53 protein-coding genes and 4 tRNA genes (1 of these 57 only partly in view) are annotated in these 57,171 nt (G+C 57.9%); 43 read left to right on the top strand and 14 right to left on the bottom strand.

Annotation, left to right across the window (positions count from 1 at the left end):
• The 13 genes from rffG to ABLU95_RS25620 form a co-directional block, all read left to right on the top strand.
• Positions 1-49, top strand: partial view of a dTDP-glucose 4,6-dehydratase gene (gene rffG, locus ABLU95_RS25680; RefSeq protein ID WP_241515693.1) — the end only. It extends 1,019 nt beyond the left edge of the window; only the last 49 of its 1,068 coding nucleotides appear in the window; its start codon lies beyond the left edge, outside the window; it ends in the stop codon at positions 47-49.
• A gap of 18 nt (positions 50-67) precedes the next feature.
• Complete coding sequence (gene rfbA / locus ABLU95_RS25675) at positions 68-949, top strand: glucose-1-phosphate thymidylyltransferase RfbA (RefSeq protein WP_348880506.1); 882 nt, start codon at positions 68-70, stop codon at positions 947-949.
• A complete protein-coding gene (gene rffC / locus ABLU95_RS25670; protein WP_023291556.1) occupies positions 927-1,601 on the top strand; it encodes a dTDP-4-amino-4,6-dideoxy-D-galactose acyltransferase in 675 nt (224 codons plus the stop codon). Before rfbA ends, rffC begins: the two co-directional genes overlap by 23 nt.
• 4 nt (positions 1,602-1,605) lie before the next feature.
• A complete protein-coding gene (rffA, locus tag ABLU95_RS25665) occupies positions 1,606-2,736 on the top strand; it encodes a dTDP-4-amino-4,6-dideoxygalactose transaminase (RefSeq protein WP_044521751.1) in 1,131 nt (376 codons plus the stop codon).
• A gap of 1 nt (position 2,737) precedes the next feature.
• The gene (wzxE, locus tag ABLU95_RS25660; protein WP_032454508.1) at positions 2,738-3,988 is read left to right on the top strand and encodes a lipid III flippase WzxE; all 1,251 of its coding nucleotides are present in this window, start codon (positions 2,738-2,740) and stop codon (positions 3,986-3,988) included.
• Complete coding sequence (locus ABLU95_RS25655; protein WP_048296403.1) at positions 3,985-5,061, top strand: TDP-N-acetylfucosamine:lipid II N-acetylfucosaminyltransferase; 1,077 nt, start codon at positions 3,985-3,987, stop codon at positions 5,059-5,061. Before wzxE ends, ABLU95_RS25655 begins: the two co-directional genes overlap by 4 nt.
• Positions 5,058-6,404, top strand: a complete 1,347-nt coding sequence (wzyE, locus tag ABLU95_RS25650; RefSeq protein WP_032454510.1) for an ECA oligosaccharide polymerase — start codon at positions 5,058-5,060, stop codon at positions 6,402-6,404. Before ABLU95_RS25655 ends, wzyE begins: the two co-directional genes overlap by 4 nt.
• Before the next feature lie 11 nt (positions 6,405-6,415).
• Positions 6,416-7,156 (top strand): lipopolysaccharide N-acetylmannosaminouronosyltransferase, encoded by a 741-nt coding sequence (gene wecG / locus ABLU95_RS25645; protein WP_023291561.1) that lies wholly within the window; start codon positions 6,416-6,418, stop codon positions 7,154-7,156.
• A gap of 206 nt (positions 7,157-7,362) precedes the next feature.
• Entirely contained in the window at positions 7,363-8,748 is a 1,386-nt protein-coding gene (locus ABLU95_RS25640) for an amino acid permease (RefSeq protein ID WP_012969196.1), read from the top strand.
• 102 nt (positions 8,749-8,850) lie between these two features.
• Positions 8,851-8,927, top strand: a tRNA-Arg gene (locus ABLU95_RS25635).
• 55 nt (positions 8,928-8,982) lie between these two features.
• Positions 8,983-9,058 (top strand) — tRNA-His (locus ABLU95_RS25630).
• 23 nt (positions 9,059-9,081) lie between these two features.
• Positions 9,082-9,168, top strand: a tRNA-Leu gene (locus tag ABLU95_RS25625).
• A 42-nt stretch (positions 9,169-9,210) separates the two neighbouring features.
• Positions 9,211-9,287 (top strand) — tRNA-Pro (locus tag ABLU95_RS25620).
• 462 nt (positions 9,288-9,749) lie between these two features.
• Here ABLU95_RS25620 and hemY read toward each other — a convergent pair.
• Genes hemY through hemC form a run of 4 tightly spaced genes read right to left on the bottom strand, consistent with a single transcriptional unit; the run spans position 9,750 to position 13,831 of the window.
• Positions 9,750-10,946, bottom strand: a complete 1,197-nt coding sequence (gene hemY, locus ABLU95_RS25615) for a protoheme IX biogenesis protein HemY (protein WP_023291562.1) — start codon at positions 10,944-10,946, stop codon at positions 9,750-9,752.
• Positions 10,947-10,949: 3 nt separating this feature from the next.
• Positions 10,950-12,131, bottom strand: a complete 1,182-nt coding sequence (hemX, locus tag ABLU95_RS25610; protein WP_032454512.1) for a uroporphyrinogen-III C-methyltransferase — start codon at positions 12,129-12,131, stop codon at positions 10,950-10,952.
• Positions 12,132-12,152: 21 nt separating this feature from the next.
• Positions 12,153-12,893 carry a uroporphyrinogen-III synthase gene (gene hemD / locus ABLU95_RS25605; RefSeq protein ID WP_087849102.1) on the bottom strand — a complete coding sequence of 247 codons (741 nt, stop codon included), beginning with the start codon at positions 12,891-12,893 and terminating at the stop codon, positions 12,153-12,155.
• Positions 12,890-13,831, bottom strand: coding sequence for a hydroxymethylbilane synthase (hemC, locus tag ABLU95_RS25600; RefSeq protein ID WP_065883613.1), 942 nt, complete (start codon positions 13,829-13,831; stop codon positions 12,890-12,892). The genes hemD and hemC overlap by 4 nt, the downstream gene beginning before the upstream one ends.
• Positions 13,832-14,189: 358 nt before the next feature.
• Between hemC and cyaA the strand changes: the two genes are divergently transcribed.
• Positions 14,190-16,742 carry a class I adenylate cyclase gene (cyaA, locus tag ABLU95_RS25595; RefSeq protein WP_002883383.1) on the top strand — a complete coding sequence of 851 codons (2,553 nt, stop codon included), beginning with the start codon at positions 14,190-14,192 and terminating at the stop codon, positions 16,740-16,742.
• Positions 16,743-16,875: 133 nt separating this feature from the next.
• Here the strand turns inward: cyaA and cyaY are convergent, their stop codons facing one another.
• A complete protein-coding gene (gene cyaY / locus ABLU95_RS25590) occupies positions 16,876-17,196 on the bottom strand; it encodes an iron donor protein CyaY (RefSeq protein ID WP_004886799.1) in 321 nt (106 codons plus the stop codon).
• A 138-nt stretch (positions 17,197-17,334) separates the two neighbouring features.
• Here cyaY and ABLU95_RS25585 point away from each other — a divergent pair, with 138 nt between their 5' ends.
• The 7 genes from ABLU95_RS25585 (at position 17,335) to corA (ending at position 24,249) form a co-directional block, all read left to right on the top strand.
• Entirely contained in the window at positions 17,335-17,538 is a 204-nt protein-coding gene (locus ABLU95_RS25585) for a lipoprotein (protein WP_004886794.1), read from the top strand.
• A gap of 35 nt (positions 17,539-17,573) precedes the next feature.
• On the top strand, positions 17,574-18,398 hold the full coding sequence (gene dapF, locus ABLU95_RS25580; protein ID WP_002883394.1) for a diaminopimelate epimerase: 825 nt from the start codon (positions 17,574-17,576) through the stop codon (positions 18,396-18,398).
• The gene (locus tag ABLU95_RS25575; protein ID WP_348880505.1) at positions 18,395-19,102 is read left to right on the top strand and encodes a DUF484 domain-containing protein; all 708 of its coding nucleotides are present in this window, start codon (positions 18,395-18,397) and stop codon (positions 19,100-19,102) included. The genes dapF and ABLU95_RS25575 overlap by 4 nt, the downstream gene beginning before the upstream one ends.
• On the top strand, positions 19,099-20,001 hold the full coding sequence (xerC, locus tag ABLU95_RS25570) for a tyrosine recombinase XerC (protein WP_086075725.1): 903 nt from the start codon (positions 19,099-19,101) through the stop codon (positions 19,999-20,001). Before ABLU95_RS25575 ends, xerC begins: the two co-directional genes overlap by 4 nt.
• Positions 20,001-20,717 (top strand): 5-amino-6-(5-phospho-D-ribitylamino)uracil phosphatase YigB, encoded by a 717-nt coding sequence (gene yigB / locus ABLU95_RS25565; protein WP_023291569.1) that lies wholly within the window; start codon positions 20,001-20,003, stop codon positions 20,715-20,717. Before xerC ends, yigB begins: the two co-directional genes overlap by 1 nt.
• A 63-nt stretch (positions 20,718-20,780) precedes the next feature.
• Complete coding sequence (gene uvrD / locus ABLU95_RS25560) at positions 20,781-22,943, top strand: DNA helicase II (protein WP_004886784.1); 2,163 nt, start codon at positions 20,781-20,783, stop codon at positions 22,941-22,943.
• A 355-nt stretch (positions 22,944-23,298) separates the two neighbouring features.
• Positions 23,299-24,249 carry a magnesium/cobalt transporter CorA gene (gene corA, locus ABLU95_RS25555; RefSeq protein ID WP_002883400.1) on the top strand — a complete coding sequence of 317 codons (951 nt, stop codon included), beginning with the start codon at positions 23,299-23,301 and terminating at the stop codon, positions 24,247-24,249.
• Positions 24,250-24,333: 84 nt separating this feature from the next.
• On the opposite strand, the gene rarD is transcribed toward corA, so the two are convergent.
• Both rarD and yigI read right to left on the bottom strand, forming a co-directional pair.
• Positions 24,334-25,230, bottom strand: coding sequence for an EamA family transporter RarD (rarD, locus tag ABLU95_RS25550; protein WP_023291570.1), 897 nt, complete (start codon positions 25,228-25,230; stop codon positions 24,334-24,336).
• A gap of 48 nt (positions 25,231-25,278) precedes the next feature.
• A complete protein-coding gene (gene yigI, locus ABLU95_RS25545; RefSeq protein WP_002883404.1) occupies positions 25,279-25,743 on the bottom strand; it encodes an acyl-CoA thioesterase YigI in 465 nt (154 codons plus the stop codon).
• A 152-nt stretch (positions 25,744-25,895) separates the two neighbouring features.
• On the opposite strand from yigI, the gene pldA reads away from it, so the two are divergent.
• The 3 genes from pldA to rhtC all read left to right on the top strand — a co-directional run bounded on the left by pldA (position 25,896) and on the right by rhtC (position 29,332).
• Positions 25,896-26,756, top strand: coding sequence for a phospholipase A (pldA, locus tag ABLU95_RS25540; protein WP_004886777.1), 861 nt, complete (start codon positions 25,896-25,898; stop codon positions 26,754-26,756).
• Positions 26,757-26,823: 67 nt separating this feature from the next.
• The gene (gene recQ, locus ABLU95_RS25535; protein WP_032454515.1) at positions 26,824-28,650 is read left to right on the top strand and encodes an ATP-dependent DNA helicase RecQ; all 1,827 of its coding nucleotides are present in this window, start codon (positions 26,824-26,826) and stop codon (positions 28,648-28,650) included.
• Positions 28,651-28,711: 61 nt separating this feature from the next.
• Positions 28,712-29,332, top strand: a complete 621-nt coding sequence (gene rhtC, locus ABLU95_RS25530) for a threonine export protein RhtC (protein WP_023291572.1) — start codon at positions 28,712-28,714, stop codon at positions 29,330-29,332.
• Between the two features lie 44 nt (positions 29,333-29,376).
• Here rhtC and ABLU95_RS25525 read toward each other — a convergent pair whose 3' ends face one another.
• Together ABLU95_RS25525 and rhtB are read right to left on the bottom strand one after the other, a co-directional pair.
• Positions 29,377-30,309: an Rpn family recombination-promoting nuclease/putative transposase gene (locus tag ABLU95_RS25525; RefSeq protein WP_065883619.1), complete on the bottom strand. Its 933-nt coding sequence runs from the start codon at positions 30,307-30,309 to the stop codon at positions 29,377-29,379.
• Positions 30,310-30,471: 162 nt separating this feature from the next.
• On the bottom strand, positions 30,472-31,092 hold the full coding sequence (rhtB, locus tag ABLU95_RS25520) for a homoserine/homoserine lactone efflux protein (protein WP_002883411.1): 621 nt from the start codon (positions 31,090-31,092) through the stop codon (positions 30,472-30,474).
• 109 nt (positions 31,093-31,201) lie between these two features.
• Here rhtB and pldB point away from each other — a divergent pair, with 109 nt between their 5' ends.
• The 3 genes from pldB to ABLU95_RS25505 all read left to right on the top strand — a co-directional run bounded on the left by pldB (position 31,202) and on the right by ABLU95_RS25505 (position 34,027).
• A complete protein-coding gene (gene pldB, locus ABLU95_RS25515; protein WP_008807942.1) occupies positions 31,202-32,194 on the top strand; it encodes a lysophospholipase L2 in 993 nt (330 codons plus the stop codon).
• A gap of 44 nt (positions 32,195-32,238) precedes the next feature.
• Positions 32,239-33,039 (top strand): sugar/pyridoxal phosphate phosphatase YigL, encoded by an 801-nt coding sequence (yigL, locus tag ABLU95_RS25510; protein ID WP_017899394.1) that lies wholly within the window; start codon positions 32,239-32,241, stop codon positions 33,037-33,039.
• A gap of 88 nt (positions 33,040-33,127) precedes the next feature.
• Positions 33,128-34,027, top strand: a complete 900-nt coding sequence (locus ABLU95_RS25505) for a carboxylate/amino acid/amine transporter (RefSeq protein WP_023291574.1) — start codon at positions 33,128-33,130, stop codon at positions 34,025-34,027.
• Here ABLU95_RS25505 and metR read toward each other — a convergent pair.
• Entirely contained in the window at positions 33,915-34,868 is a 954-nt protein-coding gene (gene metR, locus ABLU95_RS25500) for an HTH-type transcriptional regulator MetR (protein WP_032454519.1), read from the bottom strand. The genes ABLU95_RS25505 and metR overlap by 113 nt on opposite strands.
• Before the next feature lie 230 nt (positions 34,869-35,098).
• Here metR and metE point away from each other — a divergent pair, with 230 nt between their 5' ends.
• The gene (gene metE, locus ABLU95_RS25495) at positions 35,099-37,363 is read left to right on the top strand and encodes a 5-methyltetrahydropteroyltriglutamate--homocysteine S-methyltransferase (RefSeq protein ID WP_065883621.1); all 2,265 of its coding nucleotides are present in this window, start codon (positions 35,099-35,101) and stop codon (positions 37,361-37,363) included.
• 59 nt (positions 37,364-37,422) lie between these two features.
• On the opposite strand, the gene ABLU95_RS25490 is transcribed toward metE, so the two are convergent.
• Positions 37,423-38,235 carry a dienelactone hydrolase family protein gene (locus ABLU95_RS25490; protein ID WP_080901782.1) on the bottom strand — a complete coding sequence of 271 codons (813 nt, stop codon included), beginning with the start codon at positions 38,233-38,235 and terminating at the stop codon, positions 37,423-37,425.
• Between the two features lie 272 nt (positions 38,236-38,507).
• Here ABLU95_RS25490 and udp point away from each other — a divergent pair, with 272 nt between their 5' ends.
• The 9 genes from udp (at position 38,508) to tatD (ending at position 46,459) form a co-directional block, all read left to right on the top strand.
• Positions 38,508-39,269, top strand: a complete 762-nt coding sequence (gene udp, locus ABLU95_RS25485) for a uridine phosphorylase (RefSeq protein ID WP_002883419.1) — start codon at positions 38,508-38,510, stop codon at positions 39,267-39,269.
• A gap of 133 nt (positions 39,270-39,402) precedes the next feature.
• Positions 39,403-40,851 (top strand): DNA recombination protein RmuC, encoded by a 1,449-nt coding sequence (rmuC, locus tag ABLU95_RS25480; RefSeq protein WP_065883627.1) that lies wholly within the window; start codon positions 39,403-39,405, stop codon positions 40,849-40,851.
• 70 nt (positions 40,852-40,921) lie between these two features.
• Positions 40,922-41,677 carry a bifunctional demethylmenaquinone methyltransferase/2-methoxy-6-polyprenyl-1,4-benzoquinol methylase UbiE gene (gene ubiE, locus ABLU95_RS25475; RefSeq protein ID WP_023291579.1) on the top strand — a complete coding sequence of 252 codons (756 nt, stop codon included), beginning with the start codon at positions 40,922-40,924 and terminating at the stop codon, positions 41,675-41,677.
• A 13-nt stretch (positions 41,678-41,690) separates the two neighbouring features.
• Entirely contained in the window at positions 41,691-42,296 is a 606-nt protein-coding gene (locus ABLU95_RS25470) for an SCP2 domain-containing protein (protein WP_032454522.1), read from the top strand.
• Positions 42,293-43,933: a ubiquinone biosynthesis regulatory protein kinase UbiB gene (gene ubiB, locus ABLU95_RS25465; RefSeq protein ID WP_032454523.1), complete on the top strand. Its 1,641-nt coding sequence runs from the start codon at positions 42,293-42,295 to the stop codon at positions 43,931-43,933. Before ABLU95_RS25470 ends, ubiB begins: the two co-directional genes overlap by 4 nt.
• A 129-nt stretch (positions 43,934-44,062) precedes the next feature.
• Positions 44,063-44,314, top strand: coding sequence for a Sec-independent protein translocase subunit TatA (gene tatA / locus ABLU95_RS25460; RefSeq protein ID WP_002883425.1), 252 nt, complete (start codon positions 44,063-44,065; stop codon positions 44,312-44,314).
• Positions 44,315-44,317: 3 nt separating this feature from the next.
• Positions 44,318-44,842, top strand: a complete 525-nt coding sequence (gene tatB, locus ABLU95_RS25455; RefSeq protein WP_023291582.1) for a Sec-independent protein translocase protein TatB — start codon at positions 44,318-44,320, stop codon at positions 44,840-44,842.
• Between the two features lie 2 nt (positions 44,843-44,844).
• Entirely contained in the window at positions 44,845-45,624 is a 780-nt protein-coding gene (gene tatC, locus ABLU95_RS25450; protein WP_231669612.1) for a Sec-independent protein translocase subunit TatC, read from the top strand.
• Positions 45,625-45,667: 43 nt separating this feature from the next.
• Positions 45,668-46,459, top strand: coding sequence for a 3'-5' ssDNA/RNA exonuclease TatD (gene tatD, locus ABLU95_RS25445; RefSeq protein ID WP_243806752.1), 792 nt, complete (start codon positions 45,668-45,670; stop codon positions 46,457-46,459).
• Here tatD and rfaH read toward each other — a convergent pair.
• A complete protein-coding gene (rfaH, locus tag ABLU95_RS25440) occupies positions 46,456-46,944 on the bottom strand; it encodes a transcription/translation regulatory transformer protein RfaH (protein ID WP_004886742.1) in 489 nt (162 codons plus the stop codon). The genes tatD and rfaH overlap by 4 nt on opposite strands.
• Before the next feature lie 178 nt (positions 46,945-47,122).
• Between rfaH and ubiD the strand changes: the two genes are divergently transcribed.
• Both ubiD and fre read left to right on the top strand, forming a co-directional pair.
• Positions 47,123-48,598: a 4-hydroxy-3-polyprenylbenzoate decarboxylase gene (gene ubiD, locus ABLU95_RS25435; RefSeq protein WP_065883630.1), complete on the top strand. Its 1,476-nt coding sequence runs from the start codon at positions 47,123-47,125 to the stop codon at positions 48,596-48,598.
• Between the two features lie 49 nt (positions 48,599-48,647).
• Positions 48,648-49,349 carry an NAD(P)H-flavin reductase gene (fre, locus tag ABLU95_RS25430; RefSeq protein ID WP_004886735.1) on the top strand — a complete coding sequence of 234 codons (702 nt, stop codon included), beginning with the start codon at positions 48,648-48,650 and terminating at the stop codon, positions 49,347-49,349.
• A gap of 193 nt (positions 49,350-49,542) precedes the next feature.
• Here the strand turns inward: fre and fadA are convergent, their stop codons facing one another.
• Both fadA and fadB read right to left on the bottom strand, forming a co-directional pair.
• A complete protein-coding gene (fadA, locus tag ABLU95_RS25425; RefSeq protein ID WP_004886733.1) occupies positions 49,543-50,706 on the bottom strand; it encodes an acetyl-CoA C-acyltransferase FadA in 1,164 nt (387 codons plus the stop codon).
• Between the two features lie 9 nt (positions 50,707-50,715).
• A complete protein-coding gene (gene fadB, locus ABLU95_RS25420) occupies positions 50,716-52,905 on the bottom strand; it encodes a fatty acid oxidation complex subunit alpha FadB (RefSeq protein WP_101862610.1) in 2,190 nt (729 codons plus the stop codon).
• A 191-nt stretch (positions 52,906-53,096) separates the two neighbouring features.
• Here fadB and pepQ point away from each other — a divergent pair, with 191 nt between their 5' ends.
• Genes pepQ through hemG form a run of 4 tightly spaced genes read left to right on the top strand, consistent with a single transcriptional unit; the run spans position 53,097 to position 57,087 of the window.
• Positions 53,097-54,428: a Xaa-Pro dipeptidase gene (gene pepQ, locus ABLU95_RS25415; RefSeq protein ID WP_032454527.1), complete on the top strand. Its 1,332-nt coding sequence runs from the start codon at positions 53,097-53,099 to the stop codon at positions 54,426-54,428.
• The gene (locus tag ABLU95_RS25410; RefSeq protein ID WP_004886726.1) at positions 54,428-55,042 is read left to right on the top strand and encodes an IMPACT family protein; all 615 of its coding nucleotides are present in this window, start codon (positions 54,428-54,430) and stop codon (positions 55,040-55,042) included. The genes pepQ and ABLU95_RS25410 overlap by 1 nt, the downstream gene beginning before the upstream one ends.
• Before the next feature lie 39 nt (positions 55,043-55,081).
• A complete protein-coding gene (gene trkH, locus ABLU95_RS25405) occupies positions 55,082-56,533 on the top strand; it encodes a Trk system potassium transporter TrkH (protein WP_004886724.1) in 1,452 nt (483 codons plus the stop codon).
• A gap of 11 nt (positions 56,534-56,544) precedes the next feature.
• Positions 56,545-57,087: a menaquinone-dependent protoporphyrinogen IX dehydrogenase gene (gene hemG, locus ABLU95_RS25400; protein ID WP_023291587.1), complete on the top strand. Its 543-nt coding sequence runs from the start codon at positions 56,545-56,547 to the stop codon at positions 57,085-57,087.
• Positions 57,088-57,171 lie beyond the last annotated feature (84 nt).

Below are 57,171 nucleotides of genomic sequence, written 5' to 3'. Positions count from 1 at the left end.
GGTTCAGGACGGAAGCTATCAGGGCGAGCGTCTTGGACTGCAAGGCTAATCATCTCTGGGGGGAATGATGAAAGGTATTATTCTGGCGGGGGGGTCCGGAACGCGACTGCATCCCATCACCCGCGGCGTGTCGAAGCAGCTGTTGCCGATCTACGATAAGCCGATGATCTACTACCCGCTGTCGGTATTAATGCTGGCCGGGATCCGTGAGATCCTGATCATCACCACGCCGGACGATCTGCGCGATTTTCAGCGCCTGCTCGGCGATGGCTCAGAGTTTGGCATTGCGCTGCACTATGCCGTACAGCCGACGCCGGATGGTTTAGCCCAGGCGTTTATCATCGGCGAAGCCTTTCTTAACGACGAACCGGCGTGCCTGGTGTTAGGCGACAACATCTTCTTCGGCCAGAGCTTCAGCCCCAAGCTGCGCAGCGTGGCTGCCCGCACGGAAGGGGCGACGATTTTTGGCTATCAGGTGATGGATCCTGAGCGCTTTGGCGTGGTGGAGTTTGATGACAACTTTCGCGCGCTGTCGCTGGAAGAGAAGCCGAAGCAGCCGAAGTCGAACTGGGCGGTCACCGGTCTCTATTTCTACGATGGCAAGGTGGCGGAGTACGCCAAACGGGTCAAGCCATCCGAGCGCGGCGAACTGGAAATCACCTCTATCAACCAGATGTACCTTGAAGATGGCGCATTGACCGTCGAACTGCTTGGACGCGGCTTTGCGTGGCTGGATACCGGCACCCACGATAGCCTGATCGAGGCCAGCATGTTCGTGCAGACCGTCGAGAAGCGTCAGGGCTTCAAAATCGCCTGTCTGGAAGAGATCGGCTGGCGCAACGGCTGGCTGGACGACGACGGCGTCAAACACGCGGCGAAGCGGTTGGAAAAAACCGGCTACGGCCAATATCTGCTGGATCTGCTCCGTGCCCGTCCGCGCCAGTATTGATCCCCTGGAGTGGGAGAACCGCTTCTTTGCCGTTAACAGCGCCGTCGTTCACTTTGACGAGCATGCGCCGCGGCTGACGCCTGAGGCGCTGGCGGGGTGGTCGCGAGTGCAGGCGAAGGTAGCCGCCAGCGACACCGTCCGGCTCGACGCGCTGCAGCAGCTGGGTTTTCAGCTGGTGGAAGGCGAGGTCGATCTGGCGCTACCGGTGGGCAACCCTGCGGATGCGGGCGCCGACGTCGCCGTGGAGGCGGATATTGCGCCACTGCGCGAGCAGGCGGCGCAGGCCTTTGCGATGAGCCGCTTTCGCGCGCCCTGGTATGCTGCCGACGCCAGCGGCCGTTTCTATGCCCAGTGGATTGAAAATGCGGTGCGCGGCACCTTCGATCATCAGTGCCTGATTTACCGCCATCCAGAGGGCGATATTCGCGCCTTTGTCTCCCTGCGCCAGCTCAATGCCACCGAGGCGCGTATCGGCCTGCTGGCCGGACGCGGCGCCGGGGCGCAGCTGATGCAGGCGGCGCGGTACTGGGCCGCTTCGCGCGGACTTTCTACACTGCGGGTGGCGACCCAGATGGGCAACACCGCCGCGCTTAAACGTTATATTCTCAGCGGTGCTAATGTGGAAAGCACCGCCTACTGGCTATACAGGTGACCCCATGATCCCATTTAACGCGCCGCCGGTGGTTGGAACCGAGCTTGATTACATGCAGTCTGCGATGAACAGCGGCAAGCTGTGCGGCGACGGCGGCTTTACGCGCCGCTGCCAGCAGTGGATGGAGCAGCGTTTTGGCACGGCAAAAGCCCTGCTAACCCCTTCCTGCACGGCTTCGCTGGAGATGGCCGCGCTGCTGCTGGATATCCAGCCGGGCGACGAAGTGATTATGCCCAGCTATACCTTTGTCTCCACCGCCAATGCCTTTGTGCTGCGCGGGGCGAAAATCGTCTTCGTCGATATCCGTCGCGATACGATGAATATCGATGAAACGTTAATCGAAGCCGCTATCACCGATAAAACCCGGGCGATCGTCCCGGTGCACTATGCCGGCGTAGCCTGCGAGATGGATACCATCATGGCCATCGCCGACAAGTACAACCTGTTCGTGGTGGAAGACGCCGCGCAGGGGGTGATGTCCACCTACAAGGGGCGCGCGCTGGGCACCATCGGCCATATCGGCTGCTTCAGCTTCCATGAAACTAAAAACTACACCGCCGGCGGTGAGGGCGGGGCGACGCTGATCAACGATCGCACGCTGGTGGAACGTGCGGAGATCATTCGCGAAAAAGGCACCAACCGCAGCCAGTTCTTTCGTGGCCTGGTGGATAAATATACCTGGCGGGACATTGGCTCCAGCTATCTGATGTCCGACCTGCAGGCCGCCTATCTGTGGGCGCAGCTGGAAGCGGCGGAGCGCATCAACCAGCAGCGTCTGGCGCTGTGGCAGAATTACTATGACGCGCTGCTGCCGCTGGCCCGCGCGGGACGTATTGAACTGCCGACGGTCCCGGCTGACTGCGGGCAAAACGCGCACATGTTCTACATTAAGCTGCGCGATATCGAGGATCGCAGCAGGCTTATCGCCTGGCTGAAAGAGGCGGAGATCCTCGCGGTATTCCATTACATTCCCCTGCACAGCTGTCCGGCAGGCGAACACTTCGGCGAATTCCACGGTGAAGACCGCTATACCACCCAGGAGAGCGAGCGCCTGGTGCGCCTGCCGCTGTTTTACAATCTGTCTGTGGTGAACCAGCGGACGGTGATTAACTCGCTGCTGAGCTACTTCTCCTGATATGTCGTTAGCAAAAGCCTCATTGTGGACGGCGGCCTCGACGCTGGTCAAAATCGGCGCCGGGCTGTTGGTCGTCAAGCTGCTGGCCGTCTCGTTTGGGCCCGCGGGCGTTGGTCAGGCCGGTAACTTCCGGCAACTGGTCACCGTGCTCGGCGTGCTGGCCGGGGCCGGGATATTTAACGGCGTCACGAAGCTGGTGGCTCAGCATCACGACGATCCCCCGCGCCTGAAGCAGGTGGTGGGCACCTCGTCGGCGATGGTGCTTGGCTTTTCCACGCTGCTGGCGCTGGTGTTTTTACTGGCGGCGGCGCCGATAAGCCAGGGGCTGTTCGGTCATACTCATTATCAGAATCTGGTACGGCTGGTGGCGCTGGTGCAGATGGGGATCGCCTGGGCGAACTTCCTGCTGGCGCTGATGAAAGGCTTTCGCGATGCGGCGGGAAACGCCTTCTCGCTGATTGCCGGCAGCCTGATTGGCGTGGCGGCCTATTATGCCTGTTACTACTTCGGTGGTTACCAGGGGGCGCTGCTGGGGCTGGCGTTAGTGCCGGCGCTGGTGGTGATCCCGGCGGGCATCATGCTCTGGCGGCGGGGTAATATTCCGCTGAGCGCCCTGCGTCCGCGCTGGGATAACGGTCTGGCGGGACAGCTATCGAAATTTACCCTGATGGCGCTGATAACCTCAGTGACCCTGCCGGTGGCTTATGTGATGATGCGTAATCTGCTGGCGGCGCATTATGGCTGGGAGGCGGTCGGTATCTGGCAGGGGGTGAGCAGTATCTCCGATGCCTATCTGCAGTTTATTACCGCCTCGTTCAGCGTCTATCTCCTGCCGACGCTGTCGCGGCTGAGCGCCAAAACGGATATCACCCGCGAGATAGTCAAGTCGCTGAAATTCGTCCTGCCGGCAGTGGCGGCGGCGAGCCTGACGGTCTGGCTGCTGCGTGATTTTGCCATCTGGCTGCTGTTTTCCGATCGCTTTACCGCGATGCGAGACCTGTTCGCCTGGCAGCTGGTGGGCGACGTTTTAAAAGTAGGCGCCTACGTCTATGGCTATCTGGTGATCGCTAAAGCGTCGCTGCGTTTTTATATTCTGACGGAAATCAGCCAGTTCACGCTGCTGACCGCATTCTCACACTGGCTTATACCGGCGCACGGCGCGGTTGGCGCGGCGCAGGCGTATATGGCCACTTATATTGTTTATTTCGCCCTTTGTAGTGGCGTGTTTTTACTCTGGCGTAAACGGGCATGACAGCACTGATACATGTACTGGGATCGGATATCCCGCATCATAACCAGACCGTACTGCGGTTCTTTAACGACGAACTGGCCGCCGATCCGCAGGCCAGGAGATTTATGGTCGTCGGTGATGAGGCCAGCGTGCGTGATGGGTATCCGGCGCTGGACATCACCTGCTATCCGGGGAAGAAGTCGCTGGCGCAGGCGGTGATTGCGCAAGCCAAAGCCAACCGTCAGCAGCGCTTTTTCTTCCACGGCCAGTTCAATACCGGCCTGTGGCTGGCGCTGTTGAGCGGCGGTATCCGCCCATCGCAGTTTAACTGGCATATCTGGGGGGCGGATCTGTATGAAAACGCGACCAGCCTGAAGTTCCGCCTGTTCTATCCGCTGCGCCGCCTGGCGCAGGGGCGGGTAGGGCGCGTTTTCGCCACCCGCGGCGATCTTAGCTGGTTCGCTAACCGCCATCCGCGCGTTCCGGGCGAACTGCTCTACTTCCCGACCCGTATGGATCCGGCGCTGAATACCCTGGCCGAAAACGCGCCGCGCGGCGACACGCTGACCATTCTGGTGGGCAACTCCGGGGATCGCAGCAATGAACATATTGCCGCGCTGAAGGCTATCCATCAGCAGTTTGGCGATACGGTAAACGTCATCGTGCCGATGGGCTATCCGGCGAATAACGAGGCCTATATCAATGAGGTTCGTGAGGCGGGGGCGGCGCTGTTTAGTCGCGAGCATCTGCAGATCCTCAGCGAGAAGCTTGAGTTTCATGATTATCTGGCGCTGCTGCGCCGCTGCGATCTGGGCTATTTCCTGTTTGCGCGTCAGCAGGGGATCGGCACCTTGTGCCTGTTGATTCAGGCGGGCATTCCCTGCGTGCTCAACCGCGAAAACCCATTCTGGCAGGATATGACCGAGCAGCATGTGCCGGTGCTGTTCACCAGCGATGCGCTGGACGTCAGCGTGGTGCGCGAAGCGCAGCGCCAGCTGGCGAGCGTGGATAAGTCGGGTATCGCTTTCTTCCGGCCGAACTATCTGACGGGCTGGCAGCGGGCGCTACGGTTAGCGGCGGAGGGGCAGGCATGACGTTAATGCAATTTAGCGGGCTGCTGGTGGTCTGGCTGCTGTCGACGCTGTTTATCGCCACCGCCACCTGGTTTGAGTTCCGTCGGGTACGCTTCAACTTCAACGTCTTTTTCTCGTTGCTGTTTCTGCTGACCTTTTTCTTCGGTTTCCCGCTGACCAGTATTCTGGTGTTCCGCTTTGACGTCAGCGTGGCGCCGCCGGAGATTTTGCTGCAGACGCTGCTGATCGCGGTGTGCTTCTACGCGATCTACTACGTGACCTATAAAACGCGGCTGCGTCCGGCATCGCGTGAGGTTACGCGTCGGCCGCTGTTTACCATGAACCGGGTGGAAACCCATCTGGCGTGGGGCATACTGATGGGGCTGGCGCTGCTGTGCGTCGGCATCTTCTTCGCCCACAATGGTTTCCTGCTGTTTAAGCTCAACTCCTACAGCCAGATTTTCTCTGCTGAAGTCTCCGGCGTGGCGTTGAAGCGCTTCTTCTACTTCTTTATCCCGGCGATGCTGGTGGTCTATTTCCTGCGCCAGGATTATAAGGCGTGGATTTTCTTCCTCGTCAGCACCGTGGCCTTTGGTCTGCTGACCTACGCTATCGTCGGCGGGACTCGTGCCAATATCATCATCGCCTTCGCCATCTTCCTGTTTATCGGCATTATTCGCGGCTGGATCAGCTTGTGGATGCTGGCTGCGGCGGGCGTGCTGGGCATCGTCGGCATGTTCTGGCTGGCGCTGAAGCGCTACGGGATGAACGTCAGCGGCGACGAAGCGTTTTATACCTTCCTCTATCTCACACGCGATACCTTCTCGCCGTGGGAGAACCTGGCGCTGCTGCTGCAAAACTATGACAAGATCGATTTCCAGGGGCTGGCGCCGATGATCCGCGACTTCTACGTCTTTATCCCCAGCTGGATGTGGCACGGTCGTCCGACGATGGTGCTCAATACCGCCAACTACTTCACCTGGGAAGTGTTAAACAACCATTCGGGGCTGGCGATTTCGCCGACGCTGATTGGCTCGCTGGTGGTGATGGGCGGCGTCTGGTTTGTGCCGCTGGGCGCTGTGGCGGTCGGGTTGATTATTAAATGGTTCGACTGGCTGTATGAGCTCGGCAACCGGGAGAGCAATCGCTATAAAGCGGCAATCCTGCATAGTTTCTGTTTCGGCGCTATCTTCAACATGATAGTGCTGGCGCGCGAGGGGCTGGATTCGTTCGGCTCCCGCGTGGTGTTTTTCCTCGTGATCTTTGGTATCTGCTTGCTGGCGGCGAAACTGCTGTACTGGTTCCTGGATAGCGTGGGACTGATTCATAAGCGCGTAAAACCGCTTTCGCAACCGCAAGTCTGAGAAGGATGGACATGACTGGGACCATTTCCGCGCCGTTGTACCTGTTAAGAGGGCTGCAGCTCATAGGCTGGCGCGATATGCAGCACGCTCTGGATTATTTATATGCCGACGGCGTTCTCCGGGAGGGGACGCTGGTGGCGATTAATGCCGAGAAAATGCTGGCCGTAGAGGATAACCCCGAGGTGCGGGCGCTGATTGAGGCGGCGGAGTTTAAATATGCGGATGGCATCAGCGTGGTACGTTCGCTGCGTAAAAAATATCCGCAGGCCCAGGTGTCCCGCGTGGCGGGAGCCGATCTCTGGGAAGCGTTAATGCAGCGCGCCGGCGCTGAAGGCACTCCGGTGTTTTTGGTCGGCGGTAAACCTGAAGTCCTGGCGCAGACGGCGTCCAGCCTGCGCCAGCGCTGGCAGGTGAATATCGTCGGCAGCCAGGACGGCTATTTTGCGCCTGAGCAACGGCAGGCATTGTTCGAACGCATTCGCGACAGCGGGGCGAAAATCGTCACCGTCGCCATGGGGTCCCCGCGTCAGGAGATCTTTATGCGCGACTGTCGGCGCCTGTACCCGCACGCGCTGTATATGGGCGTCGGCGGCACTTACGATGTTTTCACCGGGCACGTTCATCGGGCGCCGAAGTTCTGGCAGGATCTGGGGCTGGAGTGGTTTTACCGCCTGGTTTCCCAGCCGAGCCGGATTAAAAGGCAGGCCCGGCTGCTACGATATTTACGTTGGCATTACACCAATAAACTCTAATATTCCTCTGCATTCTGGCGAGTTTGTGTCCATTTTCTGTTTAATGTCTTTACTCGCCTGATACTTTATTTGCCATTTCCATAAAATTCATTAACCATTCGCAGGCTTCATACGCGCGGGGGGAGACCTGCGCGTCGGCAAGGCTATGAGTTCAGTTAATAACAATAACCGGGAGTACCCGGAATACGGCAAACACAAGAGGATATATGACTGAGAAAAAAGCGGAGCTCCAGCGTGGACTGGAGGCCCGGCATATTGAACTGATCGCCCTTGGGGGGACGATTGGCGTGGGGTTGTTTATGGGGGCGGCCAGTACCCTGAAGTGGGCTGGGCCTTCCGTGCTGCTGGCGTACATTATCGCTGGCCTGTTCGTCTTTTTCATTATGCGCTCAATGGGCGAAATGCTGTTCCTTGAGCCCGTCACCGGCTCCTTCGCAGTGTATGCGCATCGCTATATGAGCCCCTTCTTCGGCTACCTGACCGCCTGGTCGTACTGGTTTATGTGGATGGCGGTGGGCATCTCTGAGATTACCGCCATCGGCGTCTATGTGCAGTTCTGGTTCCCGGAGATGGCGCAGTGGATCCCGGCGTTAATTGCCGTGGGGCTGGTGGCGCTGGCTAACCTCGCGGCGGTCCGGCTGTACGGTGAAATCGAGTTCTGGTTCGCCATGATTAAAGTGACCACCATTATCGTGATGATCGTCGTGGGCCTGGGCGTCATTTTCTTCGGCTTTGGCAACGGCGGCCACTCCATCGGTTTTGGCAACCTGACCGAACATGGCGGCTTCTTTGCCGGCGGCTGGAAGGGCTTCCTGACGGCGCTGTGTATCGTGGTCGCGTCCTATCAGGGCGTGGAGCTCATCGGCATTACCGCTGGTGAAGCGAAAAATCCGCAGGTCACACTGCGCAGCGCGGTGGGCAAAGTGCTGTGGCGGATCCTGATTTTCTACGTCGGCGCGATTTTCGTTATCGTCACCATCTTCCCATGGGATCAAATCGGCTCCAACGGCAGCCCGTTCGTACTGACGTTTGCCAAAATCGGTATTACCGCCGCGGCGGGGATTATCAACTTTGTGGTGCTGACGGCGGCGCTTTCCGGCTGCAACAGCGGGATGTACAGCTGCGGACGTATGCTGTACGCCCTGGCGAAGAACCGTCAGCTGCCGGCGGCGATCGGTAAGGTATCGCGCAACGGCGTTCCGGCCGTCGGCGTGGCGCTGTCTATTCTGATCCTGCTGGTAGGCTCCTGCCTGAATTACATCATTCCTAATCCGCAGCGGGTGTTTGTCTATGTCTATAGCGCCAGCGTCCTGCCGGGGATGGTGCCCTGGTTTGTGATCCTGATTAGTCAGCTGCGTTTCCGTCGCGTACATCGGGCAGCGATAGCCAGCCATCCGTTCCGTTCGCTGCTGTTTCCGTGGGCCAACTATTTCACCATGGCTTTCCTGATCTGCGTGCTGGTCGGGATGGGGCTGAATGATGAAACCCGGATGTCGCTCTTTGTCGGCATTATTTTCCTTGCTGCCGTTACCCTGATTTATAAGGTGTTTGGCCTCGGAAGGCAGGGGCAAGTCAATAATACGGCTGAATAAGCGCCAAAACGAACAAAGCATGAGCAAACGATAATTTTCTTTTAAAAGGCACTAGACAGCGGGGGAGGAAGTCCGTATTATCCGACCCCGCAACGGCGCTAAGCGCCCGTAGCTCAGCTGGATAGAGCGCTGCCCTCCGGAGGCAGAGGTCTCAGGTTCGAATCCTGTCGGGCGCACCATTAACCCGGTGCTGGAGCTGCGGTGGTTTTAATACCGCGTAAAAGGTTTGCAGTGGTGGCTATAGCTCAGTTGGTAGAGCCCTGGATTGTGATTCCAGTTGTCGTGGGTTCGAATCCCATTAGCCACCCCATTATTTGATAGAGTTGTGAATTTGCGAAGGTGGCGGAATTGGTAGACGCGCTAGCTTCAGGTGTTAGTGTTCTTACGGACGTGGGGGTTCAAGTCCCCCCCCTCGCACCACGACTTTAACGAATTGAACTAAAAATTCAAAAAGCAGTATTTCGGCGAGTAGCGCAGCTTGGTAGCGCAACTGGTTTGGGACCAGTGGGTCGGAGGTTCGAATCCTCTCTCGCCGACCAATTTTGAACCCCGCTTCGGCGGGGTTTTTTGTTTTCTGTGACTTCCTGCCATGACTTATTTCCCTGATCTTGCTGATAAAAAATCTTCTCTTTGCTTAAGAATACGCGTCAGGAAAACTCTCAATTCATCACTGTGGTAGATGCAATTTCCCTGGATCCTGTGCGATAATAATCGGGTAGATGCTCATTCCATCTCTTATGTTCGCCTTTGTGCCTCATAAACTCCGGAATGATGCAGAGCCGTTCTTACGGTGCTTATCGTCCACTGACAGATGTCGCATTTATGCCTCATCAAACACCATGGACATTACGTTGAGTGAAGCACCCAATTTGTTGTCAAACAGACCTGTTTTAACGCCTGCCCTGATTTCAGCGCAGGCGTTTTTTTCTTTCAGGGGGATCGTCAACGGGAAGGCGGGGTAGAAGGGCTATCGCCCCGCAGGAGGCGACAGCCAGGTGAGGTTATTGCTGAGGGTTATTCTGCAGCGTCAGCAGCAGACCATCGCGGCGCATGGTAGCCGCTTCCTCCGGTTGATGGAGACGATCCAGAGCATCCGCCAGCCAGGCGTAATCAAAGGCATCCGGACGCTGCTTAAGCGCGGCGCGGAAGGCGATGCTGGCCTCCTGCCATTCGCCGTGCCGCATCAGCGACTGGCCCAGGGTGCTCCACAGCAGCGGACGATCGCCAACGGCTTTGATCTGCTGGCGCAGTACTTTCTCCAGCTGTTCCGGGTTATTGGTCTTCAGGCGCGGGATCGGCATCACCAGACGGTCGTCATACTGTTTCTTCAGACCATCAATAATAATTTGCTGCGCGGTATCGTGATCGTCGCTCTCGATGAGGCGCTCGGCCATCGCCACCTGCAGCGGCACCAGCGCCCGCGTTTTACGGCTCTGGTTGCGCCACCATTCGCGCAGCCCCTCGCTGCCGCCGTCGGCCAGCGCTTTGTCCATCAGGCCAACCCATGCCAGCTGTTCCAGCGCGGCGCGGTGCTCTTCATCGCCGACGTTAGCTTTCGCCATCGACGGAATGATATCCAGCAGCGACTGCCAGGCGCCGGTACGGGTATAAGCCTGTTCGGCGAGGCGCAGCACTTCCGGATGACGCGGGGTGATTTCCAGTAGCTTATCGATGCCATGACGCGCGGCGTGATTTTCATTGCGCGCCAGCTGCAGGCGAACGCGGGTGATTTCCACCGGGATCAGGTCATCGCCCGCCAGGTCGGTGGCGCGCTCCAGATGCTGGTTAGCCCGCGCTTCATCGCCGCGCTGCTGGGCCGCTTCCGCCGCCAGCAGATAGTTCACCACCGGCTGTTCGGCGTGATCGGCGTTTTTCGCCATCAGCTTCTCAACCTGCTGGTAATCACCTTCGGCCAGCTTAAGCAGCGCCTGCTCGGTTTGCTTACGCGCGCGACGGCGTTTACGGCCGACAAACCAGCCGCGCGTATGCGCCCCGGTGCGGAAAATACGGCGCAGCAGCCATTCAATGGCGAACAGCACCACCATGGCGAGGATCAGGATGATCACCAGCCCGGTCACGCTGGTCTCGATATTGTAATTATCGGTCTGGATCAGGACGTAGCCCTGATGCCCGGCGATCATCGGGCCAAGCACGATCCCGGCGATCAACAGTGCGAAGAGTAAAAGAATTTTCAGCATGCGTTACTCTCCTTGCGGCGCAGCGGGGGCGGCCGGTGCTGCAGGTGCAGGCGAGGGCGCGCCGCCTGCGGAAACGGCAGGCTGCGCCATCAGATTACGCACCCGGGTCTGCATCAGTTTTTCCAGCAACGCCTGGCTCTGCAGCGTTTCCGGTACCGTCATGGTAATGCTTTGCTGACTGAGCTTATCCACCTCTTCAAGGAAGGCTTTAGTGGTGGCGTCATCGGTATCGTAATAGGCGCGTACCCAGGTCGAGACGTTATCCAGCGACTGTTTCCAGGTCTCTTCCTGATGGCGCGGCACTGCCTGCGCGGCGACCAGCAGGCGAGAGCGAATATTTTCCCGCAGATAGATATCCTGATTCGGCGCCAGCAGCGGGACCGCCGTTTCATCGCGGCGGCGCACGGTGATAAAACTGTCCATAAAATTCTGCCAGCTTTTCTGCAGATTGACGCGCCATTCGCTGATGGAGCTGGAGAGCTCATCGCTATCAGAATCCATCGGCGAATCGTCATCGTTATTATCCGCCAGCCGCAGGTTATCGATTTGGTTCGCCAGCTGATTAACCTTGAGGATCATGCCGTCGTAGTCGACCTGGTTCACCGCGGAGAGGGTGGCGATATCGTCGGTGATCGCCCGGCGGGCGCCGATCAGGCTTGGGTCATTCATGTCGGCGAGGCTGGCGTCGGCGCTTTTCAGCAGCGCGGCGGCGGTGGTGACATCCTGATCGCTCCACAGCTTACGTCCCGCCAGCTTGACGAGGAAGTCGGCCTGGGCCAGCAGCCAGGTTTTGGCGTCGCTACCGGAAATGATCGCCACTTTTTGCTGGACTTCGTCCAGCTGTTTGGCCAGCGTCTCCTGCTGATGTTTGGCTTCGTTTAGCTGCTCGGCCTGCTGTTTGATAATGCCTTCCAGTTCGCTTTTTTGGCTCTCCTGCGCTTTTTGCAGCGCCGCGACCTGGCTTGATAATTCAGAGGTGGTTTCGTTTTGACGCGAGGCCTGCTGTTTGTTCAGGCCATACAGGCCGATACCGGCGGCTATCGCAATGGCGATAGCGATCGCGCTGAGCGCCAGGCTGGTTTTGTTGCCAGCCTTCTTCTTATCAGTGTTCTCTGGCTGTGGTGTGGTCTCCACGGCCTCCCTGGTCTCTTCAACCACGGCGGATTGATTTTGTTGTTCCGTCATTATGGCTTCCAATGTTGAGAGTTATTGTAATGCGCGTAGCAGCGCATCGTTGTCGGCGCTATCGGCAACCTGAATCTCCTGCCAGCCCAGCTCCCGGGCCTGAAGGGCCAGACGTTCGCTGACAACGACAACGCGGCAGTGCAGGAGCCACCGTTCGCGATACCATTGCGGTATTAACGACCATAGCTGCTGCAGCATCTCGCCGCTGGTGACCACCAGCGTGGTGACCCCGCGAGATTGCCAGCGCATCGCTTCTTCTGCGCCATCGTAATGCTTTGCACTACGTTGATAACATTCACAAAATGTGACCCTGGCGCCGCGCTCGGTCAGCGTCGCGCCTAAGAGTTCCCGCCCACCATTGCCGCGTAAGATCAGCGCATTCTTCCCGGCAATGTTTTGTAATTCAGGTAATTGTAGCAAGACTTCGCTAATTTCCCGATCTAACGGGTAATGGATGTGCTGCCCGCTGACCGTATGCAGGGCCAGCGCCGTCGTGCGGCCAATGGCAAAATAACGCGGGGAAGTGGGCCAGGGCATGCCCTGTTGCTTTAGACGGGAATGGGCGAACTCCACCGCATGCTGGGACAGCGCGAACAGCAGATCGTCAGGCCCCAGGCGGGCAAGCGCGTCGCCCAGCGCGGGAAGCTCCCGACCGGGCGTAAATTCTATCAGCGGAAAGCTCCAGGCCACGCGTCCCATGGCCCGCAGACGGCTGACCAGCGCTTCTCCTTGCGGTAGTGGACGAGTGACCAGGATGCTCATCGTGGGGCTTCTCCATCATAAACTGCCGCGAGAATATCGCGGGCGCCGTTATCCAGGAGCTCTTCCGCCAGCGAGATGCCAAGCGCTTCGGCCTGCTCTGCTGGCCCGCGCCGTTCGCCGCGTACCATCTGCGAACCATCCGGGGCGCCAACCAGCGCCCGCAGCCACAATTCACCGTCTTTCAGTTCCGCATAGCTACCAATCGGCACCTGACAGCCGCCTTCGAGACGCGTGTTCATCGCCCGCTCGGCGCGAACGCGCACTGCCGTTTCCGTATGGTTGAGAGGCGCTAACAGCCCCTGGGTCCATGCATCGTCGAGACGGCATTCGATGCCCACCGCGCCCTGGCCGACCGCCGGCAGAGATTGCTCAGGCGACAGCGGCTGGCGAATTCGCGCCTCGAGCTGCAGGCGCTTCAGGCCGGCGGCGGCGAGGATGATGGCGTCATACTCGCCGTTATCCAGCTTACTCAGTCGGGTACCGACGTTACCGCGCAGAGAGCGGATCACCAGATCCGGACGGGTGGCGGCCAGCTGGCACTGACGGCGTAAACTTGACGTGCCAACGATGCTGCCGGCCGGGAGTTCATCAATCGAGGCATAGCGATTGGAGACAAACGCGTCGCGCGGATCGTCGCGCTCGCAGATAGTCACCAGCCCCAGCCCCTCCGGGAATTCCACCGGCACATCTTTCATCGAATGAACGGCGATATCGGCGCGCCCTTCGAGCATGGCAAGCTCTAACTCTTTCACAAATAAGCCCTTGCCACCCACCTTTGCCAGGGGAGTATCAAGGATGACATCCCCGCGAGTGACCATCGGCACCAGCTCGACCTTCAGTCCGGGATGCGCTTGTTCCAGGCGCGCTTTAACATATTGCGCCTGCCATAGCGCAAGCGGGCTTTGCCGTGTGGCAATTTTCAAAACTTTGTCTAACATGCTTGTTACCGTCATTGTCGACCACTAACCATCCTAACATTGTTGTCTTACGGATGTTAGTTTTCACGGTTTATGTGGGAGATAGCTCCGGCCCACTCTTTTTTAACCTTTCATGCGCGTGGGCGGTTGCCGGAGGCGTAGTGAGGAATTTACAGGTAATAAACGGTGCTACACTTGTATGTAGCGCATCTTTCTTTACGGTCAATGAGCAAGGTGTTAAATTGATCACGTTTTAAACCATTTGTCTGTCCGCTGCTCTTCACAACCACACCGACGACGAATGGTGACGGTTTTTGTTGAAATACTGAAATCCTCCGTACTATTGTACCTCGGGTTTTTGAACATCAGGCGATATGTCTTGTACCTCTATATTGAGACACTGAAACAGAGACTGGATGCCATCAACCAACTGCGCGTGGATCGCGCGCTTGCTGCCATGGGACCCGCTTTCCAGCAGGTTTACAGTCTACTGCCAACGTTATTACATTATCATCACCCGCTGATGCCGGGTTACCTTGACGGTAACGTTCCCCGTGGCATTTGCCTCTACACGCCTGATGAAACCCAACGCCACTATCTTGAAGAACTGGAACTGCATCGCGGCATGCAGACCCAGGAGCCGCCGAAAGGCGAGCTGCCGATCACCGGCGTCTACTCGATGGGCAGTACCTCCTCCGTCGGCCAGAGCTGTTCTTCCGATCTGGATATCTGGGTATGTCACCAGGCCTGGCTGGATAGCGAAGAGCGCCAGCTGCTGCAGCGAAAATGCAGCCTGCTTGAGAGCTGGGCGGCCTCGCTCGGTGTGGAAGTCAGCTTCTTCCTGATCGATGAAAACCGCTTCCGCCATAACGAAAGCGGCAGCCTCGGCGGCGAAGACTGCGGTTCGACCCAGCATATTTTACTGCTCGATGAGTTCTACCGCACCGCGGTCCGTCTCGCCGGCAAGCGTATTCTGTGGAATATGGTGCCGTGCGATGAAGAAGAGCATTACGACGATTACGTCATGGGGCTGTATGCCCAGGGCGTGCTGACGCCAAACGAGTGGCTCGATCTCGGCGGCCTCAGTTCGCTGTCGGCGGAAGAGTACTTCGGCGCCAGCCTGTGGCAGCTGTATAAGAGTATCGACTCCCCCTATAAAGCGGTGCTGAAAACGCTGCTGCTGGAAGCCTATTCCTGGGAATACCCCAATAACCGCCTGCTGGCGAAAGATATCAAACAGCGCCTGCACGATGGCGAGATCGTCTCCTTCGGCCTCGACCCGTACTGTATGATGCTGGAGCGCGTCACCACCTACCTGCAGGCCATCGAAGATGAAACCCGTCTCGACCTGGTGCGCCGCTGCTTCTATCTGAAAGTGTGTGAAAAACTCAGCCGCGAACGCGCCTGCGTCGGCTGGCGTCGCGAAGTCGTCAGCCAGCTGGTCAACGCGTGGGGCTGGGATGAAAAGCGTCTGATGATGCTCGACAACCGCGCGAACTGGAAAATTGATGAAGTGCGCAAGGCGCACAACGAACTGCTCGATGCGATGATGCAGAGCTATCGTAATCTGATCCGCTTCGCGCGGCGCAATAACCTCAGCGTCTCCGCCAGTCCGCAGGATATTGGCGTGCTGACGCGTAAGCTGTATGCGGCTTTTGAAGCGCTGCCGGGCAAAGTGACGCTGGTGAACCCGCAAATATCGCCGGACCTGTCGGAACCGAATCTGACCTTTATCCACGTGCCGCCGGGTCGCGCCAACCGTACCGGTTGGTATCTGTACAACCGCGCGCCGGATATGGAATCGATCATCAGCCATCAGCCGCTGGAATATAACCGTTATCTTAATAAGCTGGTGGCCTGGGCCTGGTTTAACGGCCTGCTGACCTCACGCACCCGCCTGTTTATTAAGGGCAACGGCATCGTCGATCTGGCGAAGCTGCAGGAGATGGTGGCCGACGTGTCGCACCATTTCCCGCTGCGCCTGCCGGCGCCGACGCCAAAAGCGCTATACAGCCCATGCGAAATTCGCCACCTGGCGATTATCGTCAACCTCGAATATGACCCGACGGCGGCCTTCCGCAATCAGGTGGTGCACTTTGATTTCCGTAAGCTTGATGTTTTCAGCTTCGGCGAAGAGCAAAAATGCCTGATCGGCAGCGTCGACCTGCTGTATCGCAACTCGTGGAACGAAGTGCGTACCCTGCATTTCAACGGCGAGCAGGCGATGATCGAAGCGCTGAAAACGATCCTCGGTAAAATGCATCAAGACGCCGCGCCGCCGGACAGCGTGGAGGTGTTCTGCTATAGCCAACATCTGCGCGGCCTGATCCGTACCCGCGTACAGCAGATGATCTCCGAGTGCATCGAACTGCGTCTCTCCAGTACCCGCCAGGATACCGGGCGCTTTAAAGCGCTGCGCGTCTCCGGCCAGACCTGGGGGCTGTTCTTCGAGCGTCTCAATGTTTCGGTGCAGAAGCTGGAAAACGCCATTGAATTCTACGGCGCTATCTCGCACAACAAGCTCCACGGCCTGTCGGTGCAGGTGGAAACCAATCACGTTAAGCTGCCGGCGGTGGTGGACGGCTTCGCCAGCGAAGGGATTATTCAGTTCTTCTTTGAAGACGCGGATAACAACGACAGCGGCTTTAACATCTATATTCTCGATGAGAGCAACCGCGCTGAGGTGTATCACCACTGCGAGGGCAGCAAAGAGGAGCTGGTGCGCGACGTCAGCCGCTTCTATTCGTCATCGCACGATCGTTTTACCTACGGCTCCAGCTTTATCAACTTCAACCTGCCGCAGTTCTATCAGATTGTCGAGGTGGACGGGCGCACCCAGGTGATCCCTTTCCGCACTCAGGCGATTGCCGCCGCGATACCCACCAGCCAGGACGTTACCGCCTCGCCGGTGCTGCAGCAGCGCTACTCGTAGATTTGGCCCGGATAAGTCGTGAGCCGCTATTCGGAGATATTCCCTGCTTGCGCTGCGCTTAGCAGGGCTACGGTTCTAAGACGTCGGGTAGCCCGGATAAGGCGCGATGCGCCGCCATCCGGGAAACACGTCATTAACGGAATCTCACCGTCTCACCGGCCTGCTGACTTGCCGCCTGCTCCAGCAGATCCCAGAAGGTCTCGCCGCTGCGATCGCAGATCCACTCGTCGCCTTTGAGATCGAAATGGTAGCCGCCCTGTTTGGTGGCCAGCCATACCTGGTGCAGCGGCTCCTGACGGTTAATAATGATTTTGCTGCCGTTTTCAAAGCTGATGGTCAGCACGCCGCCGTTGATTTCGCAGTCGATGTCGCTATCGCCGTCCCAGTCGTCCAGGCGTTCTTCGATGGTCATCCACAGGCTGTCGGCAAGGCGATGAAATTCACTGTCATTCATGATTCTGTCCCGCATTTTTGAGATTGGCGGCAGTATAGCGCGAAACAAAAGCGCGCGCAGTCAGATGCTAAAGGCTTGCTTTTACGCCTTCTCCTGCGATGATAGAAAGCAGAAAGAATGAATCACGGGCAACTATCAATGAAAAACGTTTTTCCTACGCTTGCCGTTTTGTTTGCGATCTTCAGCCTGACCGGCTGCGGTTTGAAAGGGCCTCTCTATTTCCCGCCGGCTGACAAAACTGCGCCGCCACCGACCAAACCGGTTAACCCGGGCATTCAGAGCTCAACGCCGGATCGTAACGATCGTGGCGATACCGGTGGTCCGAGCCAGGTCAATTACTAACGATAACGTTCTGTTCCGCGCAACTGGAGTAGATGATGCAGTTCTCTAAAATGCATGGCCTTGGCAACGATTTTATGGTCGTTGACGCGGTAACGCAGAATGTTTTTTTCTCGCCGGAGCTGATTCGCCGCCTGGCGGATCGCCACCTTGGCGTCGGGTTCGATCAGCTGTTAGTGGTGGAGCCGCCCTACGATCCGGATCTGGATTTCCATTACCGGATCTTTAATGCCGACGGCAGCGAAGTGTCGCAGTGCGGCAACGGCGCGCGCTGTTTCGCACGCTTCGTCCGGCTGAAAGGCCTGACCAATAAACGTGACATCCGCGTGAGTACGGCCAACGGCCGTATGGTATTAAGCGTAACGGAAGACGATCTGGTGCGGGTGAACATGGGCGAGCCCAACTTCGAGCCCTCCCAGGTGCCGTTCCGCGCCAACAAAGCGGAAAAGACCTATATCATGCGTGCCGCCGAGCAGACAGTATTGTGCGGCGTGGTATCCATGGGGAACCCGCACTGCGTTATCCAGGTGGATGATGTGGATACGGCGGCGGTGGAAACCCTCGGCCCGGTAATGGAAAGCCATGAGCGTTTTCCGGAGCGCGCTAATATCGGCTTTATGCAGGTGGTCGGCCGGTCCCATATCCGTCTGCGCGTCTACGAACGCGGCGCAGGGGAAACTCAGGCCTGCGGCAGTGGCGCCTGCGCCGCGGTGGCGGTGGGGATCCAGCAGGGGCTGCTCGCTGAAACGGTACGTGTGGAATTACCCGGCGGTCGTCTTGATATCGCCTGGAAAGGCCCGGGCCAGCCGCTGTTTATGACCGGCCCGGCGGCCCATGTCTATGATGGATTTATTCATTTATGAAACCAATCGGGGAAGAACAACAGGAGGTCGCCAGCGCATTGAACGATCGCGCCGTGGTGGACTATCTGTTGCAACATCCTGAATTTTTTATTCGTAATGCCGCCCAGGTCGAACACCTCCGCGTCCCGCATCCGGTACGCGGTACGATTTCGCTGGTGGAGTGGCATATGATGCGGGCGCGTAACCATATTCATGTGCTGGAAGAGAGTATGTCGCTGCTGATGGAGCAGGCGGTCGCCAATGAAAGCCTGTTCCAGCGCCTGCTGCAGCTGCAAACGCGGCTGGCGGCGGCGGAGAGCCTCGACGATATGCTCAACCGCCTTCACCGCTGGGCGCGCGAGCTGGGGCTGGCGGGCGCCACGGTGCGCCTGTTCCCTGACAGCTGGCGCCTCGGCGCGCCTTCGAAGTTTACCCATCTGGCGTTAAGCCGGCAGGCGTTTGAGCCGATCCGTATTCAACGTCTGGGCCAGGCGCGCCACTACCTTGGGCCGCTCAACGGTCCGGAGCTGCTGGTGGTGCTGCCGGAGGCGAAAGCCATTGGGTCAGTGGCGATGTCGCTGCTGGGCGGCGATAATGCCCCCGGCGTGATGCTCTTTAGCAGTCGCGATGCGCAGCATTATCAGCCAGGACAGGGGACGCAGCTGCTGCAGGAGATTGCCCAGATGCTGCCCGGCCTGCTGGAGCGCTGGATTGAACGCGCATGACCGATTCTCCTCTCTTCTCCGCCGTCGCCCGCTTTCTGCGCCACCTTGGCGTTGAACGTCAGCTCAGCCCGATCACGTTACTGAATTACCAGCGACAGCTGGACGCGCTGATCGCCCTGGCGGATGAGGCGGGTCTGAAAAGCTGGTCGCAGTGCGATGCCGCTCAGGTGCGAAGCTTTGCGGTGCGCAGTCGCCGCGCGGGGTTAGGCCCGGCGAGCCTGGCGCTTCGCCTGTCGGCGCTGCGCAGTTTCTTCGACTGGCTGGTCGGCCAGGGCGAGCTCAGCGCTAACCCGGCGAAAGGGATCGCCGCGCCGAAAATTCCCCGTCACCTGCCGAAAAATATCGATGTCGATGACGTCAATCGGCTGCTGGATATCGATCTCAACGATCCGCTGGCGGTGCGCGACCGGGCGATGCTGGAGGTGATGTACGGCGCGGGGCTGCGTTTGTCCGAGCTGGTCAACCTTGATATCAAACATCTCGATCTCGAAAGCGGCGAGGTCTGGGTGATGGGCAAAGGCAGCAAAGAGCGCCGTTTGCCGATCGGTCGCAACGCCGTGACGTGGATTGAGCACTGGCTGGATTTACGCGGCCTGTTTGGTACCGACGACGACGCGCTGTTTTTGTCGAAACTGGGCAAGCGCATTTCGGCGCGCAACGTACAGAAGCGGTTCGCCGAGTGGGGCATTAAGCAGGGGCTGAACAGCCATGTGCATCCGCACAAGCTTCGCCACTCCTTTGCCACCCATATGCTGGAGTCCAGCGGCGATCTGCGCGGTGTGCAGGAGCTGTTGGGTCATGCTAACCTCTCCACCACCCAAATTTATACCCATCTCGACTTTCAACACCTTGCCTCGGTGTACGATGCCGCGCATCCGCGCGCAAAACGGGGGAAATAATGCGTTTTTACCGACCTCTGGGCCAGATTTCCGCGCTGACGTTTGACCTGGACGATACCCTTTATGATAACCGCCCGGTAATTGACCGGACGATGCACGAGTCGCTGGCTTTTGTGCGCAGCTACCATCCGTCGCTCAGCCAGTTCGACGCCCATGAGCTTAATCAGCTGCGCCAGACGCTGCTGGCATCCGAGCCTGAGATCTATCACGACGTGACCGTCTGGCGCCACCGTGCCCTGGAGTTAGGCATGCGTAACGCCGGCCTCTCCGCCGACGCGGCGAAAGCGGGGGCCGATGCGGCGATGGAACACTTCGCCCACTGGCGCAGCCGCGTCGATGTCCCGCAGGAGACCCACGATACGCTGGCGAAGCTGGCGGAGAAGTGGCCGCTGGTGGCGATTACCAACGGCAACGCCCGACCAGAGCTGTTCGGCCTGAGCGACTATTTCCGCTTTGTGCTGCGCGCCGGGCCGGATGGCCGCTCCAAGCCGTTTGCCGACATGTACCATCTGGCGGCGGAGCGCCTGAACTTACCGCTCGGGCATATTCTGCACGTCGGCGATGACCTGACCACTGACGTCGCCGGATCGCTGCGCTGTGGCATGCAGGCATGCTGGATCAAACCGCAAGGCGCGGACCTGATGCACACCGCGGACAGCCGCCTGCTGCCGCATATTGAAATTTCACGGTTGGCATCTCTGACCTCGCTGATATAATCACCAGTCACTCTGTATATATTAACAGGGGTTCGTGGAACCCCTTCTCTTCCGGCGGTGCCAATGGACGTTTCTTACCTGCTCGACAGCCTCAATGACAAACAGCGTGAAGCCGTAGCGGCCTCGCGCACCAACATGCTGGTGCTGGCAGGGGCGGGCAGTGGTAAGACGCGCGTTCTGGTGCACCGTATCGCCTGGCTGCTGAGCGTAGAGAACTGCTCGCCGTATTCTATTATGGCGGTGACCTTTACCAACAAAGCGGCGGCAGAGATGCGCCATCGTATCGGCCAGTTGATGGGCACCACCCAGGGCGGCATGTGGGTGGGCACCTTCCACGGCCTGGCCCACCGCCTGCTGCGCGCGCACCATCTGGACGCCAACCTGCCGCAGGATTTCCAAATCCTTGATAGCGAAGACCAGTTGCGCCTGCTGAAGCGTCTGATTAAGGCGATGAACCTCGATGAGAAGCAGTGGCCGCCGCGTCAGGCGATGTGGTACATCAACAGCCAGAAAGATGAAGGGCTGCGTCCGCATCATATTCAGAGCTACGGCAACCCGGTCGAGCAGACCTGGCAGAAGGTCTATCAGGCCTATCAGGAAGCCTGCGATCGCGCCGGGCTGGTGGACTTCGCCGAACTGCTGCTGCGCGCCCACGAGCTGTGGCTGAATAAGCCGCATATTCTCCAGCACTACCGCGAGCGTTTCACCAATATCCTCGTCGACGAATTCCAGGATACCAACAACATTCAATACGCCTGGATCCGCCTGCTGGCGGGCGATACCGGCAAGGTGATGATCGTCGGCGATGACGATCAGTCGATTTACGGCTGGCGCGGCGCGCAGGTCGAGAACATTCAGCGCTTCCTTAACGATTTTCCCGGTGCGGAAACCATCCGCCTTGAGCAGAACTATCGCTCGACCAGCAACATCCTCAGCGCCGCCAACGCCCTGATTGAAAACAACAACGGTCGCCTGGGCAAGAAGCTATGGACCGACGGCGCCGACGGCGAGCCAATCTCGCTGTACTGCGCTTTCAACGATCTCGACGAAGCACGCTTCGTGGTGAACCGGATAAAAACCTGGCAGGAGAACGGCGGGGCGCTGGAGCAGTGCGCCATCCTCTATCGCAGCAACGCCCAGTCGCGCGTGCTGGAAGAGGCGCTTCTGCAGGCCAGCATGCCGTACCGCATCTATGGCGGCATGCGCTTCTTCGAGCGCCAGGAAATCAAAGATGCGCTCTCGTACCTGCGTCTGATCGCCAACCGCAACGACGATGCGGCGTTTGAGCGCGTAGTCAATACGCCGACCCGCGGCATCGGCGACCGCACGCTGGACGTGGTGCGCCAGACGTCGCGCGATCGTCAGCTGACGCTGTGGCAGGCCAGCCGCGAGCTGCTGAAAGATAAAGCGCTGGCCGGTCGCGCCGCCAGCGCCTTGCAGCGCTTTATGGAGCTGATTGACGCGCTGGCGCAGGAGACCACCGATATGCCGCTGCACGTCCAGACCGATCGGGTGATTAAAGACTCCGGGCTGCGCGCGATGTACGAGCAGGAGAAAGGCGAGAAGGGCCAGACCCGTATTGAAAACTTAGAGGAGCTGGTGACGGCGACGCGCCAGTTCAGCTACAACGAAGAAGATGAAGATCTGATGCCGCTGCAGGCGTTCCTCTCCCACGCCGCGCTGGAAGCGGGCGAAGGGCAGGCGGACACCTGGCAGGATGCGGTTCAGCTGATGACCCTGCACTCGGCGAAAGGGCTGGAGTTCCCGCAGGTGTTCATCGTCGGCGTCGAAGAGGGGATGTTCCCGAGCCAGATGGCCCTTGATGAAGGCGGCCGCCTGGAAGAAGAGCGTCGTCTGGCCTACGTTGGCGTGACGCGCGCCATGCAGAAGCTGACGCTGACCTACGCGGAAACCCGCCGTCTGTACGGCAAAGAGGTTTACCATCGCCCGTCGCGCTTTATTGGAGAACTGCCGCAGGAGTGCGTAGAAGAGGTGCGTCTGCGGGCCACGGTAAGCCGCCCGGTAAACCATCAGCGACTGGGCGCGCCGATTGCCGAGAGCGATACCGGCTACAAATTAGGCCAGCGCGTACGACATCCGAAGTTTGGCGAAGGCACCATCGTCAACCTCGAAGGCAGCGGCGAGCACAGCCGGCTGCAGGTGGCTTTTCAGGGTCAGGGGATCAAATGGCTGGTAGCAGCTTACGCCCGGCTCGAGGAAGTGTAACTTTAAGAAAAATATCATTATTTTGTAATATTCTGCTACCTTTATACGTTAAGGCGCCTGATTTGCGCTTTCGCGTTCCGTTGCGTGTTGACGCCGATTTTGCGCTGGCGTAACATGCGCGCACGATTACGCTAAGAGGACATTCGCCTTGGACACACCCAGTAGATGCTGGCTCAATTTCCTGTCATTCAGGAACAACTCCTAAGGCTATCCTCTTATGCTGATAGCCTTAGCGGTTGTCAGCGACCTGCCCCATTCCCGTCGCGCTGAGTCAGGCTTAATGGTCTGAAACCCAATTTGTTTCTGTGTGCCCACCGAACTGTCCGATAATTTTTTTGCATTGGGAGTCCCGGTCATGCTGAGCGCATTTCAACTGGAAAACAATCGTTTAACGCGCCTGGAAGCCGATGAGATCAAGCACCTCGCCAGCTCGGTGTGGGTCGATCTGGTCGAGCCTGACGATGATGAGCGAAGCCGCGTGCAGACGGAACTGGGTCAGAACCTGGCGACGCGCCCGGAACTGGAAGATATCGAAGCCTCCGCACGTTTCTTTGAAGATGAAGACGGGTTACATATCCACTCCTTCTTCTTTTTCGAAGATGCCGACGATCACGCGGGTAACTCTACCGTGGCGTTTACGATCCGCGAAGGGCGCCTGTTTACGCTGCGCGAGCGTGAACTGCCGGCTTTTCGCCTCTACCGCATGCGCGTGCGTAACCAGACGCTGGTGGACGGCAACGCTTACGAGCTGTTGTTAGATCTGTTCGAGACCAAAATCGAACAGCTGGCGGATGAGATAGAAAACATCTACAGCGACCTGGAAAAGCTGAGCCGCGTGATTATGGAAGGCCACCAGGGCGATGAGTACGACGAAGCGCTGTCGACGCTGGCGGAACTGGAAGATATCGGCTGGAAGGTCCGCCTCTGTTTGATGGATACCCAGCGCGCGCTGAACTTCCTCGTACGTAAGGCGCGCCTGCCGGCGGGTCAGCTGGAGCAGGCGCGGGAGATCCTGCGCGATATCGAATCCCTGCTGCCGCACAACGAATCGCTGTTCCAGAAGGTGAACTTCCTGATGCAGGCGGCGATGGGCTTTATCAATATCGAACAGAACCGCATCATTAAGATCTTCTCGGTGGTGTCGGTGGTGTTCCTGCCGCCAACTCTGGTAGCCTCCAGCTACGGAATGAACTTTGAATTTATGCCGGAGCTGCACTGGAGCTTCGGCTACCCGGGGGCGATCGTCTTTATGATGCTGGCCGGCCTGGCGCCGTATCTCTACTTCAAGCGTAAAAACTGGCTGTAGTTGTTGTGCCGGATGCGCTTCGCTTATCCGGCCTGGGTGCTGGACTTTTGTAAGCCGGATAGGGCATAGACGCTATCCGGCAATCTACTGGCTCCGACGCCCCCGTCTTTGCGTATACACCGCATCCATCACGAATATCGCCAGCGCCACCCAGATAAAGCCAAAGGTGACCATTTTATCCTTGCCCGGTACTTCGCCGTAGAACGTCACCGCCAGCAGGAACATCAGCGTTGGGCCGATGTACTGGAAAAAGCCCAGCGTGGAGAGCCGCAGACGCGTTGCCGCCCCGGTGAAGCACAGCAGAGGGATGGTGGTCACCACGCCCGCCGCCATCAGCAGCAGATTGAGCGACCAGGGGTTCTGCCCCATATGGCTGGTGGGGCTGTCGGTGATGCCGAACAGCCAAATCGCCGCCACCGGCAACAGCCACAGCGTTTCCACCAGCATGCCGGTCTGCGCATCGACAGCGATTTTCTTGCGCACCAGACCATAAAAGGCAAAGCTGAAGGCCAGCCCAAGGCCGATAATCGGCAGCGAACCAAAGGTCCAGAGCTGCACCAGCACGCCGCAAAAGGCGAGGATCATCGCCAGCCACTGCAGGCGACGGAAACGTTCGCCAAGGAAAATCATCCCTAACAGAATATTCACCAGCGGGTTGATAAAGTAGCCGAGACTGGCTTCCAGCATATGGTGGTTATTCACCGCCCAGATGAACAGCAGCCAGTTGCCGCCGACCAGCACTGCAGAGAGCGCCAGCAGGAAGATCTTGCGCGGCGTCTTCAGCAGCTTTTTCACCTGCGGCCACTGGCGGCTGACGCTGATGAGCGCCACCATGAAGAAGAAAGACCAGATCACGCGATGGGTCAGAATTTCATCGGCGGGAACATAGTAGATAAGTTTGAAGTACGCCGGCGCGATACCCCAGATAAAGTAGGCGGCGAGGGCCAGAATAATCCCCAACCGCGTCTGTTTCGCATCCATCGGTAAAATCCATTGCCAAAGAGAGTGATGTTACTCGATTTTGGCCAATCAACCCACCATATAGGTCGCTGTTGCGCTGGCAATATATACCTGCGCTTCGTTATGCAGTTCCACACGGGCTACCGCCACTTTATTGCCGGCGCGCAGCAGGGTGCTGGTCGCGGTAAAACGTTCGCCGCGGCCCGGACGCAGGTAGTCCACGCGCAGGTCGATGGTTCCCATGCGGGAAAGCCGCTGGCGCAGCTCTTCTTCGTTGATAGTGTCATGGCGGGTAAGGGTGCTGCCAACGCAGACCAGCCCTGCGGCGACGTCCAGCGCGGAGGCGATCACTCCGCCATGCAGAATGCTTTGCGCCCAGTTGCCGACCATCATCGGCTGATTATTAAAGCTGAGCTGGGCAAACGCTTTTTCATAGCGCTCCAGTTCGAGGCCGAGGGCGCGGTTAAACGGCATGTGATAGACGAAAATCTCCCCCACCAGTTTCAGAGCTGCTTCGGCAGTAAGTTCGGACATAACACCGGTTCCATTCGTTAATAAAATGTTGATTTTATGCTTCTAAAATATTGATTTCCACTTTCGGAGTGGATTAGGGGGCAGGGGATTAATAAACAGGTAGAATGTCTTCAGGTTAAACAAAAATAAAAACTATTTATCAGGAGACCAGCATGCGTATCTCTTTGGCCTGCCTGGCGGCGCTGTGCGCGCTACCGGCTGGTGTTATGGCGCAGGATGCGTCGGTACACGACAAACCAGCAGTGCGCGGCAGTATTATCGCCAACCTGCTACAGGATCATGATAATCCTTTTCTGCTCTACCCTTATGAAAGCAACTATCTGCTCTACACGTGGACCAGCGATCTCAATAAAGAGGCGATTCGCAGCTATGACTGGGCCGAAAATGCCCGTAAAGATGAAGTGAAGTTTCAGCTGAGCCTCGCCTTCCCGCTGTGGCGCGGCATCCTGGGGGATAATTCGCTGCTCGGCGCGTCCTATACCCAGAAATCCTGGTGGCAGCTCTCCAACAGCAAAGAGTCGGCGCCGTTTCGCGAAACCAACTACGAACCCCAGCTGTTTCTTGGCTTTGCGACCGACTATCAGTTTGCCGGCTGGACGTTGCGCGATATCGAAATGGGATATAACCACGACTCGAATGGCCGTTCCGATCCCACCTCGCGCAGCTGGAACCGGCTTTATGCCCGCCTGATGGCGCAAAATGGCAACTGGCTGGTGGAAGTGAAACCCTGGTATGTGGTGGGCAGCACCGATGATAACCCGGATATCACCAAATATATGGGCTATTACCGCCTGAAGGTGGGTTACCAGCTGGGCGAGGCGATCCTCAGCGCGCAGGGGCAATACAACTGGAATACTGGCTACGGCGGGGCGGAACTTGGGGTGAGCTATCCCATCACCAAACATGTTCGCGCTTACACCCAGATCTACAGCGGCTACGGCGAATCGCTTATCGACTACAACTTTAATCAAACGCGCGTCGGCGTCGGGCTAATGCTTAACGATCTGTTTTAATCGTTGCACTCTGGCTCGCAGGCGCTGAAAATAGCGCCTGTTTTCTTTTCAGGCAAATGGGGTCAACGTGGCACAGGCGGAAGTATTAAATCAGGAATCGCTGGCTAAGCAGGTTTTACAAGAGACCTTCGGCTACCAGCAGTTCCGTCCTGGCCAGGAGACGATTATCGAGACGGCGCTCGAGGGCCGTGACTGCCTGGTGGTTATGCCGACCGGTGGCGGCAAGTCGCTGTGTTATCAGGTACCGGCGCTGGTCATGGGCGGCCTGACGGTCGTGGTCTCGCCGCTGATCTCGCTGATGAAAGATCAGGTCGATCAGCTGCTGGCTAACGGCGTGGCGGCGGCCTGTCTGAACTCGACGCAAAGCCGCGAACAGCAGCAGGACGTGATGGCCGGCTGCCGCAGCGGGCAGGTTCGTCTGCTGTATATCGCCCCGGAACGGTTGATGCTCGACAACTTCCTTGAGCATCTGGCGAACTGGAATCTGGCGATGCTGGCGGTGGACGAAGCGCACTGCATCTCCCAGTGGGGCCATGACTTCCGCCCGGAATATGCCGCGCTGGGCCAGCTGCGTCAGCGGATGCCGCAGATCCCGTTTATGGCGTTGACCGCCACCGCCGATGACACCACCCGCCGCGATATCGTCCGTCTGCTGGGACTTAACGATCCGCTGATTCAGGTCAGCAGCTTCGACCGGCCGAACATCCGCTATATGCTGATGGAGAAATTCAAGCCGCTCGACCAGCTGATGCGCTACGTCCAGGATCAGCGAGGCAAATCGGGCATTATTTACTGCAACAGCCGTTCGAAAGTGGAAGATACCGCCGCGCGTCTGCAGAGCCGCGGCATCAGCGCGGCGGCTTACCATGCCGGCCTGGAAAACGACGTGCGCGCCGACGTGCAGGAGAAATTCCAGCGGGACGATCTGCAGATTGTGGTGGCGACAGTGGCCTTTGGGATGGGCATCAACAAGCCGAACGTCCGCTTTGTGGTGCATTTTGATATCCCGCGCAATATTGAATCCTACTATCAGGAGACCGGCCGCGCCGGGCGTGACGGCCTGCCGGCGGAAGCGATGCTGTTTTACGATCCGGCGGACATGGCGTGGCTGCGCCGCTGTCTGGAAGAGAAGCCCGCCGGACCGCTGCAGGATATCGAACGGCATAAGCTGAACGCGATGGGGGCGTTTGCTGAAGCCCAGACCTGTCGTCGTCTGGTGTTGCTGAACTACTTTGGCGAAGGACGCCAGGAGCCGTGCGGTAACTGCGATATCTGTCTTGATCCGCCGAAGCAGTACGATGGCTTAATGGACGCCCGTAAGGCGCTCTCCACTATTTATCGGGTCAACCAGCGCTTCGGGATGGGTTACGTGGTGGAAGTCCTGCGTGGCGCCAACAATCAGCGCATCCGCGAGATGGGCCACGATAAGCTCCCGGTATACGGCATCGGCCGGGAACAGAGTCACGAGCACTGGGTGAGCGTGATCCGCCAACTGATTCACCTTGGGCTGGTGACGCAGAATATCGCCCAGCACTCCGCGCTGCAGCTGACCGAAGCCGCACGCCCGGTGCTGCGCGGCGACGTTCCGCTGCAGCTTGCCGTACCGCGTATCGTGGCGCTGAAGCCGAAGGCGATGCAGAAATCCTTCGGCGGTAATTACGATCGTAAGCTGTTTGCCAAGCTGCGCAAGTTACGTAAAGCGATTGCCGATGAAGAAAACATTCCCCCGTACGTGGTCTTCAACGACGCGACGCTGATTGAGATGGCGGAGCAGTCGCCGCTAACCGCTGGCGAAATGCTCAGCGTCAACGGCGTAGGGACACGTAAACTCGAGCGTTTCGGCAAGCCGTTTATGGCGCTGATCCGGTCGCATGTCGATGGCGACGATGAGTAGTCAGCTGGCTATAAAAGTGCCAGAATAGTTATCCTCTTCATTATTTTCCTGCGAGTTAACTATGCTGATGCTTTTCCTCACCGTGGCGCTGGTGCATATCATTGCGCTAATGAGCCCGGGGCCGGATTTTTTCTTTGTCTCACAAACGGCCATCAGCCGCTCGCGCAGAGAGGCGGTGATGGGCGTACTGGGGATCACCTGCGGCGTGATGATCTGGGCGGGGGTTGCGCTGCTCGGCCTGAACCTGATCCTCGCCAGAATGGCATGGCTGCACAACATCATTATGATCGGCGGTGGCTTGTACCTGTGCTGGATGGGCTATCAGATGTTGCGCGGCGCGTTGAAAAAAGAGGCGGTGTCCCCGGCAGAACCGCAGGTTGAACTGGCCCGCAGCGGACGCAGCTTCCTGAAGGGATTGCTGACCAATCTGGCGAACCCGAAAGCGATTATCTACTTCGGCTCGGTGTTTTCGCTGTTCGTCGGTGACAGCGTTGGCGCCGGCGCGCGCTGGGGCATTTTTCTGCTGATTATCATGGAGACGCTGGCCTGGTTTTTGGTGGTTGCCAGCCTGTTCGCCCTGCCGGGGATGCGCCGCGGCTATCAGCGGATGGCGAAGTGGATCGACGGTATCGCCGGCACGCTGTTTGCGGGCTTCGGCATCCACCTGATTATCTCGCGTTAACCTGGCGCTATGCTCCACCCGGCTATATCCGGGTGGAGAAAGTGTCAATAGCGAAGCCGCTGCAGCTCGTCTTCAGACAGACCGGTCATTTCCATAATCGCTTCGTCATCAATCCCGCGTTTGCGCATCGCTTCGGCAACCTGCAGCAAGGCCTGATGTTTGCCTTCCTTTATACCTTCCTTTATGCCTTGCTGTACGCCTTTCCTGATGCCTTTTTCCATACCTTCTGCGAGCCATGTTTCCGCCAGCGTCATCAGTAATCCTCCATGCTGCGGCACGCGCTGTGCCAGCCCGTATAAGAGTGCCCGAGTATCCTCGGCATCCCCTGCCTGAGCCATATAGTTTACCAATACGGTGATTTGTTGTCCGCTCATCTGCTCCAGCATTAAGAGTTGGGTCAACTTATCCAGCAATTGCGCCATATCGCGCTGGCGGATGTGTTTTTGCACCAGCGTCAGGGCCGCCATGCTGCGGTGCTGCATAATGTCGTCGTCGGGGATCACCGTGATATCGACCAGCGGAAACGCCCCGCTATAGAGCTGGCGGGCGTTCTCGGGATCGGCGAAATTATCCAGCCAGCTCATAGACCAGGGATAGGGGCTGCGTCGTCCCTGATAGAAGAGGACCGGAATAACCAGAGGCAGCGTTTTATGGCCGCTCTCCAGATGGCGCTGCATGGCGGCGATGGCATAGCGCATTAAGCGAAAGGCCATCAGTTTATCGGGGGCGCTCTGGTGCTCGATCAGAACATGGACATACCCCTTACCGCGGGTGGTTTCCAGCGAATAGAGAATATCGCTGTAGTAGGGCCTGAGGTCGTCTTCAAGAAAGCTGCCGGATTCCAGACGCAGGGTATCCAGTTTGCAGATCGCTGTTAACGACGGTGGCAGGTGGATCTCGATAAAATCGCGCGCTGTCTCTGCCCGCGACAGAAAAGTTTTAAATACCGCATCATGTGGGGTCGCCGTTTCTGCCATCGCCGTTCATCCGTGAATCACGTCTCTGGCGGCATCCTGGCACGGCGGGCTCAGCGTCGACAGCGGGCAAAAAGATTAATTTCCCGCTTTGCGCGCCGGCTCGCGCAGAGAGATGGCTTCGCCCGCCAGGCGAACCTCTCTTTGCGAGCGAGATTCCATCATTCAGGCGTGACGGGCGGAGGCGAGCAGCGCCCCAACCAGCATAAACAGTGAACCAAAGACTTTGTTCAGCGCCTTCATCTGCTTTGGCCCCTTAATCCATGCTGAAATGCGCTGTGCGAGGGTTGCATAGCCAATCATCACAATGATATCGACGACGATGGTGGTGACGCCCAGAACGAGATACTGCATCACCTGGGGCTGGTGGGGCAGGATAAACTGTGGAAACAGGGCGGCCAGAAAAACGATGCTTTTAGGATTGGTGAGATTCACGAACACCGCCCGCTGGAACAGTTTGCCGCGGGTCTGCGCCTTCGCCAGCGTATTCAGGTCGATGGCCCCTGCCGCGCGCCATTGCTGGATACCAAGCCAGATCAGGTAGGCTGCGCCGGCCCATTTCAGCACCTCAAAGGCCAGCACCGAGCGGGAGAAGAGAGTGCCGAGGCCGACGCCGACCAGCACGATATGAATGGCCAGCCCGGTCTGCAAACCGGCAATCGACGCCGCCGCGCCGCGGTAACCGTGGTTAATGGAGGTGGTCATGGTATTAATCGCTCCGGAACCCGGGGACAGGCTGAGAATGATTGATGTCAGCAGGTAGGCGAACCACCACTCAATGGTCATGAGAAACTCCCTGATTGTCTGTTTTTATGCCACAATACGCTATTGTGTCAGCATTGTGTGATACACGGCAAAAAAACGATTTTCAGCGGTTAACAGGGGTGTAAACCCGATGTTTGGGCAGAAAAAGGACTGGGAAACACGAGAAAACGCGTTTGCGGCCTTCAGCATGGGGCCGCTGACGGATTTCTGGCGACAGCGCGAAGAGGCTGAATTTAAAGGCGTCGATGATGTACCGGTACGCTTTGTTCGCTTTTGCGCGCAAAATAACGATCGGCTGGTGCTGATTTGCCCCGGGCGCATTGAAAGCTACGTGAAGTATGCTGAAGTGGCCTACGATCTCTTTCACAGCGGCTTTGACGTAATGATCATTGATCATCGCGGCCAGGGACGCTCGGGTCGTCTGCTCTCTGATACCCACCGCGGGCACGTGGTTAACTTCAGCGATTATGTTGATGACCTGGCTGCGCTCTGGCAGCAGCAGGTGGTCCCGGGCCACTGGCGAAAACGGTTTATCCTCGCTCACTCTATGGGCGGGGCGATTGCCACGCTTTTTCTGCAACGCTACCAGGCGCATTGCGATGCCATTGCGCTCTGCGCGCCGATGTTCGGGATTATCATTCGGCTGCCGGACTGGATGGTGCGGCATATTCTCGACTGGGCTGAGGGCCATCAGCGCATTCGCGAAGAGTATGCCATCGGCACCGGACGCTGGCGGGCGCTGCCTTTTGCCGTTAACGTGCTGACGCACAGTCGACAACGCTATCGTCGTAACCTGCGCTTCTATGCCGACGAGCCGCGACTGCAGGTCGGCGGCCCGACCTGGCACTGGGTGCGCGAAGGCATGCTGGCCGGTGACGAAGTGCTGGCGAATGTGGAGAAAGATACGGCCCCGACGCTGCTGCTGCAGGCGGAAGAGGAGCGGGTGGTCGATAATCTGATGCACGACCGCTATTGTGAATTACGGGCCGCCGCCGGCCATCCCTGTGAGGGCGGAAAGCCGCTCGTCATTGAAGGGGCATACCATGAGATCCTTTTTGAAAAGGACGCTATGCGCTCAGTCGCGCTCAATGCCATCGTCGAGTTTTTCAATCGACATACTTAATCCGACGATAACGCTCGTCGCCCTGCTTAGAGGTTAACTTTTTTATGTACCAGGTTGTTGCGTCTGATTTAGACGGCACGCTGCTTTCCCCCGATCATTTCCTGACCCCGTATGCCAAAGAGACGCTGAAGCTGCTTACCGCTCGTGGGATCAATTTCGTCTTCGCCACCGGCCGTCACTACATCGACGTCGGGCAGATCCGCGATAATCTCGGCATCCGGTCGTACATGATCACCTCTAACGGCGCCCGCGTTCACGATAGCGATGGCCAGCAAATTTTCGCCCATAACCTCGACCGCGATATTGCCGCCGACCTGTTTGAAATCGTGCGCAACGACCCGAAAATCGTCACTAACGTCTATCGGGAAGATGAGTGGTATATGAACCGCCATCGCCCGGAAGAGATGCGCTTTTTCAAAGAGGCGGTGTTTAACTACAAGCTGTATGAGCCGGGCGAACTGGATCCGCAGGGGATCAGCAAGGTGTTCTTTACCTGTGAGGATCACGAACATTTACTGCCGCTTGAGCAGGCGATGAACGCCCGCTGGGGCGATCGCGTGAACGTCAGCTTCTCCACCTTAACCTGCCTGGAGGTAATGGCGGGCGGGGTATCGAAGGGGCATGCGCTGGAGGCGGTGGCGAAAATGCTCGGCTACAGTCTGTCCGATTGCATCGCTTTCGGCGACGGCATGAACGACGCCGAGATGCTGTCGATGGCCGGTAAAGGCTGCATTATGGCCAACGCCCACCAACGGCTGAAGGATCTGCATCCGGAGCTGGAAGTGATCGGCAGCAACGCCGACGATGCGGTCCCGCACTATCTGCGTAAGCTGTACCTCGACTGACAAAGATTGACGACTGGCGAATAACTGTCCAGTCGTCAACCTGACTCTTCGCTACAATGCCTGTTCTTTATCCAACGAGACGACCATTGTGGCGCTGTTAATTATCACCACTATCCTGTGGGCCTTTTCTTTCAGCCTGATTGGCGAGTACCTGGCCGGTAGCGTCGACAGCTATTTTTCGGTGCTGATGCGCGTGGGCCTGGCGGCGCTGGTGTTCCTGCCTTTCCTGCGGACGCGCGGCCAGTCTCCGCGCACGATCGTGCTCTATATGCTGGTGGGCGCGATGCAGCTTGGCATCATGTACCTGCTGGCCTTCCGCGCCTATCTCTATCTGACGGTCTCGGAATTCCTGCTGTTTACCGTATTTACTCCGCTGTATATCACGCTGATCTACGATTTGCTCAGCGGACGTAAACTACGCTGGGGCTATCTGCTGAGCGCCGCGCTGGCGGTGCTTGGGGCGGCGATTATCCGTTACGACAAAGTCAGCGATCATTTCTGGACCGGGCTGTTACTGGTGCAGTTGTCAAACCTCTGCTTCGCCATCGGGATGGTGGGTTACAAGCGCCTGATGGAGGTGCGACCGATGCCGCAGCACAATGCCTTTGCCTGGTTCTATGTCGGGGCCTTTATCGTGGCGGTGGCGGCATGGTTTATGCTGGGCAACCCACAGAAGCTGCCGACCACCAGGCTGCAGTGGAGCGTGCTGGTGTGGCTTGGCGTCGTGGCTTCCGGGCTGGGCTACTTTATGTGGAACTATGGCGCCACTCAGGTGGATGCCGGCACGCTGGGGATCATGAATAACGTCCATGTCCCCGCCGGGCTGTTGGTTAACCTTGCCATCTGGCAGGAGCAGCCGCACTGGCCGAGCTTTATTAGCGGAGCGTTGGTGATCCTGGCCTCGCTGTGGGTCCATCGACGCTGGGTCGCTCCGCACTCCGGACAAACGGCAGATGATCGCACGCGTGGTTCCGCGCAGAGCGAATAAACGCTTCGGTGACCGGTTGACGCTGTTCGCCATCGCGAACGGCCGCGTACAGCCGGCTCCATAATCCCTCGCCCAGGGTTTTGGTCACCACCAGACCCTGGCGTTCAAAACTTTCCACCACCCAGTGCGGCAGCGCGGCGATACCCATCCGGGCAGCCACCATCTGGATCAGCAACAGCGTGTTATCGACGCTTTTCAGCTGGGGACTGATGCCGGCCGGCTGCAGGAAATGACGCCAGATGTCGAGGCGTCCGCGCTGCACGGGATAAATCAGCAGCGTTTCCGTGGCCAGATCCTCCGGCGTAATCAGCGTCTTCATGGCTAACGGGTGCTCAGGCGCCAGCACCAGGCGCACCTCATAATCAAACATTGGCGAGTAGTGCAGACCGCTGCGCGGCAGGATATCTGAGGTCATGACCAGATCCAGTTCGCCCTGCTGCAGCGCAGGCTGCGGGTCGAAGGTGACGCCGGAATGGAAGTCGACTTCCACGTGCGGCCAGCGGGCGCGGAAATTCTCCAGCGCCGGCGTGAGCCACTGAATACAGCTGTGGCATTCGATAGCCAGCCGCAGCCGGGTCTGCTGCGGTTCGTTACAGTCCTGCAGGGCGCGAGCGATCTGCGGCAGCACCTGGTTGGCCAGCTGTAAGAGGATCTCCCCTTGAGGAGTAAAACGCAGCGGCTGGCTCTTACGTACAAAGAGACGAAAGCCAAGGCGCTGTTCCAGATCGCTGAACTGGTGAGACAAGGCGGACTGGGTCTGATGCAGGGCAGCCGCTGCGCCCGCCAGTGAACCGCTGTTCCGCAACGCTTGCAGCGTTTTCAGATGTTTAATTTCGATCATGAAAGTCCTTCACTTCGCCATGAGCAATTTGCGCTTGAGGAATATACAGTAACTGCCAATTATGGATGTGTAAACATCTGGACGGCTAAATCCTTTATCTTTCGAATTTATGGTGCGTTGGCTGCACTTCCTCACCCCAGTCACTGACTTCAGTAAGCTCCTGGGGATGAGCAAGTTTGCCGCCTTCCCTAAATCCGAAATCTTCGGATTGCAATTATGAGGCTCAAAAAATGACAATTATTAACCACACCCTCGGTTTTCCTCGCGTTGGCCTGCGCCGCGAGCTGAAAAAAGCGCAAGAAAGCTACTGGGCGGGCAATGCCACTCGCGAGGAACTGCTGGCGGTAGGCCGGGAACTGCGCGCCCGTCATTGGGAGCAGCAGAAGCAGGCCGGTATTGACCTGCTGCCGGTGGGCGATTTCGCCTGGTACGACCATGTTCTGACCACCAGCCTGCTGCTTGGCAACGTGCCGGCTCGTCATCAGAACAAAGACGGCTCTGTCGATATCGATACCCTGTTCCGCATTGGCCGCGGCCGCGCTCCCACCGGCGAGCCAGCGGCCGCTGCGGAAATGACCAAGTGGTTCAACACCAACTATCACTACATGGTGCCAGAGTTCGTGAAGGGCCAGCAGTTCAAACTGACCTGGACCCAACTGCTGGATGAAGTGGACGAAGCGCTGGCGCTGGGCCACAAGATCAAGCCCGTGCTGCTGGGGCCGGTGACCTATCTGTGGCTGGGCAAAGTGAAAGGCGAACCGTTTGACCGTCTGAGCCTGCTGAATGACATCCTGCCGGTTTATCAGCAGGTGCTGGCCGAACTGGCGAAGCGCGGCATTGAGTGGGTGCAGATTGATGAACCGGCGCTGGTGCTGGAGCTGCCGCCAGCGTGGCTGGAGGCCTTTAAACCGGCTTATGACGCCCTGCAGGGCCAGGTCAAACTGCTGCTGACCACCTATTTTGAAGGCGTTAGCGACAATCTCGAGACCATTGCTGCGCTGCCGGTCCAGGGGCTGCACGTCGATCTGGTCCACGGTAAAGATGATGTCGCCGAACTGCATAATTGTCTGCCTGCCGACTGGCTGCTGTCCGCCGGCCTGATCAACGGGCGTAACGTCTGGCGCGCCGATCTCGCCGAAAAATATGCGCAAATTAAAAACCTCGTCGGTAAGCGCGAACTGTGGGTCGCGACATCCTGCTCTCTGTTGCACAGCCCGATCGACCTGAGCGTGGAGACGCGCCTTGATGCGGAAGTGAAGAGCTGGTTTGCCTTCGCGCTGCAAAAATGCGGTGAGCTGGCGCTGCTGCGCGATGCGCTGAACAGCGGCGATACCGCGGCGATTACCGAGTGGAGCGCGCCAGTCCATGCCCGTCGCCATTCGACGCGCGTACATAACCCGGCGGTGGAAAAACGGCTGGCGGCGATCACCGCTCAGGACAGCCAGCGCGCCAGCCCCTATGAGGTTCGCGCTCAGGCGCAGCGTCAACGCTTTAACCTGCCGGCGTGGCCGACCACCACTATCGGGTCATTCCCGCAGACGACCGAGATCCGCGGCCTGCGCCTGGACTTCAAAAAGGGCAATCTGGACGCCAGTCATTATCGTACCGGCATTGCGGAACATATTAAGCAGGCGATCGTCGAGCAGGAGCGGTTAGGATTAGACGTACTGGTGCACGGGGAAGCCGAGCGGAACGATATGGTGGAATACTTCGGTGAGCATCTGGACGGTTTCATCTTCACGCAAAACGGCTGGGTGCAGAGTTATGGCTCCCGCTGCGTGAAGCCGCCGGTGGTGATCGGCGACGTCAGCCGTCCACAGGCGATCACCGTCGAATGGGCGAAGTACGCGCAGTCGCTGACCGACAAGCCGGTGAAAGGGATGCTCACTGGACCGGTGACGATTCTGTGCTGGTCCTTCCCGCGGGAAGACGTCAGCCGTGAAACCATCGCGAAACAGATTGCGCTGGCCCTGCGTGATGAAGTGGCGGATCTGGAAGCGGCCGGGATCGGCATCATCCAGATTGATGAGCCTGCCTTGCGCGAAGGGTTACCGCTGAAGCGCAGCGATTGGGATGCCTATCTGCAGTGGGGTGTGGAAGCCTTCCGCCTTAACGCCGCGGTGGCCAAAGACGACACTCAGATCCATACCCACATGTGCTATTGCGAGTTCAACGACATCATGGACTCCATCGCCGCGCTGGACGCCGACGTGATCACCATTGAAACCTCGCGTTCCGACATGGAACTGCTGGAGTCGTTCGAAGTGTTCGAGTATCCCAATGAAATCGGGCCGGGGGTATATGATATTCACTCGCCAAACGTACCGAGCGTGGAGTGGATCGAAGCGCTGCTGGAAAAAGCCGCGCAGCGTATCCCGGCGGAGCGGCTGTGGGTTAACCCGGACTGCGGCCTGAAAACCCGGGGCTGGCCGGAGACTCGCGCCGCGCTGGCGAATATGGTGCAAGCGGCGCGTAACCTGCGTCAATCTGCCTGATCGTCACCCGAAAAAGCAAAAAGGAGGCATTTGCCTCCTTTTTTTCCTGCTTCGGACGATTACCCTTTTTTACCGCCATATTGAGCAAACCAGTCGAGCATCCGCTGCCAGCCGTCTTTGGCTGACTCTTCGTGATAGCTGGCGCGATAGTCGGCGTTAAAGGCGTGATCGGCTTCAGGATAGACCACGATTTCCGCCGTGGCGTTGGCCGCCCGCAGCGCCTGGCGCATGGTTTCGACGGTGTCCTGTGGAATGCTGGCGTCTTTAGCGCCGTACAGGCCGAGTACCGGGGCGTTGAGATCGACGGCGATATCCACCGGGTGTTTTGGCGAATTCAGCGATTTTTCTCCTACCAGTTTGCCGTACCAGGCTACCGCCGCCTTCAACTGCGGGTTATGGGCAGCATATAGCCAGGTGATACGTCCGCCCCAGCAGAAGCCGGTGATCAGCAGACGATGGGCATCGCCGTCATGGCGCGCCGCCCAGCTGGCGACGTGGTCGAGATCCGCCAGCACCTGCGCGTCCGGCACCTTCGTAACCAGCTCTTTAAACAGGGTCGGGATATCGTGATACTCATTCGGATCGCCCTGACGGAAGTACAATTCAGGCGCGATAGCCAGATAGCCTTCCTGCGCCAGGCGACGACAAAGATCGCGAATATGCTCATGCACGCCGAAGATTTCCTGCACCACGATGACGATCGGCAATGGGCCATCAGCGTTTTTCGGGCGGGCATGGTAAGCCGGCATGTTTTCCCCCTGAGAGGGAATAGAGGTCTCTCCGGCGACAATATGCTCTTCCGGCGTATGAACGGCGGTTGCGGCATGCGGCGAGGCTGCAGGTGCGAATCCAGGTTGCTTGGTGGTGGTCATGGTATTCTCCGTACCCTTATTTATTAGCGCATCAGTAACTATAGACCCTTTACCTTTAGTTCGGGCGGTAATAAAGCACAGTGCCTGAAAGCGGCTATCTTTTGTTCAGTGACGATGAATATAACTTGTTAATGTGATGTTTATCACTATTTACTGAAAAACAACTGCAATCATTATTGTTCTTGGTGACTAACATCACAAAATGTTGCCAAGGGCTTCTGTACAGTACCGTTTTGCTTCTGCTGATAATTCGACCCACAGAGGAGTTTTTTATGTCCAAGTCTGATGTTTTTCATCTCGGCCTCACCAAGAACGATTTACAAGGGGCTACGCTGGCTATCGTCCCTGGCGATCCGGAGCGTGTGGAAAAGATCGCCGCGCTGATGGATAAGCCGGTTAAGCTGGCATCTCACCGCGAATTTACCTCCTGGCGCGCGGAACTGGACGGCAAACCGGTGATCGTCTGCTCCACCGGCATCGGCGGCCCGTCTACGTCTATCGCTGTGGAAGAGCTGGCGCAGCTTGGCGTGCGTACCTTCCTGCGCATTGGCACCACCGGCGCCATTCAGCCGCACATCAACGTTGGCGATGTGCTGGTGACTACCGCTTCCGTTCGTCTGGACGGCGCCAGCCTGCACTTCGCGCCGATGGAATTCCCGGCCGTCGCAGATTTCGCCTGCACCACCGCGCTGGTGGAAGCAGCGAAATCCATTGGCGCCACCACCCATATCGGCGTGACTGCTTCCTCGGATACCTTCTACCCGGGACAGGAGCGTTACGACACCTTCTCCGGCCGCGTAGTGAGCCGCTTCAAAGGCTCCATGGAAGAGTGGCAGGCGATGGGCGTGATGAACTATGAAATGGAATCCGCTACGCTGCTGACCATGTGCGCCAGCCAGGGTCTGCGCGCCGGGATGGTGGCCGGGGTTATCGTTAACCGTACCCAGCAAGAGATCCCTAACGCCGAAACCATGAAGCAAACCGAAAGCCATGCGGTGAAAATCGTCGTGGAAGCGGCGCGCCGTCTGCTGTAATTCAACGCTTTCCCTGTCAGGCCGGATCCTCCGGCCTTTTTTTTGCGTCGCCTCTCGCAGGAAATTCCTTTTAAACTGGACGTTTGTACAGCACAATTCTATTTTGTGTCATCAGGTTATCGCAGGGGGCGTCGTGGATCTCTCCATTATTATCAGCGCGGTTATCGCACTGGCTGCTGGATTAATCGTCGGCTGGCTGGCGACCAAAGCGCGCGCCGATCAAATTCGGGCCGATCTTATCGAGGAGCGGCGAGAGCTGGATATTGAGCTGAGCGCCGCCCGTCAGCAGCTGGTACAGGAAGCCCACTGGCGTGAAGAGTGCGAGCTGCTGAACAACGAGCTGCGCAGCCTGCGGGATATCAATACCTCGCTGGAGGCCGATCTGCGGGAGGTTACCACCCGGCTCGAATCCACCCAGCTGCATGCGGAAGATAAGATCCGCCAGATGGTGAACAGCGAACAGCGCCTGAGCGAGCAGTTTGAAAACCTCGCCAACCGCATTTTCGAACACAGCAACCGACGCGTCGATGAGCAAAATCGCCAGAGCCTGCATGGCCTGCTGACACCGCTGCGCGAACAGCTGGACGGGTTCCGCCGCCAGGTGCAGGAGAGCTTCGGCCAGGAGGCGCGGGAAAGGCACACCCTGGCGCATGAGATCCGCAACCTGCAGCAGCTGAACGCGCAGATGGCGCAGGAGGCGCTGAACCTGACCAAAGCGCTGAAGGGCGATAACAAAACTCAGGGCAACTGGGGGGAAGTGGTTCTCACCCGCGTGCTGGAAGCCTCCGGCCTGCGGGAAGGCTATGAGTACCAGACCCAGGTCAGCATCGAGACCGACAACCGCTCGCGGATGCAGCCGGACGTCATCGTGCGCCTGCCGCAGGGTAAAGACGTGGTTATCGACGCCAAAATGACCCTTGTCGCCTATGAGCGCTATTTCAACGCCGAGGATGACTACACCCGCGAAGTCGCGCTGCAGGAGCACCTTGCCTCGGTGCGTAATCATATTCGCCTGCTGGGACGCAAGGATTATCAGCAACTGCCGGGCCTGCGCTCCCTCGACTATGTGCTGATGTTTATTCCCGTCGAGCCGGCATTCCTGCTGGCCATTGATCGTCAGCCCGAGCTCATTAGCGAGGCGCTGCAAAATAATATTATGCTGGTCAGCCCGACGACGCTGCTGGTGGCCCTGCGCACCATCGCCAATCTGTGGCGTTATGAGCACCAGAGCCGCAACGCGCAGAAGATCGCCGAGCGGGCGGGGCGCCTTTACGACAAAATGCGCCTGTTTGTGGACGATATGTCCACTATCGGCCAGAGTCTGGATAAAGCGCAAGAGAACTATCGCCAGGCGATGAAAAAGCTCGCTTCCGGGCGCGGTAATCTGCTGGCTCAGGCGGAGGCTTTTCGCGGGTTGGGCGTGGAGGTCAAGCGCGAGATTAATCCTGATTTAGTCGAACAAGCCACTGCTCAGGACGATCAATATCGTCTCGAAGAGGAGGATAACCTGCCGGAAAATGACGCATTTTCGCCCGACTCTGCCGAGGCGGTGCGCAGCCGGGAGGCGGCTCCGCCACGCTGAAACGTATGGGAAATGCGCTGAGTCTGATACACTCAGTGAACATTTTCTTGAAAAGCAAGCAGGCATAAAGATGGTTGAGGATTCACAAGAAACGACGCACTTTGGCTTTCAGACGGTCGCTAAAGAGCAGAAAGCGGACATGGTGGCGCATGTATTCCATTCTGTCGCCGCAAAGTATGATGTGATGAATGACTTAATGTCGTTTGGTATCCATCGTTTGTGGAAGCGTTTCACCATCGACTGCAGCGGTGTACGTCGCGGGCAGACCGTGCTGGATCTGGCGGGGGGTACCGGTGATTTGACGGCTAAGTTTTCCCGTCTGGTAGGGGAAACCGGCCGCGTTATGCTTGCTGATATCAATGATTCAATGCTCAAAATGGGCCGCGAAAAGCTGCGCAATATCGGCATCGTGGGTAATGTTGAGTATGTTCAGGCCAACGCGGAAGCCCTGCCGTTTGCTGATAATACCTTTGACTGCATCACCATCTCTTTCGGTCTGCGTAACGTGACCGACAAAGAGAAAGCGCTGCGTTCGATGTACCGCGTGCTGAAGCCGGGCGGACGTCTGCTGGTGTTGGAGTTTTCTAAACCCATTATTGAACCGCTGAGCAAAGCCTACGACGCTTACTCCTTCCATATCCTGCCGAAGGTGGGCGAGCTGGTGGCAAAAGACGGCGACAGCTATCGCTACCTGGCGGAGTCGATCCGTATGCATCCGGACCAGGAATCCCTGAAAGGGATGATGCAGGATGCAGGCTTCGAAAGCGTGGACTACTACAACCTGACGGCAGGTATCGTTGCTTTGCATCGCGGTTACAAGTTCTGACAGGAGGGACGCTATGCCTTTCACACCCCTGGTGACCGCTGGCATTGAAACGGCGCTGAATACTTTCCTCTGGCGCGACAAAGCGCTAAAACCGGCCCGCCAGCGCCTGCTGGGCAAGGTATTGCGGGTACAGCTGCAGGACTTCTCCACGCCCGTGGTGCTGGTGTTCAGCGAACGCCAGGTTGATGTCCTGAGCGCCTGGGAGGGAGAGGCCGACTGCACCGTGATTACCCGGCTCAGCGTACTGCCAAAACTGCGCAACCGTCAGCAGCTCACGGCGCTTATCCGCAGCGGCGAGCTGGAAGTGCAGGGCGATCTGCAGGTGGTGCAGAACATGGTCACCCTGTGCGATCTGGCAGAGTTCGATCCCGCTGAACTGCTGGCGCCTTACACCGGCGACATCGTGGCCGAAGGCGTCGGTAAAGTTCTCCGCGGCGGCGCTCAGTTTTTACTGAAAGGGGCGCAGCGCCAGCAGCGCTATGTCGCGGAAGCGATCACTGAAGAGTGGCGCCTGGCGCCGGGGCCGCTGGAGCTGGCCTGGTTTGCTGAAGAGACGACGGCTATTGAACGCGCGCTGGCCGCACTGGAAAAACGGCTGGAAACGCTGGAGGGCAAATGACGCCAGGAGAATTACGGCGCCTGTATTTCATCGTCCACACTTTTTTGAGCTACGGGCTCGATGAGCTCATCCCCAAAATGCGGATCACGCTGCCGCTGCGTATCTGGCGGCGGATGCTGTTCTGGATGCCAAACCGCCATCAGGATCAACCCCTTGGCGCCCGTCTGCGGCTGGCGCTTCAGGAGCTGGGGCCGGTGTGGATTAAATTCGGCCAGATGCTTTCCACGCGGCGGGATCTCTTTCCGCCGCATATTGCCGATCAGCTGGCGCTGTTGCAGGACCGCGTGGCGCCCTTTGACGGGAAGCTCGCGCAGCAGCAGATAGAGAAAGCGATGGGTGGCCTGCCGGTGGAGGCCTGGTTTGATGATTTCTCCGTTGAGCCGTTAGCCTCGGCGTCTATCGCCCAGGTGCATACCGCGCGTCTGAAAGAGAACGGCAAAGAGGTGGTGATCAAGGTTATCCGTCCGGATATTTTGCCGATCATTAAAGCGGACATGAAGCTCATCTACCGCCTGGCGCGCTGGGTGCCGCGTCTGCTGCCTGACGGCCGCCGTCTGCGCCCGCAGGAGGTGGTTCGTGAGTATGAAAAAACGCTGCTGGACGAGCTGAACCTGCTGCGGGAATCCGCTAACGCCATTCAGCTGCGGCGTAATTTCGAAGACAGCCCGATGCTGTATGTGCCGGAAGTGTACCCCGACTACTGCAGCGAAAGCATGATGGTGATGGAGCGCATCTACGGCATTCCGGTGTCCGACGTCGAGGCGCTGGAGGCTCAGGGAACCAACCTGCAGCTGCTGGCGGAGCGGGGCGTGCAGGTCTTCTTCACCCAGGTGTTTCGCGACAGTTTTTTCCATGCTGATATGCACCCTGGCAACATATTCGTCAGCTACGAGCACCCGGAAGATCCGCAGTATATCGGCATCGATTGCGGCATTGTCGGCTCGCTGAACAAAGAAGATAAGCGCTATCTGGCGGAAAACTTTATCGCCTTTTTCAACCGCGATTATCGTAAGGTTGCCGAGCTGCACGTCGACTCCGGTTGGGTTCCGCCGGATACTAATGTCGAAGAGTTTGAGTTCGCGATCCGCACGGTCTGCGAGCCCATCTTTGAGAAGCCGCTGGCGGAGATCTCCTTCGGCCACGTGCTGCTTAATCTGTTCAACACCGCGCGGCGCTTCAATATGGAAGTCCAGCCGCAGCTTGTTTTGCTACAGAAGACATTACTTTACGTAGAAGGGGTAGGCCGGCAGCTCTATCCTCAGTTAGACTTGTGGAAAACGGCGAAGCCTTTCCTTGAGTCGTGGATCAAAGATCAGGTCGGTATTCCGGCGCTGGTGCGCGCGTTTAAAGACAAAGCGCCGTTCTGGATCGAAAGAATGCCTGAAATACCTGAGCTGGTGTATCAGAGCCTGCAGCAGAGCAAACAGCTGCAGACCAGCGTCGATACTATCGTGCGGGATATGCATGTGCGTCATGTGCGCCAGGGCCAATCCCGTTATCTGTTTGGTATAGGCGCGGTTTTATTGCTCAGTGGTACGCTGCTCTTTATCCATCGCCCTGAGTGGGGAATGATGCCCGGCTGGCTGATGGCCGGCGGTGTCGTGACCTGGCTGATTGGCTGGCGAAAAACCCGCTGATCGGTTCGCCACTTCATGACGCAGGCTTATTTGCGCAAAATCATGCCGGTGGCCTGACGGCGAGGCGGCTGGCAGGATGGCGTGTATAATGCGTCCACATAATTCATCATCTGTCATAGGGGAACGTGTATGGGTGGTATCAGTATTTGGCAGTTATTAATTGTTGTCGTCATCGTAGTTCTGCTATTCGGGACGAAGAAGCTGAGCTCACTGGGGTCAGACTTAGGGGCATCCATCAAAGGCTTTAAAAAAGCCATGAGTGATGATGATAAACCCGAAAAGTCGGCGCCAGACGCAGATTTCACGGCGAAAACTATCGCCGACAAACAGGATGATGCAAAAAAAGACGAGACAAAACGCCACGACAAAGAGCAGGTGTAACTCGTGTTCGATATTGGTTTTAGTGAACTACTGCTGGTGTTTGTAATTGGCCTCATTGTTCTGGGGCCACAGCGGCTTCCCGTCGCGGTTAAAACGGTGGTTGGCTGGATCCGTACGCTACGGTCGCTGGCGACCACGGTGCAGAATGAGCTGGCTCAGGAGCTAAAACTGCAGGAGTTCCAGGAGAGCCTCAAGAAGGTGGAAAAGGCCAGCCTGAATAACCTGACGCCGGAGCTGAAAGCCTCTATGGACGAGCTGCGCGAGGCCGCGGAGTCGATGAAGCGCTCCTATAGCGCCCACGATCCGGAAAAGGCCAGCGACGAAGCGAATACCATCCATAATCCGGTGGTGAAAGGCAGCGAAGCGCAGCGGCAGGACGTCACGCCGGCGACGGCCGAACATCAGGCCAGCGCTCCGGTTCATGCGCCGGAGCCCGTGGCCGACGAGCAACCCGCTTCACCGGCAGAGAAAACATCCGCTACGGCGGCTGCCCCCCATTCTTCCCCCGCATCGAGTGATAAACCGTAAACATGGGCGTAGACGATACACAACCGCTAATTTCGCATCTGATTGAGCTGCGCAAGCGTCTGCTCAACAGCATCATTGCTATCCTGGTGATCTTCCTGGCGCTGGTCTATTTCGCCAATGATATCTATCAGCTGGTCTCGGCCCCGCTTATCAGCAAGATGCCGGTAGGCGCGACGATGATCGCCACCGATGTCGCTTCACCTTTCTTTACGCCGATAAAGCTGACCTTTATGGTGTCGGTGATCCTGTCGGTGCCGATTATTCTGTATCAGGTATGGGCCTTCGTCGCGCCGGCGCTGTATAAGCACGAGCGCCGGCTGGTGGTGCCCTTGCTGGTCTCCAGCACGCTGCTGTTCTATATCGGCATGGCTTTCGCGTATTTTGTCGTGTTTCCGCTGGCGTTCGGCTTTCTGACCCATGCTGCCCCGGAGGGGGTGCTGGTCTCGACCGATATCCGCAGCTATCTCGACTTCGTGATGGCGCTGTTTATGGCGTTCGGGGTCTCTTTTGAGGTGCCGGTCGCCATTGTGCTGCTCTGCTGGATGGGCGTCACTACGCCGGAAGAGCTGCGCAAAAAACGGCCGTATGTGCTGGTGGGCGCCTTCGTGGTGGGCATGCTGCTGACGCCGCCGGACGTGTTCTCGCAGACGCTGCTGGCCATTCCGATGTACTGTCTGTTTGAAGTTGGGGTGTTCTTCGCCCGCTTCTACACCGGGAAGCGCCTGACGCGCGATGACGATGCCGTGGCCGAAGCTGAAGCCGCTGAGCACAGAGAAGAGTAATACCGCCAACCGCCCGTCAGGGCGGTTGTCATATGGAGCGATCATGTTTGATATCGGCGTTAATCTGACCAGTTCACAGTTTGCCCGCGACCATGATGAGGTGGTGGCGCGCGCCCGGTCGGCGGGGGTCCACGGCATGCTGCTGACCGGCACAAATTTGCCGGAGAGCCAGCAGGCGCAGAGAATGGCGAGCCATTACGCCGGCTGCTGGTCCACGGCGGGGGTTCATCCCCATGACGGCAGCAGCTGGACGCCAGCGGTCGCCGAGGCGATTTATGTCCTTGCCCGCGAGCCGCAGGTGGTGGCGATAGGGGAATGTGGTCTGGATTTTAATCGTAATTTCTCCACGCCGCAGGAGCAGGAGGCGGCATTCAGCGCCCAACTGGCGCTGGCCGCCGAGCTGTCGATGCCGGTGTTTTTACACTGCCGCGACGCCCACGACCGGTTTCTGACGCTACTTAAACCCTGGCTTGGGAAGATCCCGGGCGCGGTGCTGCACTGCTTTACCGGCAGCCGCAGCGAGGTGCAGGAATGTCTGGATCTGGGGCTGTTTATCGGCATTACCGGTTGGGTGTGCGATGAGCGGCGCGGGCTCGAGCTGCGAGAGCTACTGCCGGCGATCCCGGCGGAACGTCTGCTGCTGGAGACCGATGCGCCTTATCTGCTGCCGCGCGACCTCAAGCCGAAACCCGCCTCGCGTCGTAACGAGCCCGCGTATTTGCCGCATATCCTGGCCAGCGTCGCGGCCTGGCGCGGCGAGGAGGCGCGGTGGCTTGAGGCGCAAACGGACGCAAACGTCAGAGCGCTGTTTGGTATCGACGTTATCGGCGCTTAGATTTTCTGGAAATCGGTGTTTTTAACGCTCTGCAGGACTTGCTTATTCAGCAGGTTTAACAGCAACATAGAGCGTGCTTCACCGTCCGGCTCGGTAAAGATAGCCTGTAAGCCTTCGAACGCGCCGTCGGTGATCAGTACGCTATCGCCCTCATGCGGTGTTTCCGGGTCGGTGATGCCTTCCGGTTTATAGATAGAGAGCTGATGGATGACCGCCGAGGGGACGATAGCGGGTAGGGCGCCAAAGCGCACGAAGTTGTTAACCCCGCGGGTGGCGCTGATGGTGGTGGTATGAATCACCTCTGGATCGAACTCAATAAACAGGTAGTTCGGGAACAGCGGTTCGCTGACCATGGTGCGTTTACCGCGAATGATTTTTTCCAGCGCAATCGTCGGCATCAGGCAGTTAACTGACTGACGTTCCAGATGTTCCTGGGCTCGTTGTAGCTGCCCACGTTTGCAATACAGTAAGTACCAGGCTTGCATAATGACTCATTCCACTTCTAATAACGGCAAGCATAACAAATGGCTGGTGTAATCGCGAAAGCCATTATAATTGAAATCCAAATTTCAGCGTTCTTTCACGCTAATTTAACAAAATTACAGCATCTCGCCGTTGAACACCGTATAATTAGCCGCCTGTAGAGAGGTCAATAACACTTTCATGAAATATCACGATCTTCGCGACTTTCTGACACTCCTGGAACAACAGGGCGAACTAAAACGTATCACTCTGCCGGTCGATCCCCACCTGGAAATCACCGAAATTGCCGACCGCACCCTGCGCGCTGGCGGTCCGGCGTTGCTGTTTGAGAATCCGAAAGGCTATACCATGCCGGTGCTGTGCAACCTGTTCGGCACGCCGCGGCGCGTGGCGCTGGGAATGGGTCAGGAGGACGTCAGTTCGCTGCGCGAGGTGGGTAAGCTGTTAGCCTTTCTGAAAGAGCCTGAGCCGCCCAAAGGTTTCCGCGATCTGTTTGATAAGCTGCCGCAGTTTAAGCAAGTGCTGAATATGCCGACCAAACGTCTGCGCGGCGCCCCCTGCCAGCAAAAAATCATCCAGGGCGATGACGTCGACCTGAGGAAAATCCCGATTATGACCTGCTGGCCGGACGATGCCGCGCCGCTGATCACCTGGGGGCTGACGGTGACCCGCGGGCCGCACAAAGATCGGCAGAACCTGGGGATTTATCGCCAGCAGCTGATTGGCAAAAACAAACTGATTATGCGCTGGCTGTCTCATCGCGGCGGCGCACTGGATTTCCAGGAGTGGAGCGCGGCGCGTCCGGGCGAACGCTTCCCGGTTTCTGTGGCGCTCGGCGCCGACCCAGCGACCATTCTTGGCGCGGTGACCCCGGTGCCGGATACGTTGTCGGAATATGCCTTTGCCGGGCTGCTGCGCGGTACCAAAACCGAAGTGGTGAAATGCGTCTCGAACGATCTTGAAGTGCCTGCCAGCGCAGAGATTGTGCTGGAAGGTTATATCGAGGCCGGGGAGATGGCGCCGGAAGGTCCGTATGGCGACCATACCGGCTACTACAATGAAGTAGACCAGTTTCCGGTGTTTACGGTCACCCATATTACCCAACGTGAAGACGCGATTTATCATTCGACCTATACCGGCCGTCCGCCGGATGAGCCTGCGGTGCTGGGCGTGGCGCTGAATGAAGTCTTCGTCCCGATCCTGCAAAAACAGTTTCCGGAAATCGTCGATTTCTATCTGCCGCCGGAAGGGTGCTCCTACCGCCTGGCGGTGGTGACGATGAAAAAACAGTATGCAGGCCATGCCAAGCGCGTGATGATGGGCGTCTGGTCGTTCCTGCGCCAGTTTATGTACACCAAATTCGTGATTGTCTGCGATGACGATGTCAACGCCCGCGACTGGAACGATGTGATTTGGGCGATCACTACCCGTATGGACCCGGCTCGTGATACGGTACTGGTAGAGAATACGCCAATTGATTATCTGGATTTTGCCTCGCCGGTTTCCGGCCTGGGTTCAAAAATGGGGCTGGATGCCACCAATAAATGGCCTGGCGAAACCCAGCGTGAATGGGGTCGCCCAATCAAAAAAGATCCTGCCGTCACGGCGCGCATTGACGCCATCTGGGATGATCTGGCCATCTTTAAACAACAGTAAGCGGGGCTAACGCCGCTGTTTTGCTCTATAGACCCGACAGAGGGGACGCATGACAACCTTAAGCTGTAAAGTGACCTCGGTGGAGGCGATTACCGATACCGTGTATCGTGTTCGATTAGTACCGGAAGCGGCATTCTCTTTCCGCGCTGGCCAGTATCTGATGGTGGTAATGGATGAGCGCGACAAACGCCCATTCTCCATGGCCTCCACGCCGGCGGAACAGGAATTTATCGAACTGCATATCGGCGCCTCGGAGCTCAATCTGTACGCGATGGCGGTCATGGATCGCATCCTGAAAGAGCGCGAAATTGAGGTTGATATCCCGCATGGCGAAGCCTGGCTGCGTGAAGATGAAGACCGCCCGCTGATTTTGATTGCCGGCGGCACCGGCTTCTCTTATGTGCGTTCTATTCTGCTGACCGCGCTGTCACGCAATCCTCAGCGCGATATCGCGATTTACTGGGGCGGCCGCGAGACCAAACATCTGTACGATCTGGCTGAGCTGGAAGCCTTGAGCGTCAAACATCCGAATCTGCGCATTGAGCCGGTTGTTGAGCAGCCGGAAGAGGGCTGGCGTGGGCGTTCCGGCACCGTGCTGACCGCGGTGCTGCAGGATTACGGTACCCTGGCCGATCACGATATCTATATTGCCGGGCGTTTTGAGATGGCCAAGATTGCTCGCGACCTGTTCTGCAACGAACGCGGCGCGCGCGAAGATCGCCTGTTTGGCGACGCGTTTGCCTTTATCTGATATCTGCAAATAAAAAACCCGCCCCTGACAGGCGGGAAGAACGGCAACTAAACTGTCTCTCTTCGCCAATGACGTCATAACTGCGTCGGCTGCGCTCGCTCACCCGAATCACTTACTTCAGTAAGCTCATCGGGGTTCGCTCGCTTGCCGCCTTGTTCTGACGCCATTGGCTGTGAGATACCCTTTTGTAAATTTACACCCGCTCAAACACGGTGGCGATCCCTTGTCCCAGGCCAATGCACATGGTGGCGAGGCCGAACTGGGCATCTTTACGCTCCATCTGATTGATCAACGTGGTGCTAATACGCGCCCCGGAACAACCCAGCGGATGACCGAGCGCGATCGCCCCGCCGTTAAGGTTGATCTTCTCATCGATCTGCTCCATCAGGCCCAGATCTTTAATGCACGGCAGGATCTGCGCGGCAAAGGCCTCATTCATTTCAAAGACGTCGATATCGCTGGTGGATAAGCCCGCTTTTTTCAGCGCCAGCTTCGAGGCGGGAACCGGGCCATAGCCCATAATGGACGGGTCGCAGCCGACCACCGCCATCGAACGGACGCGGGCGCGTGGCTTCAGCCCCAGTTCGCGGGCGCGACTTTCGCTCATCAGCAGCATCGCCGCCGCGCCATCGGAAAGGGCGGAAGAGGTACCCGCCGTTACCGTACCGGTCACCGGGTCAAACGCCGGCCTCAGGGTAGACAGCGTCTCGACGGTGGTTTCCGGGCGGATCACTTCGTCATAGTTAAAGGACTTCAGTACGCCATCGGCATCGTGGCCGCCGGTGGGGATAATCTCGGCTTTGAATGCGCCGGACTGGGTCGCAGCCCAGGCGCGGGCGTGGGAGCGCGCGGCGAACTGATCCTGCATTTCCCGGCTAATGCCGTGCAGACGCGCCAGCATTTCAGCGGTCAGCCCCATCATCCCTGCCGCCTTCGCCACGTTGCGACTCAGGCCCGGGTGGAAATCGACGCCGTGGCTCATCGGCACATGGCCCATGTGCTCCACGCCGCCAATCAGGCAGACGCTGGCATCGCCGGTCATGATCATGCGTGCGGCATCGTGCAGCGCCTGCATGGAAGAACCGCACAGACGGTTAACCGTGTTTGCCGGTACCGAATGCGGGATCTCCGCCAGCAGCGCCGCGTTACGGGCGATGTTAAAACCCTGCTCGAGGGTTTGCTGCACGCAGCCCCAGTAGATATCGTCTATCGCGCTTGCCTCAAGCGACGGGTTGCGCGACAGCAGGCTACGCATCAGGTGCGCGGAGAGGTCTTCCGCGCGCACGTGGCGAAATGCGCCGCCCTTTGAACGGCCCATCGGGGTGCGAATAGCATCGACAATGACAACCTGTTCCATTGTGACTCCTTAAGCCGTTTTCAGAGCGCCAACCGGACGGGCTGGCTCTACCTGGGGATAATACGCTTCGTTATGGCGCGCTTTGTCACGCAGACCGGCAGGGACTTCATACAGCGGCCCAAGGTGCTGGTACTGCTGCGCCATATCGAGATACTTCGCGCTGCCGATGGTATCCAGCCAGCGGAAGGCGCCGCCGTGGAACGGAGGGAAGCCGAGGCCGTATACCAGCGCCATATCCGCTTCCGCCGGGCTGGCGATAATGCCTTCTTCCAGGCAGCGGACGACTTCGTTAACCATCGGGATCATCATGCGGGCGATAATCTCTTCATCGCTGAAATCGCGCTTCGGCTGGCTGACGTCGGCCAGCAGGCTGTCGACGGCGGCATCTTCTTCTTTCTTCGGCTTACCTTTGCTGTCGTCTTTATAGCGCCAGAAGCCGAGGCCGTTCTTCTGGCCGAAACGGTTGGCGTCAAACAGGGCGTCGATGGCGTCGCGATAATCTTTCTGCATCCGCTGCGGGAAGCCCGCCGCCATGACCGCCTGAGCATGGTGCGCGGTGTCGATGCCGACCACGTCCAGCAGATAGGCCGGGCCCATCGGCCAGCCAAACTGTTTCTCCATCACTTTATCGACTTTGCGGAAATCCGCCCCGTCGCGCAGCAGCTGGCTGAAGCCGGCGAAGTAGGGGAACAGCACGCGGTTGACGAAGAAACCGGGACAATCATTGACCACGATTGGCGTCTTGCCCATTTTGCTGGCCCAGGCGACGACTTTGGCAATGGTCTTATCCGAGGTTTTTTCGCCGCGGATCACTTCTACCAGCGGCATGCGATGCACCGGGTTAAAGAAGTGCATGCCGCAGAAGTTTTCCGGGCGCTGCAGAACGCTGGCCAGCTCGCTGATGGGGATCGTTGAGGTGTTGGACGCCAGCACGGTATCCGGGCGGATTTTATCTTCCGTTTCCGCCAGCACCGCTTTCTTCACTTTCGGGTTTTCCACCACCGCTTCAACGACCACGTCCACGCGATCAAAACCGCTATACTCCAGCGTTGGCTGAATGGTGCTTATTACTCCGGCCAGCTTCAGACCGTCGATTTTGCCGCGTTCAAGCTGTTTATTCAGTAGCTTCGCCGCTTCGGTCATGCCGAGCGTCAGCGATTTATCGTTGATGTCCTTCATGATGACCGGCACGCCTTTCCACGCCGACTGATAAGCGATGCCGCCGCCCATAATGCCCGCGCCCAGGACGGCGGCCTGCTTCGGCGTTTCGACATCTTTGGTCAGTTTTTTCGCTTTCGCTTTGACGTACTGGTCGTTGAGGAAGATACCGACCAGCGCGCGGGCCTCATTGGTATGAGCCAGCGGAACAAAACTTTTATTTTCCAGCACCAGGGCCTCTTCACGACCAAGACGCGCGGCGGCTTCAATGGTTTTCACCGCGGTGATCGGCGCCGGATAATGCTTCCCGGCGGTTTGCGCGACCATGCCTTTGGCGATGGTGAAACTCATCGTCGCTTCAATTTTGCTGAGCTTCAGCGGCTCCAGCTTCGGTTGACGTTTCGCTTTCCAGTCCAGGTCGCCCTGAATCGCCTGGCGCAGGATCGCCAGCGCGCCGTCGCGCAGTTTGTCGGCAGCAACTACGCCATCCACCAGGCCGATTTTCAGCGCTTGATCGGCACCGACATCTTTCCCGGCAGCAATGATCTCCAGCGCGCTGTCGGCGCCGAGCAGGCGCGGCAAACGGACTGAGCCGCCGAAGCCTGGCATAATGCCGAGTTTGGTTTCCGGCAGACCAATGCGCAGATCCGGCGTCGCCAGGCGGTAATCGGTCGCCAGGACGCATTCACAACCGCCGCCCAGCGCGTAACCGTTGACGGCGGAGACAGTGGGGACGGGAAGATCTTCCAGACGGTTGAAGACGCTGTTAGCAAAATGCAGCCATTGGCTTAACTGCTCCTCAGGGACCAGGAACAGTGAGAGGAATTCCGTAATATCCGCGCCGACGATAAACGCCGCTTTTTCAGAGCGCAGCATCAGGCCTTTGAGATCGTTTTGTTTTTCCAGTACGTCCAGCGCATGACCGAGGCTGGCTACGGTTGCGGTATCAAGCTTGTTGACCGAACCTGGGGCATCGAACACCAGTTCGGCGATGCCATCTTCCAGCCAGTCGAGGTACAGGGTGTCGCCTTTGTAGAGCATGTCAGTCTCCTGAATCCAGCAATATGATCTGGTCATACCAGATGAAACGGAGTGTGGAATTTATGTTAAAGAATTGCAAATTACTCTTTAAATAATTGCTGGTCGGATCACATCCGGTGGAAATCACCCGCACGCAGGTCGATGTGCTAAGATGCGGAGTATCACGATCCCATAAAAGCAAAGGACAAAAGATGGAATCCCTGGCCGCGCTCTATAAAAATCATATTGTTACCCTACAAGAACGTACCCGCGACGTCCTGTCCCGTTTTCAGATGGATGCTCTGCTGATTCACTCCGGCGAGCTGGTTAACGTCTTCCTTGATGACCATCCGTACCCGTTCAAGGTCAATCCGCAGTTCAAAGCCTGGGTGCCGGTGACTCAGGTGCCTAACTGCTGGTTGCTGGTGGACGGTGTGAATAAACCGAAGCTGTGGTTCTATCTGCCGGTTGATTACTGGCATAACGTTGAGCCGCTGCCAACCTCGTTCTGGACCGAAGAGGTCGATGTGGTCGCGCTGCCGAAGGCCGATGGCATCGGCAGCCAACTGCCTGCCGCTCGCGGAAATATTGGTTATATCGGGCCGGTGCCGGAGCGCGCGCTGGGTCTGGGAATCGCCGCGGATAAGATCAACCCGAAAGGGGTTATCGATTATCTGCATTACTACCGGGCTTACAAAACCGATTACGAGCTGGCCTGTATGCGTGAAGCGCAGAAGTCGGCGGTGAATGGTCATCGTGCGGCCTATGAAGCTTTTCAGTCCGGGATGAGCGAATTCGATATCAATCAGGCCTATCTTACCGCAACCGGTCACCGCGATACCGACGTGCCTTACAGCAACATCGTGGCGCTGAACGAGCATGCTTCTGTCCTGCACTACACCAAACTGGACCACCGCGCTCCGGCGGAAATGCGCAGCTTCCTGCTCGACGCCGGTGCGGAATATAACGGCTATGCTGCGGATCTGACGCGGACCTGGGCGGCACACGGCGATAACGATTTCGCCCATCTGATTAAAGACGTTAACGACGAGCAGCTGGCGCTGATTAGCACCATGAAAGCCGGGACTCGCTACGTCGATTACCATATCCAGTTCCACCAGCGTATTGCGAAACTGCTGCGTAAACACCAGTTAGTCACTGACATGAGCGAAGAGGCGATGGTGGAAAACGATCTGACCGGGCCATTTATGCCGCACGGGATTGGTCATCCGCTGGGTCTGCAGGTGCATGATGTTGCTGGCTTTATGCAAGACGACTCCGGTACGCATCTGGCGGCGCCAGCGAAATACCCGTATCTGCGCTGCACCCGTATTATCGAGCCGCGTATGGTGTTGACCATTGAACCCGGCATCTACTTTATCGAGTCGTTACTGGCGCCGTGGCGTGAAGGCCCGTTCAGCAAACACTTCAACTGGCAAAAAATTGACGCCATGAAGCCATTCGGCGGGATCCGTATCGAAGATAACGTGGTGGTTCACGAAAACAGTATCGAAAATATGACGCGCGATCTGAAGCTGGCCTAATGGAGAGCTGGTTAATCCCGGCGGCGCCCGTTTCCGTCGTTGAGGAGATCAAAAAGAGCCGTTTTATCACGTTGTTGGCGCATACCGACGGCGTGGCGGCGGCGAAAGCCTTTGTCGAGTCCGTCAGAGCGGATCACCCCGATGCCCGTCACCACTGCGTGGCGTGGGTCGCCGGACCGCCTGATGATTCGCAACAGCTTGGGTTTTCTGATGATGGCGAACCGGCGGGAACGGCGGGTAAACCGATGCTGGCGCAGCTGATGGGAAGCGGCGTCGGCGAGATAACCGCTGTCGTCGTACGTTACTACGGTGGTATCCTGCTGGGCACCGGCGGCCTGGTGAAAGCCTATGGCGGCGGTGTTCATCAGGCGCTGGCGCAGTTGACGACACTGCGCAAGACGCCGTTAACGGCATATACTTTGCAATGTGAATATGGGCAACTGGCCGGCGTCGAAGCGCTGCTCGCCCAATTTTCCGGCAACGTCGTTGAAAGCGAATATCTGGCGTCGGTTCGGCTGCGCGTGGCGCTTCCCCAGGCTGAAGTGGCGGCTTTTTCAGCAAAACTGGCTGATTTTAGTCGCGGTTCATTGCAATTGCTGAAGATTAACGAATAATCCCCTCTGTTTTTTTGCCTACCAAAGGAAGCGCCAGAGATGCATTTTCGCGCCATAACCCGAATCGTTGGATTACTGGTCATCTTGTTTTCGGGGACGATGATCGTCCCGGGATTAGTGGCCCTGATATATCGCGATGGCGCGGGACGGGCCTTCACTCAAACTTTTTTTGTCGCTCTGGCGATCGGCTCCATGCTGTGGTGGCCGAACCGTAAGCAAAAGGGCGAACTGAAATCCCGTGAAGGATTTCTGATCGTGGTGCTGTTCTGGACCGTGCTGGGTAGCGTAGGGGCCTTGCCCTTTATTTTCGCCGAACAGCCGAACCTGACGGTGACGGATGCCTTCTTCGAGTCATTTTCCGGCCTGACGACGACCGGGGCGACCACCCTGGTGGGGCTGGACTCGCTCCCGCACGCTATCCTCTTTTACCGGCAGATGCTGCAGTGGTTCGGCGGCATGGGGATCATTGTGTTGGCGGTGGCGATTCTGCCTATCCTCGGCGTCGGGGGGATGCAGCTCTACCGTGCGGAAATGCCCGGCCCGCTGAAAGATAACAAGATGCGCCCGCGCATCGCCGAGACGGCAAAGACATTGTGGCTCATCTATGTGTTACTGACGGTCGCCTGCGCATTGGCGCTCTGGTTTGCCGGTATGCCGGCCTTCGATGCGATAGGGCACAGCTTCGCCACCATCGCCATCGGCGGTTTCTCGACTCACGATGCCAGCGTCGGCTATTTCAACAGCCCGATGATCAACTCCATCATTGCCATCTTCCTGCTGATCTCCGGCTGTAACTACGGTCTGCATTTTTCGTTGTTGAGCGGACGCAGCCTGAAGGTGTACTGGCGCGACCCTGAGTTTCGAATGTTCATTGGCGTCCAGTTGACGCTGGTCATCGTCTGTACGCTGGTGCTATGGCTTCATAACGTGTACGGCTCGGTGCTGACGACGCTGAATCAGGCGTTTTTCCAGGTGGTGTCGATGGCGACCACCGCGGGATTCACCACCGATAGCATTGCGCGCTGGCCGCTGTTCCTGCCGGTGCTTCTGCTGTGCTCCGCATTTATCGGCGGCTGCGCAGGCTCCACGGGCGGTGGCTTAAAGGTTATCCGTATCCTGTTGCTGTTCAAGCAGGGCAACCGTGAGCTTAAGCGTCTGGTTCACCCGAATGCGGTGTATAGCATTAAATTAGGTAACCGCGCGCTGCCGGAACGTATTCTGGAAGCGGTATGGGGATTCTTCTCCGCCTATGCGCTGGTTTTTATCATTAGTATGCTGGCTATTATCGCCACCGGGGTGGATGACTTCTCCGCTTTCGCCTCCGTGGTGGCGACATTGAACAACCTCGGGCCTGGGCTCGGCGTCGTCGCGGACAACTTTGCCACCATGAACCCGGTCGCGAAATGGATCCTGATTGCTAATATGCTGTTTGGTCGTCTGGAAGTGTTCACCTTACTGGTGCTCTTTACTCCCACTTTCTGGCGCGAATAACAGGAGTGCTCGTGAAAACTTTAATTCTCTTTTCCACCCGCGACGGGCAGACACGTGAAATCGCTTCGTTTCTCGCCTCTGAGCTTAAAGAGCTGGGTATCGATGCGGACACCCTGAATCTGAACCGTACCGATGACGTGGAATGGCATCATTATGATCGCGTGGTGATTGGCGCGTCGATTCGCTACGGACACTTTCATCCGGCAGTGGACCGCTTTGTGAAAAAGCACCTTGCAGCATTGCAGGCGCTGCCGGGGGCATTCTTTTCGGTGAACCTGGTTGCGCGTAAACCCGAGAAGCGCACGCCGCAGACCAACAGCTATACGCGCAAGTTTCTGCTCAACTCGCCGTGGCAGCCGCAGAGCTGCGCGGTGTTTGCCGGGGCGCTACGTTACCCGCGTTACCGCTGGTACGATCGGTTTATGATCCGCCTGATTATGAAAATGACCGGGGGCGAAACGGATACCCGTAAAGAAGTGGTCTATACCGACTGGCAACAGGTCTCCCGATTTGCCCGAGAAATCGCGCAAATGATCCGCAAACAGGGCGTTTAAACAGCGTCTTGATGGAAAAGCGAGCGAACGAAAAGTTTTTTTGCATTTCCCCTTGTCACCTCAGAATTACTCCCTATAATGCGC

It is taken from the genome of Klebsiella sp. GG_Kp146 (genome assembly GCF_040061975.1).
In the GTDB taxonomy this organism is placed as follows: domain Bacteria; phylum Pseudomonadota; class Gammaproteobacteria; order Enterobacterales; family Enterobacteriaceae; genus Klebsiella; species Klebsiella quasipneumoniae.
The sequence above is the reverse complement of the archived record's forward strand: the minus strand, read 5'-3'. Positions and strand labels throughout refer to the sequence as shown.

Bases quoted from the DNA above. Each gene is read 5' to 3' on its own strand.
- rfbA (WP_348880506.1), top strand. From the start codon at position 68: ATGAAAGGTATTATTCTGGCGGGGGGGTCCGGAACGCGACTGCATCCC.
- rffA (WP_044521751.1), top strand. From the start codon at position 1,606: ATGATCCCATTTAACGCGCCGCCGGTGGTTGGAACCGAGCTTGATTAC.
- wzxE (WP_032454508.1), top strand. From the start codon at position 2,738: ATGTCGTTAGCAAAAGCCTCATTGTGGACGGCGGCCTCGACGCTGGTC.
- ABLU95_RS25655 (WP_048296403.1), top strand. From the start codon at position 3,985: ATGACAGCACTGATACATGTACTGGGATCGGATATCCCGCATCATAAC.
- wzyE (WP_032454510.1), top strand. From the start codon at position 5,058: ATGACGTTAATGCAATTTAGCGGGCTGCTGGTGGTCTGGCTGCTGTCG.
- wecG (WP_023291561.1), top strand. From the start codon at position 6,416: ATGACTGGGACCATTTCCGCGCCGTTGTACCTGTTAAGAGGGCTGCAG.
- ABLU95_RS25640 (WP_012969196.1), top strand. From the start codon at position 7,363: ATGACTGAGAAAAAAGCGGAGCTCCAGCGTGGACTGGAGGCCCGGCAT.
- hemY (WP_023291562.1), bottom strand. From the start codon at position 10,946: ATGCTGAAAATTCTTTTACTCTTCGCACTGTTGATCGCCGGGATCGTG.
- hemX (WP_032454512.1), bottom strand. From the start codon at position 12,131: ATGACGGAACAACAAAATCAATCCGCCGTGGTTGAAGAGACCAGGGAG.
- hemD (WP_087849102.1), bottom strand. From the start codon at position 12,893: ATGAGCATCCTGGTCACTCGTCCACTACCGCAAGGAGAAGCGCTGGTC.
- hemC (WP_065883613.1), bottom strand. From the start codon at position 13,831: ATGTTAGACAAAGTTTTGAAAATTGCCACACGGCAAAGCCCGCTTGCG.
- cyaY (WP_004886799.1), bottom strand. From the start codon at position 17,196: ATGAATGACAGTGAATTTCATCGCCTTGCCGACAGCCTGTGGATGACC.
- ABLU95_RS25585 (WP_004886794.1), top strand. From the start codon at position 17,335: ATGAAAAACGTTTTTCCTACGCTTGCCGTTTTGTTTGCGATCTTCAGC.
- dapF (WP_002883394.1), top strand. From the start codon at position 17,574: ATGCAGTTCTCTAAAATGCATGGCCTTGGCAACGATTTTATGGTCGTT.
- ABLU95_RS25575 (WP_348880505.1), top strand. From the start codon at position 18,395: ATGAAACCAATCGGGGAAGAACAACAGGAGGTCGCCAGCGCATTGAAC.
- xerC (WP_086075725.1), top strand. From the start codon at position 19,099: ATGACCGATTCTCCTCTCTTCTCCGCCGTCGCCCGCTTTCTGCGCCAC.
- yigB (WP_023291569.1), top strand. From the start codon at position 20,001: ATGCGTTTTTACCGACCTCTGGGCCAGATTTCCGCGCTGACGTTTGAC.
- uvrD (WP_004886784.1), top strand. From the start codon at position 20,781: ATGGACGTTTCTTACCTGCTCGACAGCCTCAATGACAAACAGCGTGAA.
- corA (WP_002883400.1), top strand. From the start codon at position 23,299: ATGCTGAGCGCATTTCAACTGGAAAACAATCGTTTAACGCGCCTGGAA.
- rarD (WP_023291570.1), bottom strand. From the start codon at position 25,230: ATGGATGCGAAACAGACGCGGTTGGGGATTATTCTGGCCCTCGCCGCC.
- yigI (WP_002883404.1), bottom strand. From the start codon at position 25,743: ATGTCCGAACTTACTGCCGAAGCAGCTCTGAAACTGGTGGGGGAGATT.
- pldA (WP_004886777.1), top strand. From the start codon at position 25,896: ATGCGTATCTCTTTGGCCTGCCTGGCGGCGCTGTGCGCGCTACCGGCT.
- rhtC (WP_023291572.1), top strand. From the start codon at position 28,712: ATGCTGATGCTTTTCCTCACCGTGGCGCTGGTGCATATCATTGCGCTA.
- ABLU95_RS25525 (WP_065883619.1), bottom strand. From the start codon at position 30,309: ATGGCAGAAACGGCGACCCCACATGATGCGGTATTTAAAACTTTTCTG.
- rhtB (WP_002883411.1), bottom strand. From the start codon at position 31,092: ATGACCATTGAGTGGTGGTTCGCCTACCTGCTGACATCAATCATTCTC.
- pldB (WP_008807942.1), top strand. From the start codon at position 31,202: ATGTTTGGGCAGAAAAAGGACTGGGAAACACGAGAAAACGCGTTTGCG.
- yigL (WP_017899394.1), top strand. From the start codon at position 32,239: ATGTACCAGGTTGTTGCGTCTGATTTAGACGGCACGCTGCTTTCCCCC.
- metR (WP_032454519.1), bottom strand. From the start codon at position 34,868: ATGATCGAAATTAAACATCTGAAAACGCTGCAAGCGTTGCGGAACAGC.
- metE (WP_065883621.1), top strand. From the start codon at position 35,099: ATGACAATTATTAACCACACCCTCGGTTTTCCTCGCGTTGGCCTGCGC.
- ABLU95_RS25490 (WP_080901782.1), bottom strand. From the start codon at position 38,235: ATGACCACCACCAAGCAACCTGGATTCGCACCTGCAGCCTCGCCGCAT.
- udp (WP_002883419.1), top strand. From the start codon at position 38,508: ATGTCCAAGTCTGATGTTTTTCATCTCGGCCTCACCAAGAACGATTTA.
- ubiE (WP_023291579.1), top strand. From the start codon at position 40,922: ATGGTTGAGGATTCACAAGAAACGACGCACTTTGGCTTTCAGACGGTC.
- ABLU95_RS25470 (WP_032454522.1), top strand. From the start codon at position 41,691: ATGCCTTTCACACCCCTGGTGACCGCTGGCATTGAAACGGCGCTGAAT.
- ubiB (WP_032454523.1), top strand. From the start codon at position 42,293: ATGACGCCAGGAGAATTACGGCGCCTGTATTTCATCGTCCACACTTTT.
- tatA (WP_002883425.1), top strand. From the start codon at position 44,063: ATGGGTGGTATCAGTATTTGGCAGTTATTAATTGTTGTCGTCATCGTA.
- tatC (WP_231669612.1), top strand. From the start codon at position 44,845: ATGGGCGTAGACGATACACAACCGCTAATTTCGCATCTGATTGAGCTG.
- tatD (WP_243806752.1), top strand. From the start codon at position 45,668: ATGTTTGATATCGGCGTTAATCTGACCAGTTCACAGTTTGCCCGCGAC.
- rfaH (WP_004886742.1), bottom strand. From the start codon at position 46,944: ATGCAAGCCTGGTACTTACTGTATTGCAAACGTGGGCAGCTACAACGA.
- ubiD (WP_065883630.1), top strand. From the start codon at position 47,123: ATGAAATATCACGATCTTCGCGACTTTCTGACACTCCTGGAACAACAG.
- fre (WP_004886735.1), top strand. From the start codon at position 48,648: ATGACAACCTTAAGCTGTAAAGTGACCTCGGTGGAGGCGATTACCGAT.
- fadA (WP_004886733.1), bottom strand. From the start codon at position 50,706: ATGGAACAGGTTGTCATTGTCGATGCTATTCGCACCCCGATGGGCCGT.
- fadB (WP_101862610.1), bottom strand. From the start codon at position 52,905: ATGCTCTACAAAGGCGACACCCTGTACCTCGACTGGCTGGAAGATGGC.
- pepQ (WP_032454527.1), top strand. From the start codon at position 53,097: ATGGAATCCCTGGCCGCGCTCTATAAAAATCATATTGTTACCCTACAA.
- ABLU95_RS25410 (WP_004886726.1), top strand. From the start codon at position 54,428: ATGGAGAGCTGGTTAATCCCGGCGGCGCCCGTTTCCGTCGTTGAGGAG.
- trkH (WP_004886724.1), top strand. From the start codon at position 55,082: ATGCATTTTCGCGCCATAACCCGAATCGTTGGATTACTGGTCATCTTG.